This is a genomic window from Streptomyces sp. NPDC058289 (genome assembly GCF_042880975.1).
GTDB classification, from domain to species: domain Bacteria; phylum Actinomycetota; class Actinomycetes; order Streptomycetales; family Streptomycetaceae; genus Streptomyces; species Streptomyces stoeckheimensis.
The window spans coordinates 48,772-89,740 of the sequence record NZ_JBHVYI010000027.1 but is presented as its reverse complement, the minus strand read 5'-3'; the positions used below and the strand labels follow the sequence as shown (position 1 = coordinate 89,740).

Annotated in this window: 38 protein-coding genes and 1 tRNA gene; 31 read left to right on the top strand and 8 right to left on the bottom strand. The window is 70.5% G+C overall.

The window, feature by feature from the left end:
• Positions 1–185: 185 nt before the first annotated feature.
• A complete protein-coding gene (locus tag ACFVX6_RS16615) occupies positions 186–1,280 on the bottom strand; it encodes a Ku protein (protein ID WP_389691985.1) in 1,095 nt (364 codons plus the stop codon).
• 31 nt (positions 1,281–1,311) lie between these two features.
• Here ACFVX6_RS16615 and ligD point away from each other — a divergent pair, with 31 nt between their 5' ends.
• Both ligD and ACFVX6_RS16605 read left to right on the top strand, forming a co-directional pair.
• Positions 1,312–2,196 carry a non-homologous end-joining DNA ligase gene (gene ligD / locus ACFVX6_RS16610; RefSeq protein WP_389691983.1) on the top strand — a complete coding sequence of 295 codons (885 nt, stop codon included), beginning with the start codon at positions 1,312–1,314 and terminating at the stop codon, positions 2,194–2,196.
• Positions 2,196–3,101 carry an ATP-dependent DNA ligase gene (locus tag ACFVX6_RS16605; protein WP_389691999.1) on the top strand — a complete coding sequence of 302 codons (906 nt, stop codon included), beginning with the start codon at positions 2,196–2,198 and terminating at the stop codon, positions 3,099–3,101. Before ligD ends, ACFVX6_RS16605 begins: the two co-directional genes overlap by 1 nt.
• Before the next feature lie 39 nt (positions 3,102–3,140).
• Here ACFVX6_RS16605 and ACFVX6_RS16600 read toward each other — a convergent pair whose 3' ends face one another.
• The 3 genes from ACFVX6_RS16600 to ACFVX6_RS16590 all read right to left on the bottom strand — a co-directional run bounded on the left by ACFVX6_RS16600 (position 3,141) and on the right by ACFVX6_RS16590 (position 5,073).
• Positions 3,141–3,545 (bottom strand): DUF6479 family protein, encoded by a 405-nt coding sequence (locus tag ACFVX6_RS16600; RefSeq protein WP_389691981.1) that lies wholly within the window; start codon positions 3,543–3,545, stop codon positions 3,141–3,143.
• A gap of 69 nt (positions 3,546–3,614) precedes the next feature.
• Positions 3,615–4,598, bottom strand: a complete 984-nt coding sequence (locus ACFVX6_RS16595) for an XdhC family protein (RefSeq protein ID WP_389691979.1) — start codon at positions 4,596–4,598, stop codon at positions 3,615–3,617.
• 403 nt (positions 4,599–5,001) lie between these two features.
• A tRNA-Arg gene (locus tag ACFVX6_RS16590) sits at positions 5,002–5,073 on the bottom strand.
• Positions 5,074–5,173: 100 nt separating this feature from the next.
• Here ACFVX6_RS16590 and ACFVX6_RS16585 point away from each other — a divergent pair.
• The 25 genes from ACFVX6_RS16585 to ACFVX6_RS16465 all read left to right on the top strand — a co-directional run bounded on the left by ACFVX6_RS16585 (position 5,174) and on the right by ACFVX6_RS16465 (position 31,528).
• A complete protein-coding gene (locus ACFVX6_RS16585) occupies positions 5,174–5,650 on the top strand; it encodes a response regulator (protein WP_389691997.1) in 477 nt (158 codons plus the stop codon).
• 82 nt (positions 5,651–5,732) lie between these two features.
• Positions 5,733–6,731: an ArgS-related anticodon-binding protein NrtL gene (gene nrtL / locus ACFVX6_RS16580; protein ID WP_389691977.1), complete on the top strand. Its 999-nt coding sequence runs from the start codon at positions 5,733–5,735 to the stop codon at positions 6,729–6,731.
• Positions 6,732–6,803: 72 nt separating this feature from the next.
• Complete coding sequence (lysA, locus tag ACFVX6_RS16575) at positions 6,804–8,195, top strand: diaminopimelate decarboxylase (RefSeq protein WP_389691975.1); 1,392 nt, start codon at positions 6,804–6,806, stop codon at positions 8,193–8,195.
• 161 nt (positions 8,196–8,356) lie between these two features.
• Positions 8,357–9,646: a homoserine dehydrogenase gene (locus ACFVX6_RS16570; RefSeq protein WP_266882218.1), complete on the top strand. Its 1,290-nt coding sequence runs from the start codon at positions 8,357–8,359 to the stop codon at positions 9,644–9,646.
• Positions 9,647–9,652: 6 nt separating this feature from the next.
• Positions 9,653–10,723, top strand: a complete 1,071-nt coding sequence (thrC, locus tag ACFVX6_RS16565; RefSeq protein ID WP_389691973.1) for a threonine synthase — start codon at positions 9,653–9,655, stop codon at positions 10,721–10,723.
• Positions 10,724–11,113: 390 nt separating this feature from the next.
• Complete coding sequence (gene thrB, locus ACFVX6_RS16560; RefSeq protein ID WP_243336217.1) at positions 11,114–12,040, top strand: homoserine kinase; 927 nt, start codon at positions 11,114–11,116, stop codon at positions 12,038–12,040.
• A 470-nt stretch (positions 12,041–12,510) separates the two neighbouring features.
• The gene (gene rho / locus ACFVX6_RS16555; protein WP_389691971.1) at positions 12,511–14,643 is read left to right on the top strand and encodes a transcription termination factor Rho; all 2,133 of its coding nucleotides are present in this window, start codon (positions 12,511–12,513) and stop codon (positions 14,641–14,643) included.
• Between the two features lie 394 nt (positions 14,644–15,037).
• Positions 15,038–16,141, top strand: coding sequence for an LCP family protein (locus tag ACFVX6_RS16550; RefSeq protein WP_389691969.1), 1,104 nt, complete (start codon positions 15,038–15,040; stop codon positions 16,139–16,141).
• Between the two features lie 199 nt (positions 16,142–16,340).
• Positions 16,341–16,556, top strand: a complete 216-nt coding sequence (rpmE, locus tag ACFVX6_RS16545) for a 50S ribosomal protein L31 (RefSeq protein WP_112448418.1) — start codon at positions 16,341–16,343, stop codon at positions 16,554–16,556.
• Between the two features lie 114 nt (positions 16,557–16,670).
• Positions 16,671–17,750, top strand: a complete 1,080-nt coding sequence (gene prfA, locus ACFVX6_RS16540; protein WP_266881142.1) for a peptide chain release factor 1 — start codon at positions 16,671–16,673, stop codon at positions 17,748–17,750.
• A gap of 65 nt (positions 17,751–17,815) precedes the next feature.
• A complete protein-coding gene (gene prmC / locus ACFVX6_RS16535) occupies positions 17,816–18,661 on the top strand; it encodes a peptide chain release factor N(5)-glutamine methyltransferase (RefSeq protein ID WP_266904439.1) in 846 nt (281 codons plus the stop codon).
• Positions 18,662–18,749: 88 nt separating this feature from the next.
• Positions 18,750–19,397, top strand: a complete 648-nt coding sequence (locus ACFVX6_RS16530; RefSeq protein WP_112448421.1) for an L-threonylcarbamoyladenylate synthase — start codon at positions 18,750–18,752, stop codon at positions 19,395–19,397.
• Positions 19,394–20,026 (top strand): protein-tyrosine-phosphatase, encoded by a 633-nt coding sequence (locus ACFVX6_RS16525; RefSeq protein WP_389691965.1) that lies wholly within the window; start codon positions 19,394–19,396, stop codon positions 20,024–20,026. Before ACFVX6_RS16530 ends, ACFVX6_RS16525 begins: the two co-directional genes overlap by 4 nt.
• A gap of 144 nt (positions 20,027–20,170) precedes the next feature.
• Positions 20,171–21,403 (top strand): serine hydroxymethyltransferase, encoded by a 1,233-nt coding sequence (glyA, locus tag ACFVX6_RS16520; protein WP_389691963.1) that lies wholly within the window; start codon positions 20,171–20,173, stop codon positions 21,401–21,403.
• Positions 21,404–21,507: 104 nt separating this feature from the next.
• On the top strand, positions 21,508–22,842 hold the full coding sequence (locus ACFVX6_RS16515) for an MraY family glycosyltransferase (protein WP_389691995.1): 1,335 nt from the start codon (positions 21,508–21,510) through the stop codon (positions 22,840–22,842).
• A 275-nt stretch (positions 22,843–23,117) separates the two neighbouring features.
• Positions 23,118–23,555: a hypothetical protein gene (locus ACFVX6_RS16510; RefSeq protein ID WP_389691961.1), complete on the top strand. Its 438-nt coding sequence runs from the start codon at positions 23,118–23,120 to the stop codon at positions 23,553–23,555.
• Between the two features lie 210 nt (positions 23,556–23,765).
• Entirely contained in the window at positions 23,766–24,602 is an 837-nt protein-coding gene (gene atpB / locus ACFVX6_RS16505) for a F0F1 ATP synthase subunit A (RefSeq protein WP_389691993.1), read from the top strand.
• 81 nt (positions 24,603–24,683) lie between these two features.
• Complete coding sequence (locus ACFVX6_RS16500; RefSeq protein ID WP_008738174.1) at positions 24,684–24,920, top strand: ATP synthase subunit C; 237 nt, start codon at positions 24,684–24,686, stop codon at positions 24,918–24,920.
• Positions 24,921–24,961: 41 nt separating this feature from the next.
• Positions 24,962–25,504: a F0F1 ATP synthase subunit B gene (locus ACFVX6_RS16495; protein WP_254384247.1), complete on the top strand. Its 543-nt coding sequence runs from the start codon at positions 24,962–24,964 to the stop codon at positions 25,502–25,504.
• A complete protein-coding gene (locus ACFVX6_RS16490; RefSeq protein ID WP_389691959.1) occupies positions 25,501–26,316 on the top strand; it encodes a F0F1 ATP synthase subunit delta in 816 nt (271 codons plus the stop codon). Before ACFVX6_RS16495 ends, ACFVX6_RS16490 begins: the two co-directional genes overlap by 4 nt.
• Before the next feature lie 129 nt (positions 26,317–26,445).
• Positions 26,446–28,041, top strand: coding sequence for a F0F1 ATP synthase subunit alpha (gene atpA / locus ACFVX6_RS16485; protein ID WP_266881149.1), 1,596 nt, complete (start codon positions 26,446–26,448; stop codon positions 28,039–28,041).
• 20 nt (positions 28,042–28,061) lie between these two features.
• Complete coding sequence (locus ACFVX6_RS16480) at positions 28,062–28,979, top strand: F0F1 ATP synthase subunit gamma (RefSeq protein WP_389691957.1); 918 nt, start codon at positions 28,062–28,064, stop codon at positions 28,977–28,979.
• Positions 28,979–30,418: a F0F1 ATP synthase subunit beta gene (atpD, locus tag ACFVX6_RS16475; protein ID WP_385369184.1), complete on the top strand. Its 1,440-nt coding sequence runs from the start codon at positions 28,979–28,981 to the stop codon at positions 30,416–30,418. The genes ACFVX6_RS16480 and atpD overlap by 1 nt, the downstream gene beginning before the upstream one ends.
• A 129-nt stretch (positions 30,419–30,547) precedes the next feature.
• The gene (locus ACFVX6_RS16470) at positions 30,548–30,922 is read left to right on the top strand and encodes a F0F1 ATP synthase subunit epsilon (protein WP_327254966.1); all 375 of its coding nucleotides are present in this window, start codon (positions 30,548–30,550) and stop codon (positions 30,920–30,922) included.
• A gap of 156 nt (positions 30,923–31,078) precedes the next feature.
• Positions 31,079–31,528, top strand: a complete 450-nt coding sequence (locus ACFVX6_RS16465) for a DUF2550 domain-containing protein (protein WP_389691954.1) — start codon at positions 31,079–31,081, stop codon at positions 31,526–31,528.
• A 172-nt stretch (positions 31,529–31,700) separates the two neighbouring features.
• Here ACFVX6_RS16465 and ACFVX6_RS16460 read toward each other — a convergent pair whose 3' ends face one another.
• The 3 genes from ACFVX6_RS16460 to ACFVX6_RS16450 all read right to left on the bottom strand — a co-directional run bounded on the left by ACFVX6_RS16460 (position 31,701) and on the right by ACFVX6_RS16450 (position 35,639).
• Entirely contained in the window at positions 31,701–33,560 is a 1,860-nt protein-coding gene (locus ACFVX6_RS16460; RefSeq protein WP_389691952.1) for a glycosyl hydrolase family 18 protein, read from the bottom strand.
• A 202-nt stretch (positions 33,561–33,762) separates the two neighbouring features.
• The gene (locus tag ACFVX6_RS16455; RefSeq protein WP_389691950.1) at positions 33,763–34,404 is read right to left on the bottom strand and encodes a response regulator; all 642 of its coding nucleotides are present in this window, start codon (positions 34,402–34,404) and stop codon (positions 33,763–33,765) included.
• Positions 34,401–35,639 carry a sensor histidine kinase gene (locus tag ACFVX6_RS16450; RefSeq protein ID WP_389691948.1) on the bottom strand — a complete coding sequence of 413 codons (1,239 nt, stop codon included), beginning with the start codon at positions 35,637–35,639 and terminating at the stop codon, positions 34,401–34,403. Before ACFVX6_RS16450 ends, ACFVX6_RS16455 begins: the two co-directional genes overlap by 4 nt.
• Before the next feature lie 178 nt (positions 35,640–35,817).
• Here ACFVX6_RS16450 and ACFVX6_RS16445 point away from each other — a divergent pair, with 178 nt between their 5' ends.
• A complete protein-coding gene (locus ACFVX6_RS16445; protein ID WP_389691946.1) occupies positions 35,818–36,378 on the top strand; it encodes a hypothetical protein in 561 nt (186 codons plus the stop codon).
• Positions 36,379–36,395: 17 nt separating this feature from the next.
• On the opposite strand, the gene ACFVX6_RS16440 is transcribed toward ACFVX6_RS16445, so the two are convergent.
• On the bottom strand, positions 36,396–36,968 hold the full coding sequence (locus ACFVX6_RS16440; RefSeq protein WP_389691944.1) for a cob(I)yrinic acid a,c-diamide adenosyltransferase: 573 nt from the start codon (positions 36,966–36,968) through the stop codon (positions 36,396–36,398).
• A gap of 196 nt (positions 36,969–37,164) precedes the next feature.
• Here ACFVX6_RS16440 and ACFVX6_RS16435 point away from each other — a divergent pair, with 196 nt between their 5' ends.
• From ACFVX6_RS16435 to ACFVX6_RS16425, 3 genes are all read left to right on the top strand, one after another.
• Positions 37,165–38,013 (top strand): 3-hydroxyacyl-CoA dehydrogenase family protein, encoded by an 849-nt coding sequence (locus tag ACFVX6_RS16435; RefSeq protein WP_382970649.1) that lies wholly within the window; start codon positions 37,165–37,167, stop codon positions 38,011–38,013.
• 159 nt (positions 38,014–38,172) lie between these two features.
• A complete protein-coding gene (locus ACFVX6_RS16430) occupies positions 38,173–38,496 on the top strand; it encodes an STAS domain-containing protein (protein WP_243336243.1) in 324 nt (107 codons plus the stop codon).
• A gap of 209 nt (positions 38,497–38,705) precedes the next feature.
• Positions 38,706–40,969: ATP-binding protein (locus ACFVX6_RS16425; RefSeq protein WP_389691941.1), on the top strand; the 2,264-nt coding region annotated here is incomplete at its 3' end.

Below are 40,969 nucleotides of genomic sequence, written 5' to 3'. Positions count from 1 at the left end.
GAGCCCCAGGGGTCCGGGCGCAGCCCGGCACCCCTCTCCAGCCCGTCCGGCGCTTGAGGGCCGGGTCCGGGCGGAACCCGGGGACACACCCAGCCCCGCCGGCGCTTGAGGCGCGGGTCCGGGCGGAGCCCGGGGAACGGTGGAAGGGCGGGTAGGGGACTGCGCCCCGCAGGGCCCAGGGCCCCTCAAGCGGAGCTCCGCTTGCGCGGCGTCACCGCCTTCTTCGCGGCGGCCCGCGCCGGCTTCCCCTCGGCGGCCTTGGCCGAGGCCGTCTTCTTCACAGCCGCCGCAGCGGCCTTCTTCTTCGCAGCGGCAGCAGCCGTCGACTTCTTCGCACCACCGGCACCGGCACCGGCACCCGCACCCGCACCACCACCCCCCGCCGACGCAGTCGACTTCTTCCCGCCCACAGCCTTCGGCGCAGCCGCCCCCGCAGCCTTCTTCCGCCGAATCGGCGTAACCTCCGCCCCATCCCCCTCCGGCGCAGCCGCACCCGCCCGGGACGCCTTCGCCACCCGCACGCTGTTCTCCAACGCCGCCATCAGGTCGATGACCTGCCCACCCGCACCCTCCACAACCGGCCCCGCCGCCACCGCCGGTTCACCCCCACCCGCCTTCGCCGCGACCATCGCCTCCACCGCCTCGCGGTAGTCGTCGCGCAGCGAGTCCATCTCCACCTCCCCCAACGTCGCCATCAGCGCATCCGCCAGGTCCAGCTCGGCCTCCCGCACCGACACCGCACCCTCGGGCGCCACCCCCTCCGGAACCCGGATCTCGTCCGGCCACAGCAGCCCGTGCATCGCGATCACGTCGTCGACCACCCGCAGCATGCCCAGCCGCTCCCGCCCCCGCAGCGCGTACTTCGCGATCGCGACCTTCCGGCTCCGCTTCAGCGCCTCCCGCAGCAGCGTGTACGGCTTGGCCGCCGTGGCCCCGCTCGCCGCGAGGTAGTACGCCGCGTCCATCTGCAACGGATCGATCTGATCGGCCGGCACAAACGAAACGATCTCGATCGTCTTCGCGGTGGCGATCGGCAGCTGCGCCAGATCCTCATCGGTGATCGGAATGATCGACCCGTCCGCCTCCTCGTACCCCTTGCCGATCTCGGCGGTCGGCACCTCCTCCCCGTCCAGCTCGCAGACCTTGCGGTAGCGGACGCGCCCGCCATCGGCGACATGGATCTGGCGGAAGGAGATCGAGTGGCTCTCGGTGGCGTTCACGAGCTTGATCGGAATGCTGACCAAGCCGAAGGAGATCGCCCCGTTCCATATGGATCGCACGGTTCCTCCTGTTTCGTGGCAGTCTCATCGTATGACGCCGATCACCTTGGTGGAGGGCCGTCGCATTTCGCTCAGCAACCTCGACAAGGTCCTCTACCCGGAGACCGGCTTCACCAAGGGCGAGGTCCTCCACTACTACGCCACGGTCGCGGGCCACCTGCTCGCCCACATCCACGACCGCCCGGTGTCCTTCCTGCGCTATCCCGACGGCCCGGACGGACAGCTCTTCTTCACGAAGAACCCGCCGCCCGGTACCCCCGGCTGGGTGAAGACCACCCCGGTTCCGCGGTCCGAGGACCTCCGGGCCGAACAGGTGGTCATCGCCGACCTGCCCACCCTCATGTGGGCGGCCAACCTCGTCGTCGAGTTCCACACCCCCCAGTGGCCGGCCGGCGCCCCCGCCCTCGCCGACCGCCTGATCCTCGACCTCGACCCGGGTTCCCCCGCCACCGTCGTCGAATGCGCGGCCGCCGCCCTCTGGCTCCGGGACCGCCTCACCGCCGACGGCCTCCACGCCTGCGCCAAAACCTCCGGCTCCAAGGGCCTCCACCTGGCGGTACCCCTCGAACCGACTCCTTCCGAGCACGTGTCGGCGTACGCAAAGGCCCTCGCCCAGGAGGCCGAGCGCGAGTTCCCCGACCTCGTCGTGCACCGGATGGCCAAGGCGCTGCGCCCCGGGAAGGTCTTCGTCGACCACAGCCAGAACGCCGCCGCCAAGACCACGGCGGCCGCCTACACCCTGCGCGCCCGCACCCTGCCCACCGTCTCCACGCCCCTCTCCTGGGCGGAGGTCGAGTCCTGCCGGACCCCCTCCGACCTGGTCTTCCTCGCCGACGACATCGCCCCCCGGCTGGCCCGTGAAGGCGACCTCTTCGCCCCCCTCCTCGACCCCGGCCTGGCCGGACGGCTCCCGTGATCACCGTCGCGCTAGCCGTGGCCGTACGGACCCTGCCGCGCGCGCCCGGTCTCGCGTACGAGCCCAAGTTCGACGGTCACCGCCTCGTCATCGTCCGCACCGACCGCGCCGTTGGCGGGGTTGTCCTCCAGGCCCGCTCCGGCCGCATCGTCACCGCGGCCTTCCCCGACCTCGCGGCGGCCGCCCACCACCTGCCCGCCGGGACCGTCCTCGACGGGGAGGTGGTGGTCTGGCACGAGGGCCGCACCGACTTCGCGCTCGTACAGCGCCGGGCGGCCGCCGCCTCGGCCGCGCGGGCCGCCGTACTGGCCCAGACGCTGCCGGCCTCGTACGCGGCCTTCGACGTACTGGAACTGGCCGGCCTGGACCTGCGCGCCCGCCCCTACGAACGCCGGCGCACCCTCCTCGTCGACCTGCTCCTGCCCCTGGGCCCACCGCTCCAGCCGGTCCCCATGACCACGGATCCGGAGCTGGCGGAGACCTGGTACGAGACCCTGCCCGCCAGCGGCATCGAGGGCCTGGTCGTCAAACGGATGGACCAGCCCTACCCCGCCGGCCGGCGCGGCTGGCAAAAGCTCCGGCACACCAACGTCCGCGACGCGGCGGTCGTCGGCTACACGGGCACCGCCCGCCGCCCGCTCGCCCTCGTCCTGGTCCTTCCGGTCGGAGACGAGACCCCGCTGGTCTCGAGCCCCCTGACGGCGCCGCTCCGCGCGGAGGTGGCGGCGGCGGTGGCCGCCCGCGCGCCGACGGCCGCAGGCAGCGAGGGCGGCGCCACCATCACGGCCATCGGCCTCGGCGAGGTCCCCTTCCACCCCCTGGACCCGCCGCTGACGGCCGAGGTCCGCCACACCTCGACCCGCCACCCGCCACCGGAAGTCCTGCGCCTGCGCACAGACCCGTGACCCGCGGCGGGGCCGCGGGTCACAGGGTCGGCTATCGGCTCAGTCGTGCGCCCCGCGTCCCGAGTTGGGCGGAGAACCGGGCTGCGGGTGGGGCCCCGGCCCTTCGACGTGCCTGTGGCCCGATTCCCGCCGGGCCCTGACCTCTTCCGGGTGGAGCGACGTGGTGGAGCCGAAGTTCCCGTAGCCCTGCATCTCGTGCGGGCGCAGTCCGCTCTCGGGGAATTCGACGTACTCCCGCTCCTCGGAGACCTCGTACACCGCACCGCCGTCGGGCAGGTGCGGCTGGCTCTCGGGAGAGGGGGGTGCGGGTTCCTGTGCCCGGACCCGCTTGCCCAGCAAGAAGCCGCCGAGCAGGAAGCCGACCACGATGAGCCCGACGACCAGGAACCACGCGATGTTGGTCAGTGTTCTGTCCACCGCGAGGAAGATCAGAGTCGTGTCCATACAACCCATTTTCCCGCATCGGTGACGTTTTCACCCGATAGTCGAAGCCGGTGTGCATTCGGGACCGGCTCAGCCCTTGAGCGGCCCGTCCGCGTCCCGCACCCCACGCACCTCACGCCCCCCGAGCACCGCCAGGATCTCCGCGCAGATGGCCAGCGCCGTCTCCGCCGGAGTCTGCCCGCCCAGATCCAGACCGATCGGCCCGTGCACCGTCCGCAGCCGCTCCTCGCTCACCCCGGCCGCGAGCAGCCCCTCGCGGCGCCGCGCGGTGGTCTTGCGGGAGCCGAGCGCGCCGACGTACGGAATCCCGAGCGCGAGCGCGGTCCGCAGCGTCGGCACGTCGAACTCCGGATCATGGCTCAGCATCGCCAGACAGGCGGCGTCCCGCCGCACGTCGAGCACCTTCTCGGCCTCGGCGACGGCGGTGACGATGCTGACCTCCCACCCGAGCAGCCGGGCCTGAGCCTCGATGACCTCGGCCAGCTCCCCGCCCCCGCCGATCACCACGTACGGAGCCGACGGGTACGCCTCCACGAGCACCAGCCCGGACCCCGCGTACAACGCGTCCCGCCCGGGCCGCCGCGTCCGGAGCAACTCCCCGGCCCGCCGCTCGGCGTCACCGGACGGCTGGTCGGCCCCCCGCACGACAACACTCACAGCCTGATCCGCCCGCTCGTTCAACTGGGTCACGAGCGCGACCCCGACCCCCTGCCCGAGCAGCTCCCACCACTCACCGGGAATTGCCCCCAGCGGCTGCAACAGCACCTCGGCCTGCCCGCCACAGGTCAGCTTCGCCTCGACGGCCTCGCCGCCGCCCACGGAAACCTCACACACCCGCGCGGTCTCCCCGCCCCCCATGGAGGCGGCCTCCGCCACCAGCTCGGCATCGAACACCCCCCGGTACAGGGCCCCGACGCACTCGCCCTTCACATCCACGAGCACGGCCCCGGCCGGATCCCGGGGCCCGAACCCCTGCTCGGTCACGGGCCGCGCCAGAAACCCGACCCGCCCCTCGGCCACCCACTGCTGCGCCGTCTCCACCAAGTCACGCATCTGCGCCGCCCCATCCTCACCGTCAGAGCACGCCACAGAGCACCAGGTCAACGACACAAAGTGGCCTCACCACCAACCTACGCACGCACACCCCCGCCCCCCACCCCCCAAAACCCACAGACCCACCCCCACATCCTTCGTACGGACCACCGGAACCGACCCCTGGACAGACGAGCTCAAGGAACCGACGCAACGGCAGGTAGGGGGGCGCAGCCGCACGGCATGGACGAGCTGCCGAGTCGACGGAGGAGAACGATTTCGCGCGGACCCCGGATTGGCGCGGAGGCGCGAGACCTGTTGGCCGCTCAGGGGCCATGCGCAGGGCCGCAGTTGGCCGGACAAACGCGAAGACCCCGTCTCAGCGAACTCGCTGATGGCGGGGTCTCGGGCACTCCTTGCGAAGTGCCCCCGGCAGGATTCGAACCTGCGCACACGGCTCCGGAGGCCGTTGCTCTATCCCCTGAGCTACGGGGGCGCTGTCGCTGGTGTTGCGGCGACGGGTTGAACACTACCAGCTTCCGGACGGTGATCAGGAACGGATTCGGGGGGACGAAGTCGTGCGTCGCTCGGAGGGGGTGGAAGTGGCAAAAACCCGGACGCGGGGGCCGGGGTCGACCTACTCTCGAGTTGTGTCGGGCGCCTCGGGCCGGGTGCTTGTTGTCGACGACAACAAGGTCATCCGGCAGCTGATCAAGGTCAATCTCGAGCTGGAGGGCTTCGAGGTCGTGACCGCGAACGATGGTGCCGAATGCCTGGACGTGGTCCATCGCGTGATGCCCGATGTGATCACTCTTGATGTGGTCATGCCCCGGCTGGACGGGTTCGGGGCGGCCGCGCAGTTGCGGGCCGACCCGAGGACGCGGCACCTGCCCGTTGCGATCGTGAGTGCCTGTACGCAGAACGAGGTCGAGGCCGGGATCGCCGCCGGCGTGGACGCCTTCCTCGCCAAGCCCTTCGAGCCCGCCGAGCTGGTGCGGGTCGTGCGTCGGCTCATCGAGCGCCGCGACCGGAGGGAGCGGAAGGGTGCTCCCGCGGGGAGAGGGAGGGGATGACCCCCGACTCGTCCGCCGGGACCCCATTTCACATGGCGAAACCCTTCGCGTGACCTGGGGCCTTCTCCCCTAGGCTGGTCACGTGACCCCCGTCGACCTCTCCCGTTCCGTCGTGCGCGCCCTGCGCCGCGCCGTCGAGGACGGGGAGCTGCCCGCCGGTGTGGTCGTACCCGAGCGGGTCGTCGTCGAGCGGACCCGGCCCGGGGGAGCGGGGGACTACGCCTCGCCCGTCGCGTTCGGGGTGGCGAAGGGTGCCGGAGTCGCGCCCCGTGGAGTGGCCGAGGTGCTGGCCCCGCGGCTGGCGGGCCTGCCCGGGATCGAGCGGGTGGAGATCACCGGCGCCGGGTTCCTGAACTTCGTACTCGCCGAGAGCTCGGTGGGGGAGTACGTACGGAGCATTCGAGCCGATGGGGCCTCGTACGGCGTCACCCCCGGTGAACGCGAGACCCCTCGGTTCACCGACGCCCCCGCCGGGGCCCTGCGCGAGGGCGTCGTGCACGCCGCCGTGCAGCGGATCGTGAGCAGCCAGGGGTTGGCTGGAGAGGGTGTCGCCGCCGTCGCCCGCATCGCCCCCGTGGCCAAGCGGGACGGGGACGTCCGCGCTCGGTACGGGGCCGACGGCGCCGCCTGGGCGATGCTCTGTGTGCCCGGGCACGAGACCCCCGTGTTCCCCGCGTGGCTGCTCGTCCAGGACGAGTCGAGCGAGTTCTTCCGGGTGCGGTACGCCCATGCCAGGGCGCGGGCCCTGACCCGTAACGCCGAGCAGTTGGGGTTCCTGAGCGAGCCCGGGGAGCCCGGGGAGCCGGGGGAGGTGCACGGCGCCGGCGCCCTGCTCGGTGCGCTCCGCGACCATCCCCTGGTGCTCGAAGCCGCCGCGCACCACCGTGCGCCCGAGCGGCTCGTCCGGCAGCTCGTCGTGCTGGCCGACGCCCTGCTCGACTTCCAGTACCACGTCCTGCCCCAGGGGGACGAGAAACCCTCGGCCGCCCACCGTGCCCGGCTGGCCCTTGCCGAAGCCGCCGGGACGGTGCTGGCCGGCGGCCTGGCCCTGCTCGGCATAGACGCGCCCGACCACCTGTGATGCCCGCGATACGTATGTGATCCGATGTGATTCGCCTGCGATCCGGATGATTTGCGAAGAGAGAATGCTGAGATGAGTCGTTCCGCACACCCCGCCGGGCCCCGCCACGCCGACGTCATGCCCGAGGGCCACTACTCCCCGCCGGCCGCCGACCTCAACGTGCTCGACGAGAAGGTCTGGGCACGGACGGTCGGCCGGAACGCCGAAGGAGTCGCCACCGTCGGCGGGATCGAAGTGACCCGTCTCGCCGAGGAGTTCGGGACGCCCGCCTACTTCCTCGACGAGGAGGACTTCCGGGCGCGCTGCCGCGCCTGGGCGCACGCCTTCGGGCCGGACGCCGACGTCTTCTACGCCGGCAAGGCGTTCCTCTCCAAGGCCGTCGTGAAGTGGCTCAAGGAGGAGGGGCTCAACCTCGACGTGTGCTCCGGCGGGGAGCTCGCCACCGCGCTCGCCGCGGAGATGCCGGCCGGCCGGATCGCCTTCCACGGCAACAACAAGTCCACCTCGGAGATCACCCGCGCCATCGAGGCCGGCGTCGGCCGGATCGTGCTCGACTCCTTCCAGGAGATCGCCCGCGTCGCGCACATCGCCCGCGAGCTCGGCGTGCGCCAGCCCGTGCAGATCCGCGTCACCGTGGGCGTGGAGGCGCACACCCACGAGTTCATCGCCACCGCGCACGAGGACCAGAAGTTCGGGATCGCCGTCGCCGACGGGTCGGCCGCCGAGGCCGTACGGCGCGCGCTGGGGCACGACAGCCTGGAGCTGCTCGGCGTCCACTCCCACATCGGCTCGCAGATCTTCGACATGGCCGGCTTCGAGGTCTCCGCCAAGCGCGTCGTGCGGCTCCTCGCCGCCGTGCGCGACGAGCACGGGGTGGAGCTGCCCGAGATCGACCTCGGCGGCGGACTGGGCATCGCCTACACCTCCGCCGACGACCCGCGCGAGCCGCACGAGATCGCCAAGGCCCTGCACGAGATCGTCGCCCGCGAGTGCGAGGCGGCCGGCCTGCGCGCCCCGCGGATCTCCGTGGAACCCGGACGGGCGATCGTGGGCCCGACCGCCTTCACCCTTTACGAGGTGGGCACGGTCAAGCCGCTGGAGGGCCTGCGGACGTACGTCTCCGTCGACGGCGGGATGTCCGACAACATCCGGACGGCCCTCTACGACGCCGAGTACTCGGTCAGCCTCGTCTCCCGGACCTCCGACGCCGAGCCCATGCTCGTGCGCGTCGTGGGCAAGCACTGCGAGAGCGGCGACATCGTGGTCAAGGACGCGTTCCTGCCCGCCGACATCGCCCCCGGGGACCTCCTCGCGGTCCCGGCCACCGGCGCGTACTGCCGTTCGATGGCGAGCAACTACAACCACGTGCTCCGCCCGCCGGTCGTCGCCGTGCGTGACGGAGGGGCGCGCGTCATCGTCCGCCGGGAGACGGAGGAAGATCTCCTGCGTCTCGACGTCGGCTGATACGCATTCTTCTGGGGGACACCCCCCGGACCCCGGAATAGGTGTCTCACTCAATGGACCGAGGGTGGAAACTGTTGTCCATTGAGTGAGACTGGTTCACACCTGGGGTGCAAACCGCGCAACAGGTACTGGTGTGAAGATCGAAAGGCGTAGGTCGAATGATGCGTACGCGTCCGCTGAAGGTGGCGCTGCTGGGCTGTGGAGTGGTCGGCTCGGAAGTTGCCCGCATCATGACGACGCACGCCGACGACCTCACGGCCAGGATCGGCGCGCCCGTCGAGCTCGCGGGCGTGGCCGTGCGCCGCCCCTCCAAGGTGCGCGACGGCATCGACCCGGCCCTGGTCACCACCGATGCGACCGCGCTGCTCAAACGCGGCGACATCGACGTCGCGATCGAGGTCATCGGCGGCATCGAGCCGGCCCGCACCCTGATCACCACCGCCTTCGAGCACGGCATCTCCGTCGTCTCGGCGAACAAGGCGCTGCTCGCCCAGGACGGCGCCGCGCTGCACGCCGCGGCCGAGGCGGCCGGGCTGGACCTGTATTACGAGGCCGCCGTCGCCGGAGCCATCCCGCTGGTCCGTCCCATGCGCGAGTCCCTCGCCGGCGACAAGATCAACCGCGTGATGGGCATCGTCAACGGCACGACGAACTTCATCCTCGACAAGATGGACTCCACCGGCGCCGGGTACCAGGAGGCCCTCGACGAGGCCACCGCCCTCGGGTACGCCGAGGCCGACCCCACCGCCGACGTGGAGGGCTACGACGCCGCCGCCAAGGCCGCGATCCTGGCCGGAATCGCCTTCCACACCCGGGTCCGCCTCGACGACGTCTACCGTGAGGGCATGACCGAGGTCAGCGCCGCGGACTTCGCGTCCGCCAAGCGCATGGGCTGCACCATCAAGCTCCTCGCCATCCTGGAGCGCGCCGCCGACGGCGAGTCCGTCACCGCGCGTGTCCACCCGGCGATGATCCCGCTGACCCACCCGCTCGCCTCCGTCCGCGAGGCGTACAACGCGGTGTTCGTCGAGGCGGAGGCCGCCGGGCGGCTCATGTTCTACGGTCCGGGCGCGGGCGGCGCGCCGACCGCGTCCGCGGTCCTCGGCGACCTGGTCGCCGTCTGCCGCAACAAGCTCGCCGAGGCAAAGGGGCCGGGCGAGTCGGCGTACACCCAGCTGCCGGTCAGCCCCATGGGGGATGTCGTCACCCGCTACCACATCAGCCTCGATGTGGCGGACAAGCCGGGCGTCCTCGCCCAGGTGGCGACCACCTTCGCGGAGCACGGAGTGTCGATCGACACCGTCCGCCAGCAGGGAAAGGACGGCGAGGCCTCCCTCGTCGTCGTCACTCACCGTGCGCCCGACGCCGCCCTCTCCGGGACCGTCGAGGCGCTGCGGAAGCTGGACACCGTCCGCGGTGTCGCCAGCATCATGCGTGTTGAAGGGGAGTAAGGACCCATGAGCAGCAATCGCACCCACCAGTGGCGCGGCATCATCGAGGAGTACCGGGACCGTCTGCCGGTCACGGCCACGACCCCGGTGGTGACGCTCCGCGAGGGCGGCACTCCCCTCGTCCCCGCCCAGGTGCTCTCCGAGCGCACCGGCTGCGAGGTACACCTCAAGGTCGAGGGGGCCAACCCCACCGGGTCCTTCAAGGACCGCGGCATGACCATGGCGATCACCAAGGCCAAGGAGGACGGCGCCAAGGCCGTCATCTGCGCCTCCACGGGCAACACCTCGGCCTCCGCCGCCGCCTACGCGGTGCGCGCCGGGATGGTCTGTGCCGTCCTCGTGCCCCGAGGCAAGATCGCGCTCGGCAAGATGGGCCAGGCCCTGGTCCACGGCGCCAAGATCCTTCAGGTCGACGGCAACTTCGACGACTGCCTGGACCTGGCCCGCGCGCTGTCCGACAACTACCCGGTGGCGCTGGTCAATTCCGTCAACCCGGTACGCATCGAGGGCCAGAAGACGGCGGCCTTCGAGATCGTGGACGCCCTCGGCGACGCCCCCGACATCCACGTGCTGCCCGTCGGCAACGCCGGCAACATCACCGCGTACTGGAAGGGCTTCAAGGAGTACAAGGCCGACGGCCTGGCCTCCCGTACGCCCCGTGTGTGGGGTTTCCAGGCCTCCGGCTCCGCGCCCATCGTGCGCGGGGAGATCGTCAAGGAGCCGCACACCATCGCCACGGCGATCCGCATCGGCAACCCGGCCTCGTGGGACTACGCCCTGCAGGCGCGGGACGAGTCGGGCGGCTTCATCGACGAGGTGACGGACCGCCAGATCCTGTCCGCCTACCGCCTGTTGGCCGCTCAGGAGGGCGTCTTCGTCGAGCCCGCCTCGGCCGCGTCGGTGGCCGGTCTGCTCAAGGCCGTCGAGCTCGGTCTGGTCGACCCCGGCCAGAAGATCGTGTGCACCGTCACCGGCAACGGCCTGAAGGACCCCGACTGGGCGGTCGCCGGTGCTCCGCAGCCGGTCACCATTCCGGTCGACGCCGAGGCCGCCGCCATCCGCCTCGGCCTCGTCTGACCGGTAGCCGCGGGCCGGCCGTCCTGTAAGTACGTCGGCCGCCGCGACCAGCAGTACCGCAGTAACCGAGTTGCCGGATTCCGGAAGTCTTTCGAAGGCTGAGGAATCCGGCAACTCGGGCCGTACGGCCCGAAAACCGATGGAAACCCGCCAGATATCGCGGCGGAAACCCGACCGGACCGGCAGGAGCCGGCGACACGCATCGTGCGCCTGCTGTGCGCCCTATGTCGGAGAAGAACCTTCCTTCGATAGGCTGTACTTACATCCGCCGCCGCGCATATGACCGCGGTGCTGCCCACAGGGCCTTCGGGTGTCGTACGTTCTCCAGTACATTCACAGCGAGCCAGCGAAGATCCCGTCTCGCACAGTCACAAGGAGTGTCATCGGAAGATGGCCGGTCCCGCCTTCCGCGCCGCCGCCGTACGGGTGCGCGTTCCCGCCAGCAGTGCCAACCTCGGCCCGGGCTTCGACGCCTTCGGGCTGGCCTTGGGGCTCTACGACGACGTCGTCGTACGCGTGGCCGATTCAGGCCTGAACATCGACATCGCGGGCGAAGGTGCCGACACCCTGCCCCGGGACGAGAGCCACCTCCTCGTACGTTCCATGCGCACCGCCTTCGACCTGCTGGGCGGCCAGCCGCGCGGCCTCGAAGTCGTCTGCGCCAACCGCATCCCCCACGGCCGCGGCCTAGGCTCCTCCTCCGCCGCCATCTGCGCGGGCATCGTGGCCGCCCGCGCCGTGACCATAGGCGGAGAGGCCAAGCTCGACGACACGGCGCTGCTCGAGCTCGCCACCGAGATCGAGGGCCACCCCGACAACGTCGCCGCCTGTCTGCTCGGCGGTTTCACCCTTGCGTGGATGGACGGCGGCAGCGCCAAGGCGATCCGCATGGAGCCCGCCGATTCCATCGTTCCGGTGGTCTTCGTCCCCTCCAAGCCGGTCCTGACGGAGACCGCGCGCGGCCTGCTGCCGCGCACCGTCCCGCACGTGGACGCGGCCGTCAACGCCGGCCGCGCGGGCCTGCTCGTAGAGGCCCTGACCAGGCGTCCCGAGTTCCTGCTGCCGGCCACCGAGGACCGTCTCCACCAGGAGTACCGGTCCCCGGCGATGCCCGAGAGCGTGGCGCTCGTGGCCCGACTGCGGGCGGACGGCATCCCCGCGGTGATCTCCGGCGCGGGCCCCACGGTCCTCGCGCTGGTCGACAACGGTGCGGCCGACAAGGTCGCACGGCTCGCGGGCGAGGGGTGGGCGGCCAACCGGCTCGCACTCGACGCAGCGGGCGCGAGCGTACTTCCGCTGGGAACCCAGGGCGGCTGATCCGTGCAGTAGAGGACACAGCCGGCCAGGGGCGGGCGGCCAGGGCAGGCCGCCCGCGCGGAGCCCGCGCGGAACCCGCGCGGATGGGCTCGATAGCCGGTGATGGAGAGGGGGAATGTCTGTTGGATCCGGTAGTGTTAGTCTCAAGTGCGCATCCGAAGCCGCCATGGCTTGGTGCTCAGTGTCCCTATCAGGGACCACCTTTCTTCCGGGAGCCTCCCCGACTGCTTTGATCGCTGCCAGCAGTTTCGAGCACGCTCCGGAATCGGCGTGACATTCCCACGCTTCCAGCTCGGGGGCTTCTCGCCGGAACCACCCACGCACATGCACGTTTCTCTCCGCCGTATGTCTATCGGCGGACCACCGCCCCGGCAGCAGTTCGCGACTCATCGAGTCGTGGCCTGCCGTCGGACAGCACAACCGGTCGCCGAGCCAGACAGGCCGACGTCCGCTCCAGGGAAGGACCCTTCGTGAGCGACACCACCGATCTGATGGGCGCTGCCGACACCAACGTCGACACCAGTGCCCCCGCCGAGGGCGCCGCGCCGACCAAGCGCCGCCGCTCCGGCACCGGCCTTGACGGCATGGTCCTGGCCGAGCTCCAGCAGGTCGCGTCGGGCCTCGGCATCAGGGGCACCGCGCGGATGCGCAAGGGCCAGCTGATCGAGGTCATCAAGGAGGCGCAGGCGGGAAGCAGCGCCCCCAAGGCCGCGGCCTCCGCGCCGGCCGCCGCGTCCGCCGACACCGGCGAGACCAAGCCGAAGCGCCGCGCCACCAGCAAGGCCCGTACGGGCGAGGTCGCCGCAGAGGCGCCCGCCGAGAAGACCGCCACGCAGGCCCAGATCGACATCCCGGGCCAGCCGGCCAGCGAGGACGCCCCGGTCGGCGAGCGCCGCCGTCGGCGTGCCACCGCCCCCTCCGGCAGCCCCGAGGGTTCGGCCCCCGCCGCCGCCGTACAGGTGGAGCAGAAGCCCGAGACCGTCGCTCCGGCCGCACAGGCCGAGGCGAAGGCCGAGGCCGTCACCGCCCCTGCCGGCCAGGCCCAGGGCCAGGAAGGCGAGGGCCGCGGCCGTCGCGACCGCCGGGAGCGGGGCAACGACCGCGCCGACGGCCGCCGCGAGCGCCGTGACCGCGGTGCCAAGGCCGACGACCAGGGCCAGGGTGCCCAGGGTCAGGGTCAGGGCCAGGCCGGTCAGGGTGGCCAGGGCCAGGGCCAGAGTCAGGGTCAGCAGGGTGGCCGTCAGGACCGGACCGACCGTCAGGACCGCCAGCAGGGCGGCCGCGGTCAGGGTCAGGGCCAGGGCCAGCAGGGTGGCCGTCAGGACCGGGACCGTCAGGACAACGGCCCGCAGGACGACTTCGACGAGGACGGCCGTCGCGGCCGCCGCGGCCGCTACCGCGACCGCCGTGGCCGTCGCGGACGCGACGAGTTCGCGCCGGCGGAGACGCCCGTCGCCGACGACGACGTCCTGATCCCCGTCGCGGGCATCCTCGACATCCTCGACAACTACGCGTTCATCCGGACCTCGGGCTACCTGCCCGGCCCGAACGACGTGTACGTCTCCCTCGCCCAGGTCCGCAAGGCCGGTCTGCGCAAGGGCGACCACACCACCGGTGCGGTCCGTCAGCCCAAGGACGGCGAGCGCCGCGAGAAGTTCAACGCGCTCGTGCGCCTGGACTCCGTCAACGGCATGGCGCCCGAATCCGGCCGCGGCCGCCCGGAGTTCCAGAAGCTGACCCCGCTGTACCCGCAGGACCGGCTCCGCCTGGAGACCGACCCGGGCGTGCTGACCACCCGCATCATCGACCTCGTGTCGCCGATCGGTAAGGGCCAGCGCGGTCTGATCGTGGCCCCGCCGAAGACCGGTAAGACCATGATCATGCAGGCGATCGCCAACGCGATCACGGTGAACAACCCCGAGTGCCACCTGATGGTCGTCCTGGTCGACGAGCGTCCGGAAGAGGTCACCGACATGCAGCGGTCGGTGAAGGGCGAGGTCATCTCCTCGACCTTCGACCGCCCGGCCGAGGACCACACCACCGTCGCCGAGCTGGCCATCGAGCGCGCCAAGCGTCTCGTCGAGCTCGGCCACGACGTGGTCGTCCTGCTGGACTCCATCACCCGCCTGGGACGCGCGTACAACCTCGCCGCCCCCGCCTCCGGCCGCATCCTGTCCGGTGGTGTCGACTCGACCGCGCTGTACCCGCCGAAGCGCTTCTTCGGTGCCGCGCGCAACATCGAGGACGGCGGCTCGCTGACCATCCTGGCCACCGCGCTGGTCGACACCGGCTCGCGCATGGACGAGGTGATCTTCGAGGAGTTCAAGGGCACCGGCAACATGGAGCTCAAGCTCGACCGGAAGCTCGCCGACAAGCGCATCTTCCCGGCCGTGGACGTGGACCCCTCGGGCACCCGCAAGGAGGAGATCCTCCTCAACAGCGAGGAGCTCGCCATCGTCTGGAAGCTGCGCCGGGTGCTGCACGCGCTCGACTCGCAGCAGGCCATCGAGCTGCTCCTCGACAAGATGAAGCAGACGAAGTCGAACGCCGAGTTCCTCATGCAGATCGCGAAGACGACCCCGTCGGGCAAGAACGACGACTGACGTCTCCCCGTAGCACCACCTGCGTGACCACGACCGCCCCCGCCGCCACCGCGACGGGGGCGGTCGCGTCGTACCGGGACTTACGGGGCCGCGGGGTCCCGGGGCCTCTGTGGGGGCTCGTGCGGTCTACGGCGCTTCGTGCCCGGGTGCGACCTTTGCCACACTCCGTACGCCGCGGGGCCCCGGGCGCCCGCCCCGCGCTCACGGGGGAAACCGCAGGTAGGTGTGGGGTCACGGGGTGTCCGCCGCGGCCGGTCGCGGGGGTCGTACGGGTCGGGGCGCACCCCGGATGCATATGGGACGCACAGGCGGCCGTGGAACCCTGGGAGGCGTCCGACCGTCTCAGTCAGAGGGAACGGGGAAGCGGGCCGACCACAGACGGGCAGAGCAGAGAATGAGCCAGGACAACAGCGGCCACGGCCGCAGGGCCGGCGCGGGCCGACGCCGACGGAAGCCGGCCACGCGCCGCAGGGCCGTCGTCATCGCCGCGTGGACCGCCGCAGGCGTGGTCCTCCTGGGCGGGGCGGGGCTCGGCTACTTCTACTTCAAGTTCAACGGCAACCTCAAGACGGTCGACATCGACGCCGCCCTCGGCACGGACCGCCCGCAGAACGTGGACAACGGCTCGATGGACATCCTCGTCCTCGGCTCCGACTCCCGAGGCGGCGCCAACAGCGAGTACGGCCAGGACGACGGCGGCTCCGCACGCTCCGACACGGCGATGATCGTCCACCTCAACGAGGGCCACACCAAGGCCACCGTCGTGTCCATGCCCCGCGACACCATGGTCGCCATGCCCTCCTGCACCATGGCCAACGGGAAGACCGACCCGGGCAGCTCGCGCAGACAGTTCAACGAGGCGTACACCATCGGAGGGGCCGCCTGCGCGGTCAAGACCGTGGAGAAGATCTCGGGGATCCGCATGGACCACTACCTCGAAGTCGACTTCACCGGCTTCAAGGAGATCATCGACAAGCTCGGCGGCGTCGAGGTGACGACCACCAAGCCGATCAAGGACGACTACAGCCACCTCGACCTGCCCGCCGGGACCAACAGGCTGAACGGCGAGCAGGCCCTCGGCCTCGTCCGTACCCGCCACGGTGTCGGCGACGGCGGCGACCTGGGCCGAATACAGCTCCAGCAGGCCTTCATCAAGGCGCTGATCAAGCAGGTCAAGAGCATCGGCGTCTTCGACAACCCGAAGAAGCTGCTCGACGTGGCCGACACCGCCACGAAGGCCATCACCACGGACAAGGCGCTCGGCGACGTGAAGTCCCTCATGGGGTTCGCCCAGGGCCTCGAGGGCATCAGCCCCGAGAACATGCAGATGATCACCCTGCCGGTGACCGGGGACACCCGTGACCCCAACCGGGTCGTCCCGCTCACCAAGGAGTCCAAGATGGTCTGGGACGCCCTGCTGGCCGACCAGCAGGTCCCCGCCGAGGCCACCGCGAACTCGGCCGGCGACAAGGGCACGGCCGGCACGGTCGTCCGGTAGCCGGCCGGCCGCCCGAACCGCCTGGTCGGACGGGTTCCGCCGGGCCGTGGAATAGATGCCGGCCCCCCTCCGTTGAGGGAGGCGTCCTCAGAATTTTGACAGGCAGCCCGGTCCTGGCAGACTGGTCTGTCGGCCCCGGTTCACGCAGCGCGCAATTCGGCTCCTGCGACCCGGCGCCCTCCCGAATCTAGGAGACACCTTGAAGCGCGATGTTCACCCCCAGTACGTCGAGACCCAGGTCAGCTGCACCTGTGGCGCGTCGTTCACCACTCGTAGCACCCTGACCGAAGGCTCCATCCGAGCCGAGGTCTGCTCCGAGTGCCACCCGTTCTACACGGGCAAGCAGAAGATCCTCGACACCGGTGGCCGTGTGGCCCGCTTCGAGGCCCGCTTCGGCAAGGCTGCACAGAAGTAGCGAGCCTCAGGCGCCGGATCCCGGCTGCACCCTGTTTGCACGGGGGCAGCCGGACCGGCGCCTTTCTCGTCCCGCAGCCCTTTTCTTCACATTCACCATCTTCAGGAGCCCCCGATGTTCGAGGCGGTCGAGGAACTGATCGGCGAGCACGCCGATCTTGAGAAGAAGCTCGCCGACCCTTCGGTCCACTCGGATCAGGCCAACGCGCGCAAGCTGAACAAGCGCTACGCGGAGCTGACCCCGATCGTCGCGACCTTCCGTGCCTGGAAGCAGTCCGCCGAGGACATCGAGACGGCGAAGGAGTTCGCGGCCGACGACCCGGACTTCGTGGCAGAGGTCAAGGAACTGACCGCACAGCGCGAAGAGCTCACCGAGAAGCTCCGCCTGCTGCTCGTTCCGCGCGACCCCAGCGACGACAAGGACGTGCTCCTGGAGGTCAAGGCGGGTGCGGGCGGTGACGAGTCGGCCCTGTTCGCCGGCGACCTGCTCCGCATGTACCTGCGCTACGCCGAGCGCGTGGGCTGGAAGACCGAGATCATCGACGCCACCGAGTCCGAGCTCGGCGGCTACAAGGACGTCCAGGTCTCCGTCCGCACCAAGGGCGGCAACGGCGCCACCGAGCCCGGCCAGGGCGTCTGGGCCCGTCTGAAGTACGAGGGCGGCGTGCACCGCGTCCAGCGCGTGCCGGCGACCGAGTCCCAGGGCCGCATCCACACCTCCGCCGCCGGCGTGCTCGTCACCCCGGAAGCCGAGGAGGTGGAGGTCGAGGTCAACATGAACGACCTCCGCATCGACGTGTACCGCTCCTCGGGCCCCGGCGGCCAGTCCGTCAACACCACCGACTCGGCCGTGCGCATCACGCACATCCCGACCGGTGTGGTCGCCTCCTGCCAGAACGAGAAGAGCCAGCTCCAGAACAAGGAGCAGGCGATGCGCATCCTGCGCTCGCGCCTGTTGGCCGCCGCCCAGGAAGCCGCCGAGCAGGAGGCCTCCGACGTGCGCCGCAGCCAGGTGCGCTCCGTGGACCGCTCCGAGAAGATCCGTACGTACAACTACCCGGAAAACCGGATCTCGGACCACCGGACGGGCTTCAAGGCGTACAACTTGGACCAGGTGCTCGACGGGGACCTCGACCCGGTCATCCAGGCCTGCGTCGACACGGACTCCGCCGCCAAGCTCGCGTCCGCGCACTGAATACCCCGCAGGACCCTGCAGGACCCCGCACCACCCCCCGTACGACAGCAGCCCGGAGGACCAGCGTGAACTTGCTGCTTGCCGAGGTGGCCCAGGCCACCCAGCGGCTGGCCGCCGCCGGCGTGCCCTCACCGCGTTTCGACGCGGAGGAGCTCGCGGCCTTCGTGCACGGCGTCAAGCGGGGGGAACTCCACCACGTCAAGGACGCGGACTTCGACGCCCGCTACTGGGAGGCCGTCGCACGCCGCGAGGCGCGCGAGCCGCTCCAGCACATCACCGGCCGCGCCTTCTTCCGGTACCTGGAGCTCCAGGTCGGGCCCGGGGTCTTCGTGCCCCGGCCCGAGACCGAGTCGGTCGTGGACTGGGCCATACAGGCCGTCCGGGCGATGGACGTCGTCGAACCGCTGATCGTGGACCTCTGCACCGGCTCCGGCGCCATCGCGCTCGCCATGGCGCAGGAGGTGCCGCGCTCGCGCGTGCACGCCGTCGAGCTGTCCGAGGACGCCCTGCAGTGGACCCGTAAGAACGCCGAGGGCTCGCGGGTCACCGTCCACCAGGGCAACGCGCTCAGCGCCCTGCCCGAGCTGGACGGACAGGTCGACCTGGTCATCTCCAACCCGCCGTACATCCCGCTCACCGAGTGGGAGTACGTGGCACCCGAGGCCCGCGACCACGACCCCGAGATGGCGTTGTTCTCCGGCGAGGACGGCCTGGACACCATCCGCGGCATCGAGCGCACCGCCCACCGGCTGCTGCGACCCGGCGGCATCGTCGTCATCGAGCACGCCGACACCCAGGGCGGCCAGGTCCCGTGGATCTTCGCCGAGGAGCGGGGCTGGGCCGACGCCGCCGACCACCCCGACCTCAACAACCGCCCGCGCTTCGCGACCGCCCGCAAGGCCCTGCCGTGACCGGCCCTGCCGTGAGCGGCCCCGTCCCGGCCGGCGCAGTCACCGCGCGCATTTCCGCCACCCCCCTGCTGCACGAGGAGGCCCGCTGATGGCCCGGCGATACGACTGCAACGACGCGACGGACCGCAAGACGGGCCTGCGTGAAGCCGCCTCCGCCGTACGCCGCGGCGAGCTCGTCGTGCTGCCCACCGACACCCTGTACGGGATCGGCGCGGACGCCTTCAGCGCGGAGGCCGTCGGCGACCTGCTCGCCGCCAAGGGGCGCGGCCGCAACATGCCCACCCCCGTCCTCATCGGCTCCCCGAACACCCTGCACGGCCTGGTCACCGACTTCTCCGAGCAGGCGTGGGAGCTCGTCGACGCCTTCTGGCCGGGTGCGCTGACGCTCGTCGCCAAGCACCAGCCCTCGCTGGCGTGGGATCTGGGCGAGACCGGCGGCACCGTGGCCGTACGCATGCCCCTGCACCCCGTCGCCATCGAGCTGCTGACCGAGGTCGGCCCGATGGCGGTGTCCTCGGCGAACCTGACGGGACACCCGGCACCGGAGGACTGCGACGCGGCGCGCGAGATGCTCGGCGACTCCGTGTCCGTATATCTGGACGGCGGCCCGACCCCGGGCATCCAGCCCTCCTCGATCGTCGACGTCACCGGGAAGGTTCCCGTCCTGCTGCGCGAGGGGGCACTGACCGCCGAGCAGCTGCGGGAGGTCGTGCCCGACCTCGAGGTGGCCCCGTGAGCCCTGAGGGGCGTGGCATAGCCGGGGACAGCACCTTCCGCATACTCCACGTCAGCACCGGCAACGTGTGCCGCTCGCCCATCACCGAGCGGCTGACGCGGCACGCGCTGTCCCACCGGCTCGGCGGCCCCGTCACCGGCGACCTGATCGTGGAGAGCGCGGGCACCTGGGGCCACGAGGGCGCGCCCATGGAGGCCAACGCGGCCGCCGTGCTGGCCGACTTCGGAGCGGACGCCTCCGGATTCACCGGCCGGGAACTCCTGGACGAGCACGTCATACGCGCGGACCTGGTCCTGACCGCCACCCGCGACCACCGTGCCCAGGTGATCTCGATGGGGCACTCGGCGGGGCTGCGCACCTTCACCCTGAAGGAGTTCACCCGGCTGGTGCGGGCGATAGACCCGGCGACCCTGCCGCCGCTGGAGGACGGGATGGTGGAGCGGGCCCGTGCGCTGGTTCGGGCGGCCGCTGCGTTGCGGGGGTGGCTGCTGGCCCCCTCGCCGGACGCGGATGAGGTGTACGACCCGTACGGGGCGCCGATCACCTTCTTCCGGTCGATCGGCGACGAGATCAACCAGGCGCTGGAGCCCGTGGTCACTGCGCTGACGGGCGTCACGGCTTCCCGCTGACCTGCGGCGCCGTCGTCGGGTGCGCTGCCCCCGAACCCCCGCGCCCCGAGCGCCGACGGGGCCGGATTTGCCGGAGGGCGGGATTCACAGGGGCGGCCTACAGTGGCTGGTAACCGGTATGCGGTACCCCCCTGGAGTCGCGCCATGAGCGTCATCACCCAGCCCCTGGACCTGCTGCGCCAGCAGGATCCGCAGATGGCCGACGTCCTCGACGGGGAACGTCAGCGTCAGGCGACCGGGCTGCAGCTGATCGCCGCCGAGAACTTCACCTCGGCCGCCGTGCTCACCGCACTCGGATCGGCGCTCGCCAACAAGTACGCCGAGGGGTATCCCGGCGCCCGCCACCACGGCGGCTGCGAGTACGCCGACCTCGCCGAGCAGATCGCCGTCGAGCGGGCCCGCGCCCTCTTCGGCGCCGAGCACGCGAACGTGCAGCCGTACTCCGGATCCGCCGCGGTGCTCGCCGCGTACGCCGCGCTGCTGCGGCCCGGGGACACCGTGCTGGCCATGGCGCTCACCTCCGGGGGCCACCTCACCCACGGGTCGCCCGCCAACTTCTCCGGGCGCTGGTTCGACTTCGTCGGGTACGGAGTGGACGCCGCGACGGGACTCATCGACTACGCCCAGGTGCAGCGGCTGGCGCACGAGCACCGGCCCAAGGCCATCGTGTGCGGGTCCATCTCCTATCCGCGGCACCCCGAGTACTCCGTGTTCCGGGAGATCGCCGACGAGGTCGGGGCGTTCCTGATCGCCGACGCCGCCCACCCCATCGGACTCGTGGCCGGCGGGGCCGCGCCCAGCCCCGTGCCCTACGCCGACATCGTCGTGGCCACCACGCACAAGGTGCTCCGGGGTCCGCGCGGCGGGATGATCCTGTGCGGGGCCGAGTTCGCGGAGCGGATCGACCGGGCGGTGTTCCCCTTCACCCAGGGCGGCCCGCAGATGCACAGCATCGCCGCCAAGGCCGTGGCCTTCGGCGAGGCCGCCGGGCCGGCCTTCACCTCGTACGCGCACCGGGTGGTCGCCAATGGCCGCGCCCTGGCCGACGCGCTCTCCGCCCGCGGCTTCGCGATCACGACAGGGGGGACCGACACCCACCTGATCACTGCCGACCCCGCACCGCTGGGCCTCGACGGCGCGGGAGCCCGGGGCCGACTGGCGGCCGCCGGCATCGTGCTGGACACCTGCGCCCTTCCGTACGGTGACCAGCGCGGGATCCGCCTCGGCACCGCGGCGGTCACCACGCAGGGCATGGGGGAGGCGGAGATGGGCCGGATCGCCGAGCTGTTCACGGCCGCGCTGACCGGCGGGGAGCCCGCGAAGCTCCGTAGCGACGTCAACGAGCTGGTGGTCAGTTTTCCGCCGTATGGGGTTTAAGCGGGGCAAGAGCGACGTACCGCAACCGGGATACCGCCCCTGCGCGTCCCCGACAGTGAGTACATCGCAGCTAGTGTGTGGGGCTGAGATGGCCGGCGATACATCTGGGGCAGCCCGTGCGTGAATATCTGCTGACGCTTTGCGTCACGGTCGCGGTGACTTATCTACTCACCGGGCCCGTGCGGAAGTTCGCGATCGCCGTGGGCGCGATGCCCGAGATCCGTGCACGCGACGTGCACCGGGAGCCCACTCCGCGGCTCGGCGGCATCGCGATGTTCGGCGGACTGTGCGCCGGCCTGCTCGTCGCGGACCACCTGCAGAACCTCAACGGGGTCTTCGAGCTGTCGAACGAGCCGCGGGCCCTGCTCTCCGGGGCGGCCCTGATCTGGCTGGTCGGCGTGCTCGACGACAAGTTCGAGCTCGACGCCCTGATCAAGCTCGGCGCCCAGATGATCTCCGCCGGCGTGATGTGCATGCAGGGCTTGACCATCCTGTGGATCCCGATCCCCGGAGTCGGCTCGGTCTCGCTCACTCCCTGGCAGGGCAACCTGCTCACCGTGGCCCTCGTGGTGATCACCATCAACGCGGTGAACTTCGTGGACGGCCTCGACGGCCTCGCCGCCGGCATGGTCTGCATCGCAACCTGTGCGTTCTTCCTCTACGCGTACCGGATCTGGTTCGGCTACGGGATCGAGGCGGCCGCGCCCGCGACCCTCTTCGCCGCCATCCTGATGGGCATGTGCCTCGGCTTCCTGCCGCACAACATGCACCCCGCCCGGATCTTCATGGGCGACTCAGGTTCGATGCTCATCGGCCTGGTGCTGGCCGCCGCCGCCATCTCCGTCACCGGTCAGGTGGACCCGGACGCGATGGCGCTGTTCGTCGGCGGCGAGCGCAACGCGACCCACGCGATGCTGCCGGTCTTCATCCCGCTGATCCTGCCGCTCACGATCATCGCGATTCCGATGACGGACCTGATCCTCGCCATCGCGCGGCGCACCTGGAAGGGCCAGTCGCCCTTCGCCGCGGACCGCGGACACCTCCACCACCGACTCCTGGAACTCGGTCATTCCCACAGCCGTGCGGTGCTCATCATGTACTTCTGGTCAGGATTGATCGCCTTCGGCACCGTGACGTATTCCGTGCATTCCGCCTCGATGTGGATCGTGCTGGCGATCTCCGGGCTGAGCGCCGTGGGCCTGCTGCTGCTCCTGCTGCCGCGCTTCACGCCGCGCGCCCCGCGCTGGGCGGAGCGGCTGGTCCCGCCGCGTTACCGGCATGCTGAACGGGCCGCCGAGGCGGCCCTGCAGGACGACTCCGCGGCGGAACCGGAGCCCGCCCGGCCGATCGCGGCGGGTGTGTCCGGCGTCAACGGGGCGACCGCCATTGGCCCCCGTTCGCGCTTCCCCGACCGGCGTAAGGCCGGCTCCTCGCGCTGACGTCCGGCACGCATCTCGGACATGAACGCCCTTTACCAGACAAGCCACTTGCCTGTCGCGCACACACGCGCAGGGTCACTCTCATGTGTGACAGTCCGCACACCCTCCGAGTAAAGCTCTCATCAAATACTTTGTGATACCGTTCACTAAACCCGGCGACAGAGCCGAAGGACCGTAGTGCGACGGTCCATTGGCCCGAGGTTCCCTCTCGGACCGGGCTTACGCTCGTCCTGTACGAGTCCCTGTGCCCCCACCACCACGCGGAGCAAACCGCCATGCGGTCAGATGACGTCCGATCCCTCCTGCAATCCGCCGTTCCCACGGCTGTCGCCGGCGCTCTCGCCGCCGTCATCAGTGGCATCGCGGTAGGCGGCAAGGGGGCTGTGGGTGCCATCGTCGCGACGGTGGTGGTGATGCTGTTCATGGGCATCGGATTCCTCGTACTGCAACGCACGGCGAAATCACTGCCGCACCTGTTCCAGGCCATGGGGCTCATGCTCTACACGGCCCAGATCCTGCTGCTCTTCGTCTTTCTCGCCGTGTTCAAGAACACGACGCTGTTCCACCCCAAGGCATTCGCGATCACGCTCGTCGCCACCACCCTCGTGTGGATCGGCGCACAGGCACGTGCTCATATGAAGGCCAAGATCCTCTACGTCGAACCTGACTCGATGAAGGGCGACAAGCCCGGAAATTCGGGCCAGAAGCCGTGAGGGGTAGGGGCGGAATAAGTACGCGTTCGGGATGCTGCTATCGTCCGGTTTCAACTGTGGCAATGCTGGCGCGGGCATCTGAGCTGACGCCTGTCCCATCGCGAGGCTCGATGCCCGATCGCCGCCCCCACATCCGTTACACCAGTCCAGTGCCGAACAGCGGCTGTCCGCCGCGCCGACACAACGAGGTTGCCGTACCTATGCGCCACGCTGAAGGAGCCCGCGGTGAGTGCTGACCCGACGACGGTGCTCGCCTTCGAGACCGATTGCCACATCTTCGACGGTTGTGGATTCCCGGCTCCCGGCCTGCACTCGTTCCTGTTCCAGCCGATCTTCGGGGACGGTGACAGCAGCACGTACTTCAACAAGACGATGCTGCTCGCCCTGCTCGGTACGGTCGTCATCGTCGGCTTCTTCTGGGCCGCCTTCCGCAAGCCGAAGGTCGTCCCGGGCAAGCTGCAGATGGTCGCCGAGGCCGGCTACGACTTCGTGCGCCGCGGCATCGTCTACGAGACGATGGGCAAGAAGGAGGGCGAGAAGTACGTCCCCCTGATGGTCTCGCTGTTCTTCTTCGTCTGGGTCCTGAACCTCTGGTCGATCATTCCGCTCGCCCAGTTCCCGGTGACCGCGATCATCGCGTACCCGGCGGGCCTCGCGGCGATCGTCTACGTGACGTGGATGAGCGTGACCTTCAAGCGTCACGGCCTCGTCGGCGGCTTCAAGAACCTGACCGGCTACGACAAGTCGCTCGGCCCGGTTCTGCCGCTGGTCATGGTGATCGAGTTCTTCTCGAACGTCCTGGTCCGCCCGTTCACGCACGCGGTCCGACTCTTCGCGAACATGTTCGCGGGTCACACCCTGCTGCTGCTGTTCACCATCGCCAGCTGGTACCTGCTGAACGGGATCGGCATCGCTTACGCGGGCGTCTCGTTCGTCATGGTCATCGTGATGACCGCGTTCGAACTCTTCATCCAGGCTGTCCAGGCGTACGTCTTCGTCCTCCTGGCCTGCAGCTTCCTGCAGGGCGCGCTCGCCGAGCACCACTGAGCGACAGCTCGCTCCTGCAATCCCCCCGAATCGTCCGGTGGCCAACCCCCACCGGTCCATGAAAGAGAAGGAAGAACTGGCATGTCCCAGATCCTCGCTGCCACCGAAGGCGTCACCGGCTCGCTCAGCTCTGTCGGCTACGGTCTCGCGGCCATCGGCCCGGGCGTCGGCGTCGGCATCATCTTCGGTAACGGCACCCAGGCTCTTGCCCGTCAGCCCGAGGCTGCCGGTCTGATCCGCGCCAACCAGATCCTCGGCTTCGCCTTCTGTGAGGCGCTCGCCCTCATCGGTCTGGTCATGCCGTTCGTCTACAGCTGACGAACCGCTACCACTAGTCCGATTCGACGAAAGGCACTGATGTGAACCTCCTGGTTCTCGCGGCTGAGGGCGGGGAAAACCCCCTCATTCCGCCGATCCCCGAGCTCGTCATCGGTCTGATCGCCTTCGTCATCGTCTTCGGTTTCCTCGCGAAGAAGCTCCTCCCGAACATCAACAAGGTTCTGGACGAGCGCCGCGAGGCCATCGAAGGCGGTATCGAAAAGGCTGAGGCCGCTCAGACCGAGGCTCAGAGCGTGCTGGAGCAGTACAAGGCCCAGCTCGCCGAAGCCCGGCACGAGGCCGCTCGCCTGCGCCAGGACGCTCTGGAGCAGGGCACTGCGCTCAAGGAAGAACTGCGCGCAGAGGGCCAGCGGCAGCGTGAGGAGATCATCGCTGCCGGTCACGCCCAGATTGCGGCCGACCGCAAGGCCGCCTCTTCGGCGCTCCGTCAGGACGTCGGCAAGCTGGCGACCGACCTGGCCGGAAAGCTCGTAGGCGAGTCCCTCGAGGACCACGCCCGCCAGAGCCGCACGATCGACCGTTTCCTCAGCGAGCTTGAGGAGAAGGCCGAGGCCGCCCGATGAACGGAGCGAGCCGCGACGCGCTGGCCACCGCCCGCGAGCGTCTCGACGCGCTGACGGACAACACGTCCGTCGACGCGGCGAAGCTCGCCGGCGAGCTGGCGGCCGTCACCGCGCTGCTCGACCGTGAGGTCTCGCTGCGTCGGGTCATCACGGACCCGGCGCAGTCCGGCGAGGCCAAGGCCGAGCTGGCAAACCGCCTGCTGGGCGGCCAGGTGGGCGGGGAAACCCTCGACCTGGTGTCCGGCATGGTCCGGTCCCGCTGGTCGCAGTCCCGTGACCTGGTGGACTCGCTCGAGGTCCTGGCGGCCACCGCCGACCTCACGGCGGCCCAGGCCGCCGGCGGCCTCGACGACGTCGAGGACGAGCTGTTCCGCTTCGGCCGGATCGTCACCTCGAACACCGAGCTGCGCGCAGCACTGACCGACCGGTCGGCCACCGCCGCCGCCAAGAGCCAGCTGCTCCGCAGCCTGCTCGGCGGCAAGGCGAACGCCGTCACCGAGCGGCTGGTCACGCGTCTCGTCACGCACCCGCGTGGACGTAGCCTGGAAGCGGGCCTCGAGTCCCTTTCGAAGGTCGCCGCCGAGCGTCGTGGCCGCATGGTCGCCACCGTGACCACCGCGGTTCCGCTCAGCGACGTCCAGAAGCAGCGTCTCGGCGCGGTGCTGGCCAAGCTGTACGGCCGCCCGATGCACCTGAACCTCGACGTGGACCCCACGGTCCTCGGCGGGATCTCGGTGCGGGTCGGCGACGAGGTCATCGACGGCACCATCGCGGACCGCATCGCCGAGGCGTCGCGCCGCATGGCCGGCTGACCAGCCACACATTAGAAAAAGTATTGCTAGCGGCCCGGTTGGGCCGTGCAGAACTTGCAGAAGATTCCTGGGGGTCGCCCCCAGACCCCTAAGAAGCTTCAGGCCCAACAAGGAGAGCAGGGAACCCAGATGGCGGAGCTCACGATCCGGCCGGAGGAGATCCGGGACGCACTGGAGAACTTTGTCCAGTCGTACCAGCCGGACGCGGCCTCGCGCGAGGAGGTCGGAACGGTCAGCGTTGCCGGCGACGGCATCGCGAAGGTGGAGGGCCTGCCCTCCGCCATGGCGAACGAACTGCTGAAGTTCGAGGACGGAACCCTCGGTCTCGCCCTGAACCTCGACGAGCGCGAGATCGGCGCCGTCGTCCTCGGCGAGTTCAGCGGTATCGAGGAGGGCCAGCCGGTGCAGCGCACCGGTGAGGTGCTCTCCGTCGGCGTCGGCGAGGGTTACCTCGGCCGCGTCGTCGACCCGCTCGGCAACCCGATCGACGGCCTCGGCGAGATCGCGACCGAGGGCCGCCGCGCCCTCGAGCTGCAGGCCCCCGGCGTCATGGTCCGCAAGTCGGTCCACGAGCCGATGCAGACCGGCTACAAGGCGATCGACGCGATGGTGCCGGTCGGCCGTGGTCAGCGTCAGCTGATCATCGGTGACCGTCAGACCGGCAAGACCGCTCTTGCCGTCGACACGATCATCAACCAGCGCGACAACTGGCGCTCCGGCGACGTGAACAAGCAGGTTCGCTGCATCTACGTCGCCATCGGCCAGAAGGGCTCGACCATCGCGTCCGTTCGCGGCGCCCTGGAAGACGCCGGTGCGCTCGAGTACACGACGATCGTCGCCGCCCCGGCGTCCGACCCGGCCGGCTTCAAGTACCTGGCGCCGTACACCGGTTCGGCCATCGGCCAGCACTGGATGTACGCCGGCAAGCACGTCCTGATCATCTTCGATGACCTGTCGAAGCAGGCCGACGCCTACCGCGCCGTGTCGCTGCTGCTGCGCCGTCCGCCGGGCCGCGAGGCCTACCCGGGCGACGTCTTCTACTTGCACTCCCGTCTGCTCGAGCGCTGCGCCAAGCTCTCCGACGACATGGGTGCCGGTTCGATGACCGGTCTGCCGATCGTCGAGACCAAGGCGAACGACGTGTCGGCGTTCATCCCGACCAACGTCATCTCCATCACCGACGGCCAGTGCTTCCTCGAGTCCGACCTGTTCAACGCGGGCCAGCGCCCGGCGCTGAACGTCGGTATCTCGGTCTCCCGCGTCGGTGGCTCGGCCCAGCACAAGGCCATGAAGCAGGTTTCCGGCCGTCTGCGCCTGGACCTCGCCCAGTACCGTGAGCTGGAGGCGTTCGCCGCCTTCGGTTCCGACCTGGACGCCGCGTCGAAGGCCTCCCTGGAGCGCGGCAAGCGTCTGGTCGAGCTGCTGAAGCAGGGCCAGTACCAGCCGATGCCCGTCGAGGAGCAGGTCATCTCCGTCTGGGCCGGCACCACCGGCAAGATGGACGAGGTCCCGGTCAACGACATCCGTCGCTTCGAGTCGGAGCTGCTGGAGCACCTGCGCGTCTCGCGCAAGGACCTCCTCACCTCCATCGCGGACGGCGGCAAGATGTCGGACGACACCCTCACCTCCATCGCTGACGCCATCGCTGACTTCAAGCGTGGGTTCGAGACCTCGGACGGCAAGCTCCTGGGCGAGGACGCGCCGGCCGTCAACGTCTCCAAGTGACGACGGAAGGAAGCTGACTCATGGGAGCGCAGCTCCGGGTCTACAAGCGTCGTATCCGTGCCGTCACGGCGACCAAGAAGATCACCAAGGCGATGGAAATGATCGCCGCCTCGCGCATCGTCAAGGCGCAGCGCAAGGTGGCGGCATCGATGCCGTACGCGACCGAGCTCACCCGTGCGGTGACCGCGGTGGCGACCGGTTCGAACACCAAGCACGCCCTGACGACCGAGGTCGAGGCACCGGTGCGTGCCGCGGTCCTGCTCATCACGAGCGACCGCGGTCTGGCCGGCGGCTACTCCTCGAACGCCATCAAGCAGGCGGAGCGGCTCACCGAGCGGCTCCGCGGCGAGGGCAAGGAGGTCGACACCTACATCGTCGGCCGCAAGGGTGTCGCCTACTACGGCTTCCGTGAGCGCAAGGTCGCGGAATCGTGGACCGGCTTCACCGACAGCCCGGCCTACGCCGACGCCAAGCGCGTCGCGGCGCCGCTGATCGAGGCCATCCAGACGGTTACGGCCGAGGGTGGCGTCGACGAGCTGCACATCGTCTACACGGAATTCGTGTCGATGATGACGCAGAACGCGGTGGACGGCCGGATGCTGCCGCTCAGCCTCGACAAGGTCGAAGAAGAGTCCGGTGCGAAGGGCGAGATCCTTCCGCTGTTCGACTTCGAGCCGTCGGCGGAGGACGTCCTCGACGCCCTTCTGCCGCGCTACGTCGAGAGCCGCATCTACAACGCACTGCTGCAGTCGGCCGCTTCCGAGCACGCCGCCCGCCGCCGCGCGATGAAGTCGGCTACCGACAACGCCGGGGATCTCATCAAGAGCCTCTCCCGGCTTGCCAACGCGGCCCGCCAGGCCGAAATCACCCAGGAAATCAGCGAGATCGTCGGTGGCGCCAGCGCCATGGCAGACGCGACCGCGGGGAGTGACAAGTAATGACGACCATTGAGACGGCCGCCGCCACGGGCCGCGTTGCCCGGGTCATCGGCCCGGTCGTCGACGTGGAGTTCCCCGTCGACGCCATGCCCGAGATCTACAACGCCCTCAAGGTCGAGGTCGCAGACCCGGCCGAGGACGGCAAGCTCAAGACCCTGACCCTCGAGGTCGCGCAGCACCTGGGTGACGGCCTCGTCCGTACCATCTCGATGCAGCCGACCGACGGTCTGGTCCGCCAGGCCACGGTGGTCAACACGGGCGAGGGCATCACCGTCCCCGTCGGCGACTTCACCAAGGGCAAGGTCTTCAACACCCTGGGTGAGGTGCTGAACTACCCGGAGGAGAACGCCAACGTCACCGAGCGCTGGCCGATCCACCGCAAGGCGCCCCGCTTCGACGAGCTCGAGTCGAAGACCGAGATGTTCGAGACCGGCGTCAAGGTCATCGACCTTCTCACCCCGTACGTCAAGGGTGGAAAGATCGGTCTGTTCGGTGGTGCCGGTGTCGGCAAGACCGTTCTGATCCAGGAAATGATCTACCGCGTCGCCAACAACCACGACGGTGTGTCGGTCTTCGCGGGCGTCGGTGAGCGTACCCGTGAGGGCAACGACCTCATCGAGGAAATGGCCGAGTCCGGCGTCATCGACAAGACGGCGCTTGTCTTCGGTCAGATGGACGAGCCCCCGGGCACCCGTCTTCGCGTCGCGCTTGCCGGTCTGACCATGGCGGAGTACTTCCGCGATGTGCAGAAGCAGGACGTGCTCTTCTTCATCGACAACATCTTCCGTTACACCCAGGCCGGTTCGGAGGTGTCGACCCTTCTGGGCCGCATGCCGTCCGCCGTGGGTTACCAGCCGAACCTGGCTGACGAGATGGGTCTGCTGCAGGAGCGCATCACCTCGACCCGCGGTCACTCGATCACCTCGATGCAGGCGATCTACGTCCCCGCGGACGACCTGACCGACCCGGCGCCGGCCACCACCTTCGCCCACCTCGACGCGACGACGGTTCTTTCCCGTCCGATCTCCGAGAAGGGCATCTACCCGGCCGTGGACCCGCTGGACTCGACGTCCCGCATCCTCGACCCGCGGTACATCGCGGCGGACCACTACGCCACGGCGATGCGCGTCAAGGGGATCCTGCAGAAGTACAAGGACCTCCAGGACATCATCGCGATCCTCGGTATCGACGAGCTGGGCGAGGAGGACAAGCTCGTTGTCCACCGTGCCCGTCGTGTCGAGCGCTTCCTGTCGCAGAACACGCACGTCGCCAAGCAGTTCACCGGCGTCGACGGTTCGGACGTTCCGCTCGAGGAGTCGATCGTGGCCTTCAACGCCATCTGCGACGGAGACTACGACCACTTCCCCGAGCAGGCGTTCTTCCTGTGCGGTGGCATTGAGGACCTCAAGGCCAACGCCAAGGAGCTGGGCGTCTCCTGAAGCCGCGCTCATCCGTGAGCACAGCTGAATGACGGAGAGGGGCGGGTGTGTCCCGTCCCTCTCCTCACGCCCATTAGAATTTGACCCAACACCCGGCCATTCCGCCGGGTGGTGACCCGAGGAGCCACCATGGCTGCTGAGCTGCACGTCGAGCTGGTCGCGGCGGACCGGAATGTCTGGTCCGGCGAGGCCACCCTGGTTGTCGCCCGCACCACGTCCGGCGACATCGGCGTCATGCCCGGTCACCAGCCGCTTCTCGGTGTGCTGGAATCGGGCCCGGTGACCATCCGTACCGTCGGGGGCAACACTGTTGTCGCCGCGGTGCACGGCGGATTCATCTCGTTCGCGGACAACAAGTTGTCGCTGCTGGCCGAGATCGCCGAGCTTGCCGACGAGATCGACGTCGAGCGGGCGGAGCGGGCACTGGAGCGCGCGAAGTCGGAGACCGATTCGGCCTCCGAGCGTCGCGCCGATGTCCGGCTGCGCGCGGTTTCGGGGCGCTGAGCCCCGGTACTGGTAAGAGTTTCAAACCTCAGCCGCGGCCTGTTCCGGAATTTTCCGGACCGGGTCGCGGCTGAGGCGATGCGGGTCCGCCCCAGACTTCGTCTGGCAAGAACTCTGTCGTTTGGGTTATTCGATGAGCGAGGAGGTCGGTGAAAGATGCTCCTCGCTCTGCTTGTGAGCGGCCTGGTCGTAGTAGCCCTGGTGGTGATCGGGCTGTTCGTGTTCGGTCTGCGCCGCAGGCTGATCCAGCGCTCCGGCGGCACCTTCGACTGCAGCATGCGGTGGGCCGTGTCCGAGGAACCCGACGTCTCCGGCAAGGGCTGGGTGTACGGGGTCGCGCGCTACAGCGGTGACCGCATCGACTGGTTCCGAGTCTTCAGCTACTCCCCGCGGCCGCGCCGGCTGCTGGAGCGGGCCTCCATCGAGGTCATCGCCCGCCGTGCGCCCGAGGGCGAGGAGGAGCTGGCCCTGCTCTCCGACGCCGTCGTACTCTGCTGCGCGCACCGCGGCACCCGCCTGGAGCTGGCGATGAGCGATGACGCGCTGACCGGTTTCCTGGCCTGGCTGGAGGCTGCTCCGCCCGGGCAACGGGTGAACGTGGCCTGACGGCCGCGGCACCCGTTCGTCCCGCCGGATGGAGTCCGGCGCAGCGGCGCGAAGCCGGTGAGGCCCGCCAGGGCCGAGCCGTGCGAGCGGTGCTCGGCAAAGGAGAAGCCGGGGAGACGGGGGCGGACCCGTCTCCCCGGCTTCGTCTTTCACCGGGCCGAGCTGTCAGGGGTTACGAGAGGCCGGCGTGGACCGCGCCGGCCAGTTCGCCGTTCGCGGTGTCGCCGCTGAACTCCCAGTAGAAGGCTCCCTTGAGGCCCTGCTGCTTCGCCCAGGTCATCTTCGAGGCGATGGTGGCGGGGGTGTCGTAGCTCCACCAGTTGCTGCCGCACTTGGCGTAGGCCGTGCCGGCGATGGTGCCGGTCGAGGGGCAGGAGCTCTTGAGGACCTTGTAGTCCTCGATGCCCTGCTCGTAGGTGCCCGGGGCCGGGCCGGTGGCGGTGCCGCCCGGGGTGGCCTGGGTGACGCCGGTCCAGCCGCGGCCGTAGAAGCCGATGCCGAGGTTGAGCTTAGAGCCGGCGATGCCCTTGCCCTTGAGCTTGGTGATGGCCGCCTCGGAGTTGAAGCCGGCGATCGGGATGCCGGTGTACGAGGTGAGCGGGGAGTGCGGGGCCGTCGGGCCCTGGGCCGCCCACGCGCCGAAGAAGTCGTACGTCATGACGTTGTAGAAGTCGACGTACGGGGCGGCGCCCGCGTAGTCGGCGAGGTCGAGCTTGCCGCCGTTGGAGCCGTCGGCGGAGATGGCGGCGGTGACCAGGTTGCTGCTGCCGAACTTGGTGCGCAGCGCGGAGAGGACGTTCTTCAGGGAGGCGGCCCCGCTGGTGTCGCAGGACAGGCCGCAGGCGTTCGGGTACTCCCAGTCGATGTCGATGCCGTCGAAGACGTCGGCCCAGCGCGGGTCCTCGACCAGGTCGTAGCAGGACTGGGCGAAGGCGGCCGGGTTCGCGGCGGCCTGTCCGAAGCCGCCGGACCAGGTCCAGCCGCCGAAGGAGTAGAGGACCTTGATGTTCGGGTACTTCTTCTTCAGCTGGCGCAGCTGGTTGAAGTTGCCCGCGACCGGCTGGTCCCAGGTGTCGGCGGTGCCGGACACGCTGGAGGAGGCGTCGTAGGTCTTCTGGTAGTCGGCGTAGGCGTCACCGATCGTGCACTTGCCGCCCTGGACGTTGCCGAAGGCGTAGTTGATGTGCGTGATCTTCGCGGCGCTGCCGGAGGTGACCAGGTTCTTCACGTGGTAATTGCGCTGGTAGACGCCCCAGTTCGTGAAGTAGCCCAGCTTGACCGCGGCTCCCGGGGTGCCTGGGTCGCCCGGGTCGGTGCCGCCACCGCCGGTGGTGGTCACCGAGAGGGCCCCGGAGGAGGGGCCGGTCTGGTCGATGGTGTCGCGGGCGGTGACCGTGTAGCTGTAGGCCGTGCCCTTGGTCAGGCCCGAGTCGGTGTACGACGGGCTGGTGACGGTGGCGATCTTGGCCCCGCCGCGGAAGACGTCGTAGTTCTTGACGCCCTTGTCGTCGGTGGCCGCGGCCCAGCCGAGGGTCAGCCCGGTGTCGGTGACGCCGCTGGCCGTGGGGGTGCCGGGGGCGCTGGGCGGGTTGTCGGTGGGGGTGGTGCCGCCGTCGCAGGTGCCGCCGTTGACCTTGCAGCCGCTGGGGGCGCCGGAGCCCGTGCCGTTGAAGCCGAAGCTGATGGTGGCGCCCGGGGCGAGGGTGCCGTTCCAGCCGACGTTCTTGCCGGTCCAGTGGGTGCCCGAGCTGGTGACGGTGGCGTCCCAGGCGGAGGTGACGGCGGTGCCGGCCGGGTAGTCCCACTCCACGGTCCAGCTGCTGAGGGTGGTCGTGCCGGTGTTCTTCACCGTCCACTTGCCCTCGAAGCCGGAGCCCCAGTCGGAGACCTTGGTGTACGTCGCGGTGGCCGAGGCGGCCGCCTCTGCGGGACCGGCGATGGCCACCAGTCCGGCGAGGGGCAGGGTGAGGACGGCCAGTGCGGCCGCGACTCTTCGAAACAGCGGTGCGCGTCGTGGGGGTGCTGTGCTCAAGGGTGCTCCTCCGAGGTCCGCAGCGGCCGTGGGGCCGGTCGCTGCATGGGGGTGGGACCTGCGCCGCCCGTGAGCGGGCCGTGTGACGTTTTGTCATGGCACGCTCACCACAGTTGTGCGTGAGAGTAGAAAGGTCTGGACCAACCGTCAAGAGGTCCAGACCTCCTGTAGCAACCTCGGATGTATTTCCGGCCGGATCCGGCTAGAGCCCCAACTCCTGCGCCAGTACCGCGGCTTGGACCCGGCTGCGCAGCTCCAGTTTGGCCAGCACCCGGCTGACGTGCGTCTTCGCCGTCGCCTCCGCCATCTCCAGGCGCACCGCGATCTCCGCGTTCGACAGACCCTCGCCCAGGCACCCCAGCACCTCCCGCTCGCGCGGGGTCAGCGACTCCACCGTCGCCGGTACGGGGACCCGTACGGGCCGCGGGTCCGCGAACTCCGCGATCAGCCGGCGGGTCACCGCCGGGGCGATCAGGCCCTCCCCGCGCGCGACGGTCCGTACCGCCGCGATCAGCTCCGCCGCGTCCGCGTCCTTCAACAGGAAGCCCGACGCGCCCGCGCGCAGTGCGCCGAAGACGTACTCGTCCAGGTCGAAGGTGGTGAGCACGAGGACGTCGGCCAAACCCTCCGCGACCACCCGGCGGGTCGCCGAGACCCCGTCCAGGCGCGGCATCTGCACGTCCATGAGCACCAGATCGGGCCGCAGTTCGCGGGCCAGGCGCACGGCCTCCTCCCCGTCCGCGGCCTCGCCCGCCACCTCGATGTCGCCGGCGCTGCGCAGGATCAGGACCAGCCCGGCCCGTACCGCGCTCTGGTCCTCCGCCACCACGACCCTGATCGTCACGTCCGTACCGCCTCTTCTTCCACGGGCAGCGTCGCCCGGACCCGCCAGACCGCGTCCGCGCGGCCCGCTTCGAATGCCCCGCCCAGCAGTTCCGTCCGCTCGCGCATGCCGATCAGGCCGGCCCCGGAGCCCGGTGCGCGGGGGCCGGGGCGTTCCCCGTAGGGGGAGTCGACCACGACGTGCAGTGCGCCGCCGCCGCCGGCCCGGCCACCGCCCGCGGGGCGGTCGCGGGCCAGGCGGACGGTGACCCTGCCCGGAGCGGCGTGCTTGAGGGCGTTGGTCAGCGACTCCTGGACGATCCGGTACGCCGCCAGTTCCACCGGGGCGGGCAGCGGCTCACGGGTGCCCCCGACTGCCGCCGCTTCCCCGGGCCGGTCGTCGAGCAGTACGAAGTCCAGCCCGCTCGCGGCCCCGTTCTTACGGGCCTGCTCCAGCAGGGCGTCCAGCCCGTCCAGCGAGGGCGTGGCGACGGCCTCCTGACCGGCGCCCGCGTCCCGCAGCAGTCCGATCAGGCGGCGCATCTCGGCCAGTCCCTGGACGCTGTTCTCCCGGATCACCCCGAGCGCCTCGCGGCTGGTGGCGGGGGAGTCGATGGAGAGCGCGGCAGTGGAGTGGATGGCGATGGCGGAGAGGTGGTTGGCCACCATGTCGTGCAGTTCGCGGGCCATCCGGGCCCGCTCGGCGACGACCGCCTGCGACCGGTCCATCTCGGCCAGCAGCGCCGTCTGCTCGGCGCGCAGCCGGGCGGCCACGGCGGCCTCACGGTGGTTGCGCAGGGTGGCGCCGGTCAGCGCCGGACCGAAGCTCACGATGCCGGTGACCACGCCGATCAGCAGCGCCTGCGGGGTGCGCAGCCAGGCCACGGCGGCGATGGTCACGGCGACGGTGATCAGGCCGGTCTGGACCGGGAGGCGGCGGGCCATGGCCGGCTTGCCGTAGACGACAGCCGCGTACATCAGGTCGGTGAAGATCAGGACGGTGGCCAGATTTCCCACCGTGAACTGGTCGGCGACCACCCCGAGGGTGCCCACCGCCAGGGTCACCCGGGGCATGCTGCGGCGCAGCAGCTCCATCGGGCCGAGGGCGAGGAGCGGGACCAGGGCCGCCCAGGCCGGGAACAGGCCCCGGGTGGGGGAGCTGTACACCCCGAGCGACCACAGGAGCAGGCCGGCGGCCACGCTGCCCGCGGCGAGCAGGACGTCGTCGCGGTGCGGTGGAGGGATCTGGAGGGTCACGGGACCATCCAACAGGCTGCGGCGGGGGCGGGCGTCCCCATCGCGGCCGCCTTTTGGACGGGCCCGTACATCGAAGGATGCAGGGCGGCCACCACGGCAATCGTCATCGGCGACGAGGAAACGGTGCGAACCGGGCGGGAAGCTGGAGGCATCCCCCACCGCAGGAACGGAGACTCCCGTGCTCGTCACCCTGATCATCGCCTGTGAAGTCGGCTTCTGGGTCCTGCTGGCCGGCGGCCTGGCCCTGCGCTACCTCGCGAAGATGCCGAAGACCGGCGCGGCCGTCCTGCTGTGCGAGCCGCTCCTGGAGCTGGCACTGCTGGCGGCCACCGCGGTGGACCTGCGCGGCGGCGCCGAGCCGGACTGGAAGCACGGGCTCGCCGCCCTGTACCTCGGCTACACCGTCGCCTACGGGCACTACACCGTGCGCTGGCTCGACGGCCACGCCGCGTACCGGCTGGCCGGTGGCCCGAAGCCGGCCGGCGCCGGCTACGGCGCGGCGCGGGCCGTCCACGAGTGGAAGCTGTTCGCACGGACCGTCCTCGCGGCGGCCGTCGCGGCCGGCCTGCTGCAGGCCGCGATCTGGTACGTCGGAGGGTCGGGCGACACCACGGTGCTGCACGGATGGCAGCTCACGGCCCTGCGGGTGGTCGGCATCCACGCCCTGATCGCCGTCACCTACACGGTGTGGCCGAAGCGGGCACCGGCGAAGGCGCTCTCTGCCGCGGACCGGTCCTAGGGGCCGTCGTCCAGGACCTACCGGTCGCCGCCGGGGACCCACAGGACGTCGCCGACCTCCTTGTTGGCCGTGCGGGCCAGGATGAAGAGGAGGTCGGAGAGGCGGTTGAGGTAGGTGGCCGTCAGCGGGTTCATGACCTCGCCGTGCGCCTCCAGGGCCGCCCACGTGGAGCGCTCGGCGCGCCGGACCACCGTGCAGGCCTGGTGCAGGAGGGCCGCGCCGGGGGTGCCGCCGGGCAGGATGAAGCTGCGGAGCTTCTCCAGCTCGCCGTTGAAGAGGTCGCAGTCGGCCTCCAGCTTGTCCACGTAGAACTGCTCGACGCGCAGCGGCGGGTACTCCGGATTCTCGACGACCGGGGTGCAGAGGTCGGCGCCCACGTCGAACAGGTCGTTCTGCACACGGACCAGGACCTTCACGACATCGGCGGGCAGCGAGCCGAGTGCGATCGCCGTCCCGATGGCCGCGTTGGCCTCGTTGGCGTCGGCGTACGCCGAGATCCGCAGATCGGTCTTGGCCGTGCGGCTCATGTCGCCGAGCGCGGTCGTGCCCTTGTCGCCGGTGCGGGTGTAGATACGCGTGAGGTTCACCATGCCGCCACCCTAGTGCGGGCCAACTGCGGCCCCCTGTCGCACTGCTGGGCCGTCCCGGTGTGATGTCCGTCATCTGAGACGTGACGCGTGTTACTTCGCGGTCACTGCGCCCCTCCCGGACGCTAGTCTCCGCCGGAGAACGAACGAGGCTGTGCCGTATTCGAGGCCGGTCCCATCGAAGAACGTGGGGTGTGCAGTGGCTGGGAAGCTTGCCGTCATCGGTGCCGGACTGATGGGTTCCGGAATCGCGCAGGTCTCTGCTCAGGCGGGTTGGGACGTCGTGCTGCGCGATGTCACCGACGCCGCTCTGACGCGTGGCACCGACGGGATCAAGGCCTCGTACGACCGCTTCGTCTCCAAGGGCAAGCTGACGGCCGAGGACGCCGAGGCGGCGCTCGCCCGCATCACCACGAGCACCGAACTGGAAGCGGTCGCCGACGCCGACATCGTCGTCGAGGCCGTCTTCGAGAAGCTCGAGGTCAAGCACGAGATCTTCCGCGCGCTCGACAAGCTCGTGCGCGAGGACGCGATCCTCGCCTCCAACACCTCCGCCATCCCGATCACCAAGATCGCGGCCGTGACGGAGCGTCCGGAGCGGGTCGTCGGCGCGCACTTCTTCTCGCCGGTCCCGATGATGCAGCTGTGCGAGCTCGTGCGCGGCTACAAGACGAGTGACGAAACCCTCGCCACCACCCGGGCGTTCGCCGAGTCGGTCGGCAAGACCTGCATCGTCGTCAACCGCGACGTCGCGGGCTTCGTGACGACCCGTCTCATCTCCGCGCTGGTCGTCGAAGCCGCGAAACTGTACGAATCGGGCGTTGCGTCGGCCGAGGACATCGACATCGCCTGCAAGCTCGGCTTCGGGCACGCGATGGGCCCGCTGGCCACCGCGGACCTCACCGGCGTCGACATCCTGCTGCACGCCACCAGCAACATCTACACGGAATCGCAGGACGAGAAGTTCGCGCCGCCGGAGCTGATGCGCCGCATGGTCGACGCGGGCGACATCGGCCGCAAGAGCGGTCAGGGCTTCTACAAGCACTGAGCACCAGTTCGAAGGCCTGCACCCCAAGGGGTGAATTAGGTATCGGTTCGCTCACGGTCGGCAACTTCCCTGCCCCTGAGGCAGTCAGTTGCAGTGAGAGTTGCCGACCACGGACCAGTCGGACCATAAGCAATCAGTACCGCGCTGCCGGGAGTACACATGCACATCAGGGGCGACCACGCCGAACTCGCTGTCGGGGGTCGCCTCGACGTGCGCAGCGCGGCGGACGCCCGTACGGTCCTGCACACCGCACTGGACGACGGTCACGGCGACCTCGTGCTGGACCTCACCGGGCTCGACTCCTGGGACGCGACGGGTCTCGGCGTGATCATGGGCGCCCACCGCCGGGCCGGCCGGACCGGCCGGCGGCTCGTCCTGCGCGGGGTCCCGCCACAGATGCAGCGGCTGCTCGTGGCCACCCGGCTGCACCGGATCCTCGCGATCGAGGGCGGACTGGAAGCGGAGTCGCTGCCGCGCGCGTGACGCCCGTTACACCGGTACACGCCTCGTGTGTGGAGGGCCGCTCTACAGGGCCTGCGCAAACGTAACGGTCCGGTGGTGAAGGCACCCCTGCGGTTCACGCCCGGCCGGGCACGGTCTAGGGTTCGGGCGGAAACCGGACCAGTAGCGACAGCGGCGTGTGCGAAGGCCGGGCGAGACGACGGCGCACGGCGCGATCGGGGGACTTGGTCATGGACCGCAGCAAACAGGGGCAGCAGGGGCAGGCCGATCCGGCGGAGCCGCCGGCGCGCGTGGTGACGCTCACGTCCGGGGACTACACCCTCACCGTGAACCCCGTGGACGGCAGCGAGATCGTCCGGACGCACCGCCCCGGCGGCGAGCCCGCCCCCACCCCGGTCAAGCGCACCCCCGCCGCCCGCGCCTCCGCGGCCGCCGCCGCACGGCCCCCCGTACCGCCGGGCGCCCCGGCCGGTGCGCAGCCCCTGCTGGGCCGCGAGGAGGAGCGCGAGCGCCTCGTACGCCTCCTCGCGCGCGGCCGCTCCGTACGGCTGACCGGACCGTCCGGATCCGGACGCACGGCGCTGCTCGACGCGGTCGCCGAGGCCTGCGCGGACCTCGCCCCCGACGGGGTCGTACGGCTCTGCGCGCAGGGACACCAACAGCCCGGCGAGCTGCTCCAGGCGCTCTACGCCACCGTGTACGAGGCTCCGGCCGAACGCCCCGACCGGACCGGCCTCCTCGCCCGGGTGGCGGAGATAGGCGCCGTCGTCCTCGTCGACGACCTCGACATGGGCGGCACCGCCCTCGACGAACTGCTGCGGGCCACGCCGGAGTGCGCGTACCTGCTGGCCGCCACCCCCGACACCCGGGCCCCCTCCGACGACTCGCACCTCGAAGAGGTCTTCCTCGGCGGGCTGGCCCGCGCCGACTGCGTGGCCCTGCTCGAAGCGGGCACCGGACGGGCGCTGACCGACGAGGAAACCGCCTGGGCGGGGGACCTGAGCTTCGCCTCCGAGGGGCTGCCGCTGCGCTTCGTCCAGGCAGCCGCGCTGCTGCGACAGCGCGACGAACTCAACCGCACCGGTTACGACGACGAGGACGCCGAGGACGAGGAGCCCGGCGTCTTCGACGAGAAGCCGCGCGCCACCGTGTTCGTGCCGCTGCCGACGCTGGCCGAGGGCGCCGCCCCGGCGGAACTGCTCGCCTCGCGGGTCAGCGAGTCGGCGCGGGCCGCGCTGCGGATCGCCTGCGCGCTCGGCGGGGAACTGCCGCACCACGCACACCTGCCCGCGCTGATCGGCGACACGCACGCCGACACGGCCGTCGCGGAGCTCCTCGACTGCGGGCTGCTGAGCCCCGTCGGGACGCGCTACCAGCTGGCCGCGGGGGTCGTGCGACAGCTGGAGGACACCGGCTACGGGGACACCGCGACCGAGGAAGCCCGTACCGCCGCCCGGCACTACGCCTGGTGGACCGGGCACACCACCGTCAGCCCGGAGCGGGTCGCGTCCGAGGCCGACGCGGTGCTCGCGGCGCTGGCCGGGGCCGATGTGGTGGCCGCGGTACTGCTGGCGCGGACGGCGGCCCCGGCGTTCGCCGCCTCGCTGCACTGGGAGGCCTGGGAGCGGGTGCTGCGCGCGGGCGCGGAGGCCGCGCGGAAGGCCGGCGAGGTCGCGGAGCAGGCGTACTTCCACCACGAGCTGGGCGTACTGGCCCTGTGCGAGGGCCGGCTCGACCGGGCGCGGGCCGAGCTGGAGGCCTCGATCGGGCTGCGCGGCGCGCTGGCCGACAAGCGGGGGACCGTGGCGGGACGGCGGGCCCTGGCCCTGGTCACCGACCGGGAGTCGGCGGAGACCCAGATATCACCGCCCCTGCGACTGGCTCCGCCGGCCGCGTCGTCGGCTGCCGCCGGGGGAGCGGCGAGGGCGGCCGGGCCGGGTCGGCAGGGCGCGTCGGGCGTGCCGCCGGTTTCGGGGGCGGTGGGGGGTGCGGGTGTGCCCGGCATCCCCGGCGTCCCTGGCATCCCGGGTGTGCCTGGCATTCCGGGTGCCGCGGGTGTCCCGCCGGCTTCGGGAGCACTGGGTGGTGCGGGCGTCCCCGGCGTCCCGCCGGTTCCGGGTCTTCCGACGGCCCCCGGGACTGCGGGGGCTCCGCTGCCTCCGGGGCTTGCCGGGCTTGCCGGGGTTCCCGGACTGCCCGGGGTTCCCGCTCCTCCGGGGCTCCCTGGGGCCGCCGGGGCTGCTGGGACTCCGCAGATTCCTGCGGTTCCCGGGGCTGCGGGGGCTCCGTTTGTTCCTGGAGTTCCTGGGGCTGCCGGGATCGCCAGGCCTGCCGGGGCTCCGCTGCTTCCTGAGGTTCCTCGGGTTCCGGGCGTTTCCGGTGCAGCAGGGACTCCGTTGGCTGCTGGCGCTGCTGGCGCTGCTGGCGCTGCTGGCGCTGCTGGCGCTGCTGGCGCTGCTGGCGCTGCTGGCGCTGCTGGCGCTGCTGGCGCTGC

Coding starts and splice junctions, on each gene's coding strand:
- ligD (WP_389691983.1), top strand. CDS start 1,312: ATGACGCCGATCACCTTGGTGGAGGGCCGTCGCATTTCGCTCAGCAAC.
- ACFVX6_RS16600 (WP_389691981.1), bottom strand. CDS start 3,545: ATGGACACGACTCTGATCTTCCTCGCGGTGGACAGAACACTGACCAAC.
- ACFVX6_RS16595 (WP_389691979.1), bottom strand. CDS start 4,598: ATGCGTGACTTGGTGGAGACGGCGCAGCAGTGGGTGGCCGAGGGGCGG.
- lysA (WP_389691975.1), top strand. CDS start 6,804: ATGAGTCGTTCCGCACACCCCGCCGGGCCCCGCCACGCCGACGTCATG.
- ACFVX6_RS16570 (WP_266882218.1), top strand. CDS start 8,357: ATGCGTACGCGTCCGCTGAAGGTGGCGCTGCTGGGCTGTGGAGTGGTC.
- thrC (WP_389691973.1), top strand. CDS start 9,653: ATGAGCAGCAATCGCACCCACCAGTGGCGCGGCATCATCGAGGAGTAC.
- thrB (WP_243336217.1), top strand. CDS start 11,114: ATGGCCGGTCCCGCCTTCCGCGCCGCCGCCGTACGGGTGCGCGTTCCC.
- ACFVX6_RS16550 (WP_389691969.1), top strand. CDS start 15,038: ATGAGCCAGGACAACAGCGGCCACGGCCGCAGGGCCGGCGCGGGCCGA.
- prfA (WP_266881142.1), top strand. CDS start 16,671: ATGTTCGAGGCGGTCGAGGAACTGATCGGCGAGCACGCCGATCTTGAG.
- ACFVX6_RS16530 (WP_112448421.1), top strand. CDS start 18,750: ATGGCCCGGCGATACGACTGCAACGACGCGACGGACCGCAAGACGGGC.
- glyA (WP_389691963.1), top strand. CDS start 20,171: ATGAGCGTCATCACCCAGCCCCTGGACCTGCTGCGCCAGCAGGATCCG.
- ACFVX6_RS16510 (WP_389691961.1), top strand. CDS start 23,118: ATGCGGTCAGATGACGTCCGATCCCTCCTGCAATCCGCCGTTCCCACG.
- ACFVX6_RS16500 (WP_008738174.1), top strand. CDS start 24,684: ATGTCCCAGATCCTCGCTGCCACCGAAGGCGTCACCGGCTCGCTCAGC.
- ACFVX6_RS16490 (WP_389691959.1), top strand. CDS start 25,501: ATGAACGGAGCGAGCCGCGACGCGCTGGCCACCGCCCGCGAGCGTCTC.
- atpA (WP_266881149.1), top strand. CDS start 26,446: ATGGCGGAGCTCACGATCCGGCCGGAGGAGATCCGGGACGCACTGGAG.
- ACFVX6_RS16480 (WP_389691957.1), top strand. CDS start 28,062: ATGGGAGCGCAGCTCCGGGTCTACAAGCGTCGTATCCGTGCCGTCACG.
- atpD (WP_385369184.1), top strand. CDS start 28,979: ATGACGACCATTGAGACGGCCGCCGCCACGGGCCGCGTTGCCCGGGTC.
- ACFVX6_RS16470 (WP_327254966.1), top strand. CDS start 30,548: ATGGCTGCTGAGCTGCACGTCGAGCTGGTCGCGGCGGACCGGAATGTC.
- ACFVX6_RS16465 (WP_389691954.1), top strand. CDS start 31,079: ATGCTCCTCGCTCTGCTTGTGAGCGGCCTGGTCGTAGTAGCCCTGGTG.
- ACFVX6_RS16440 (WP_389691944.1), bottom strand. CDS start 36,968: ATGGTGAACCTCACGCGTATCTACACCCGCACCGGCGACAAGGGCACG.
- ACFVX6_RS16430 (WP_243336243.1), top strand. CDS start 38,173: ATGCACATCAGGGGCGACCACGCCGAACTCGCTGTCGGGGGTCGCCTC.